Consider the following 57,671-nt stretch of genomic DNA (forward strand, 5'->3'; position numbering starts at 1 on the left):
GGCGAGGGTGCTGCAGGATGGGATGGTCGCTGGCGCAGTACAGGCTCTGATGCTCGCTGAACAACGGTGTGTAGGTTAATCCATCTTTTTGTACCTCTGATGAGGTAATGCCCAGCTCTATTTTCCCCTCCAAGAGCATCATCTCAATCTGATAGGAGTCCCATACCACGGTTTCCAGTGTGACTTTTGAGTAGCGGGCACAAAAAGCGCGTATGGCCTGCTGAACGTGACAATCAGGGTTCGTGGCCAGGTTATCGGTCAGTGCCAGCGTAATATGTCCGTGAGACACTTTGCGGATACCGTCGATCTGATTTTCAAAGTGGTTGATGTGCTGAAACAGGGTCTGACACAGTGCGTAGACTTTTTCGCCATCCGGCGTCAGCCGAAAGCCGCGTCGTCCGCGTTGGCATAAGGTCATCCCCAATCGCACTTCCAGGTCATGCATGCGGGTACTGATTGTTGACTGATGCATATTCAGGGCAAACTGGGCCGCAGAAAATCCCCCCGTTTCCACAATGGTGGTAAAAACCTGCAGCAGTTTTAAATCAAAATCACTTAATTTTCGCATGGTGATCGTATCTCTCTTCTTATTGTTATGTTTGTTATTTTTTCCTTATCTTAATGGTATCTGGAAAGAGATTCTGAGAATGGGCTCAAGGGGTGACGAGGAAAAATCTGATTCCTGTTTGTGGCAGGAGATAGGAGTCATTTTGGGCTGGGTAACAGGATCTGGATTGAAAAAAAATAATTGAAGAAAGAGACGTAGGGTCGCCTTGCTGTACTTATTGATAAGACTGATAAAAACAGGGACTGGTATGCTTTGATCGTTATTGATATTCAGGTAAATTCCTTACCCTTTGTAAGTGATATTGATAATAAAATGAATAAAAACGATGTGGTTGCCGGTCAGGCCATTTACTCAAAAGCGGTGCTGGCTATTTATGATTGGTGGGTGTTAGGGGTTTCCAACCACTATTTATGGAAGTGTCCGACTCATCTTATCAGCAAGCGGTTTGCAGAGCAGGTATCGGTAAACCATCTGGATGTGGGAGTGGGGACCGGGTTTTATTTAAAACACGGGCTGTCTGCAAAGACCCGTCGGGTCGCACTGGTGGATTTGAATGAAAACAGCCTGAGCACTGCCGCCCAGGCGATATCTCACCTTAATCCGGAACAGTATTGCCGAAATGTACTAGAGCCTTTCAACCTGCCGTGTGAAAAGTTTGATTCAGTCAGTATCAACTACCTGCTGCATTGCCTGCCGGGGGATATTGCCGAGAAAGGAATTGTTTTCTCGCATCTTAAAGCGGTGATGAATGATGGTGGCGTGGTCTTCGGCAGCACTATTCTGGGGCAGGGGACGCCAAAAAATGCCTTCGCGAAGAAGCTGATGGCTATCTATAACAAAAAAGGTATTTTCAGTAACGAGCAGGATGACGTCGTGGCGTTGGAGTCGGTCTTAAAAACGCATTTTGCTGATGTGAAGATTGACGTGATCGGTTGTGTGGCTCTGTTCTCTGGTCGTAAGGCCTGATTGTGCCTGAACGATGGCGCAGCGCTGAAGCGAATGTGTCTAACAACATGAAGCTGCAGTCCAACTGAAAGTCAGACCTCATCTAAAAGATGCCCCAAATGAAAGTCAACACCGCTGAAAGCTTGTTTCGCCTTCAGCGGTGTTGAGTACTCAGAAGCCAAGCCATCCCAGAATTTCAGGATGTATGAATACCGTTCAGTGTTATCAGGGCTGCACGAATTATTGCAGTGTCAGCTGAGTGCGAATCTCGCTTACCAGTCGCTGTAATGCCTGTTCCATAGCCTGGATTTCGTCTTCAGTCGGAATCCGTTGCTTTTTGACAGCCAGCTCAACGGCCTTGGCGGCATTGTGCAATGGCATGGCACAGATACTGCCAGAAGCTCCTTTCAACGAGTGGCTGATTAGTACAGCCAGATCAAAATCCTGTTTTTCAACAGCGTCACGGAAGCGCTTGGCATCATGTTGGTGTTCATCACTGAACATCGTCAGGAAATGCGCCACGATGTCGTGATCGTCATCCATCATATCCAGCACTCCACTGACATCCAGCTCCTGAAAATGCTTATCAGCCAGCGTTACAGGTGGCGACATCTCATCTAGATTGTTATTCATGGCATCCTCTGATGTGTCAGCAGTCAAAGTGCGTGACTTGTCAGCCAGTGCACATTCACAGTCTGATCCTTCAGGCTCAGATTGCGTTTGGCCGTATGACGGGGAAGACAAGTGTGATCCGGCTGTTGCGGTCGGAAACACAAGTGTTTGGTCGTTAGTTTGCTGCTGGTCTTGCAGCTGCTCGGATGCCGTCTCAGGTGTGAGGTCGGCATAGTGCAGTGTATTGGCCTTAGCATGCAGCGTAGCCATCCGGGTGATTGGGTGCTGGTAACGTTGCAGGGTATCAACCAGTTTACGTTCATCCAGCGGTTTGGTGATAACGCATTCAGCCCCGGCGTTAATCATGTTGCGCTGTGTTTCGGCAAACACATCGGCGGTACAGGCAAAAATTGGGGTCGCGCAGGCCGGAGGCGGCAGTTTTCGGATACGTTGAATCGCTTCAATCCCATCCATGACCGGCATGTGGTTATCCATCAGCACCAGATCAAACGCGTACTGCTGCATGGCATTGAGGGCATCGGCACCGTTTTCGGCGATAGTGGTAATAAAGCCCCGCTGTTTGAGGAAGGTATCGATGATCATGACGTTCAGATGGTTGTCTTCTACTATCAGTACCCGTAACCCGGCAAAAGCCTGGCGATCCAGCTCGATATCTGAGGAGTCTTCTTTGACGTAGTTGCCTTCACGGACCTTGAGTGTGACGGTAAAGCACGAACCGACACCTTGAACACTGCTCACGGTCACGTCACCGTCCATCAGGCTCGCAAGCTGTTTAACAATACTCAGCCCTAATCCGGTGCCGCCGAAACGACGGCTGGTGGATGCCTCTGCCTGCGCAAACGGGTCGAAGATCAGCCCGATCCTGTCTGCCGGAATGCCAATTCCAGTATCCTGCGTGATGATCGTGAGGATCAATTCCTTATCGGTGTCGGTCGGTGCCAGTTGCAACGTGACGTCGACTTTTCCCTTTTCCGTAAATTTGATGGCATTGCTGATCAGGTTGAACAGAATCTGGCGAATACGGGCCTTATCGGCATAGAACCATTGCTGCCGTTTGAATTGACACTGAATGGTAAAGTCGATGCCTTTTTCTTTGGCCAGCGAGAAGTAAGTACTCTCAATGGCACCCACCAGATCGGTAAAGCAGAAATGTGACGGGTCCAGTTTCAGTTGCCCCTGCTCAATTTTGGAGAAGTCCAGAATATCATTGAGCAGGGCCATCATGTGTTTGCCGGAGTCGAGCAGCGTGCGCAGATGTTGCTCCTGCTCTTTGCTCAGCGGTGTTTTGAGCAGTAACTGAGACAGCCCCAGCATACCGTTCATTGGGGTGCGGATCTCATGGGACAGGTTTGCCAGAAACACCGATTTGGCCCGATCAGCCGTTTCTGCTTTATGCAGTGCCTGATTGAGTCGTTGAGTATCCAGCGAGATTTTTTGCGCGCCCTGATTCAGCGCATCGTTCAGTACCTGAAATTCGTGCGGGCCACGGAAATCATCATTACGATCATAATTTCCGAGCTTGAACTGGGCTGCGAAACGGGACAGCCTCGCCAGCGGAACCGTGATGCGGCGGGTCAGTGTCAGGGCGAGAATAATGACCACAACCGCAGTAGCCAACAGTGCCAGCAGGAAGTAATGCTGCAGATAACCGATCACGGCTGTGACGGTATCTCTGGGCGTAATGGAAACCAGCGACCACTGCGGCAGGCCTGTTACACCAGCATGAACGGTGTCTAACGGGGCCAATGACACCACCATGGTTTGTCCTTCCGGCGTCTGGTAGCTCAGGAGTTCCGTCATCTCTTCATGGCGTTGACTCAGGCCATTTTGCTGGTAAAAAGCGGTGAATTGACGGAAAACAGCCAGCTTCTGCCCCTGATGTCGACCGGTCAGTACTGGCTTGCCCTGAGCATCAACCAGCAAGACGTAATCAATGTTTCGGATGTGTTTTTCCAGAAAGTGCAACTGACGATTGATTTCATTCAACTGGTAGCGAAGTACCAGAAAGCGGGAAACCCTGCCCGGGATGGTGTTGGTATCGATCTGCTTAATCGGATGGATCAGGTAAAGAAAGGCGTTGTCTGCATCATATTGGGGGGCAGACACGGCGATGGTCGGGGCAGCGTTCTGGTTATTCTGATTCTGAGTCTGGTTTAGCCCTTGGTTTTCGCTGGCTGGTGCGCTTATGGAGGAGAGCTGAAGCTGCGTGGAATCTGTTCCGGTTACTTGGGCAGATAGCGAAAGGGCATTCAGGGTTGATGTCAGATCAGGAAAGCCTGCCTGGGCCAGTGAGGCAAACAAAGCCTGCTCTGTCTGTTGAGCGCTCTGTGGAATATCGTTTTCGGTGGTGACGGAGCTGGCGGTCAGCGTTGGTGTAGCACCTGTGGCCTGTTCCAGCACGTACAACTCACCCAGCGCCGGATCAACCCGGCTTTGCTCCGTAAGGTAAGCTGTAATGAAAGAATTCGGATCTGACATGTGCTTCGGAGCGAGTTCAAACACCGGCGAATGTGCCAGTTTCTGGATACTGATCATACGCCGGGACAGTAAGTCATCAATATGATGACCGGCCAGATTGGTACGGCTGTTCAGCCCCTGAGAAATCTGCTCAGTGGCGACGATTTTAAGTTTTTCACTGCTGACCCAGCTGTAGAGCAGGGCGGGAACAATCCCGATGAATAACATACTGCCCAGTAAGATAGGCTTAATTCGGTTGGGTAGAAAATTTACCAAGGCACACCCCAAAGTCCATTTCTGTGATGACTGTTGTCGTTTTTTTCGCCAAGACAACTCTATGGAGTGTGATACATAGTTCCGCAAAGGATCAATGTAATTTGTTGCTTTAGGGGGAGAAATACGATCTCCCCATCATTATTGTGCGGTCAGTCGTGAAATTAACTGAGCAGCTGCTCAAGAGTAAGGGGGGCGCTGATCAGACCGACTTTCTGGGCCGGAGTCAGGCCGCTTTTGTCCTGATGGCACAGGTTGTGCCAGGCGCGGTAAATATCCATGAGCGGTAACAGGCCGCCCGGTCTGAGTTTACGGCGTGGCTCATTGATCAGCTGGCTGAACTGATCCTGGAAACGCTGCTGGTAATCTGTGATCACATCATGGTGTGCGATAGCCAGCCACTTGGCCTCGTTGTCTTTTTCACCACCCAGATGGCAGATTCCTTTGCTGATATCACCGTGACGGGTAAACGCCCAGCGATCGCGCCACCATCCCATCAGCACGATATCAATCTTACCGGCGGTCTGGCCGTGCTCCCAGTCCGGATCGGTTTCCACATAGACCGGATGAATGGTCTTGTTTTTGACCCGCTCACGGAAAACTGAAATACAGGCAGAGCGCAGCAGAGGTTCCTGTGGCATGTAGATGGCCAGTTCTTTGTTATCTTCCAGCATTTCCTGCAGGTGCATGTAATGGGCATACACTGTGTATTGCGGACGGATCAAACAGCCTTTGGTCGGGTAGTTCAGACGGGCTTTGTCTGACAGCGGGTCTTCCAGGTTAGGACGGGACATGACCTCGCGGTAAATAGCATCAATGCGTGCCAGTAGCGCCTGGGGTTTTGGTGTCGGTACAATTGCCAGCCGTGCTGCCGGAGGCGCCATAAAACGCGTTCCGTTGGTGTAAGGGTCATGGTGTTCGCTGCGGCTGTCCGGGTCGGTTGCCTGATAGTTGATATCCTGCGCCAGCACATAGCCTGAACGCGCTTCACAGCTGGCAATCCACTGCACGCCGTTATCACTTTTGGGCTGCAACTCACTGATGTCAGATGCCAGGGAAAGGTGAGCACTATGCTTGCACAGGCGGGCATCAAACATCGCCAGTTGGCGGCGGCAGCGACTGGCAATATGGGAAAGCTGATCGTAAAACGATTTGGGATTAAGGCTCAGGCGGCGACAGATGTCGCGAACGCTGTAGCCAGTAAACAGCATAGCCAGCAGCTTTTGCTGGGTCTGATTTTTGGCGTTAAACCCGGACCAGCGGTCAACGAAGGTTGCCTGGCAGCATTTGCAACGATAACGCTGGCGATCACCGCTGAAACCAAACGCATGATAAAGATGGCGGTGGGTCAGTACCGGGAGACCGAAGTTTTCGCAGTCCGGATGACTGCAGGCTGGCAGGCCGCTGTTCTGCTGCTGTTTAAGGCGCATCACTTCAGCGATAACATCGTGGTTATTGATAATTGGCGGAAACGCACCGCATTCCCGGCACACCAGAATCGGCTTGTTGGGATTGTTGCGCTGCAGCACATAATGCTCTGTGTCGGTTGAGCCAAAATTGACGCAACTTACCGTTTTGCAATGGTTCAGCTGGTGCCCGTTACATGATTCAGGCAGCAGGGACGTGTGATTGTTGGTGCGGCACATATTCTTCATGTCTACCTAACTAATTCCTTCAGCTCGAGCAACAGACAAGTGCCTGTTCAGGGTCAGGTGTCGGGGGGAGGTGTCGATCCGGAGTGGGTCCCCGGCTCGACACCATTAGTGCCTACAAGTCGCAGTGGTCATTTCGTCCGCACGGCGGCTGATTGCCACCGTTCAAATTGTGTAAGACGCCACATTTTACAGAATATTGAGCAGCGGAGTCGTGGCCCCTGCATCCTTGCTTGTAGAGACTAACTATTCTGCGTTTCAGTCATATCCATACTCACAGAAACACCGCTTCAGCAGCTTCCACGCTTCTATGGTTATGGATATGCCTTCCCATGGGGAAAAATGTGGTCGACGTATCGGGGGGAACGCCGACCACTGGCGAAGACTCTTCGCCGTTAAGCTGTTATCGATAGACTGCTACCGATAAGCATCTTGGTTTGGATTACAGCTTGATCGCTGTTTCCAGTGCGACATTCATCATTTGGGCAAATGATTTCTGACGCTCTTCTGCACTCAGTTTTTCACCACGCTTAATGTGGTCAGATACCGTCAGAATCGTCAGGGCTTTTGCGCCCAGTTCTGCCGCTACGCCGTAGATACCGGCGGCTTCCATATCCACACCCAGGATGCCCAGTTTTTCCATCTTGTCGAACAGATCCGCTTCCGGGCTGTAGAACAGGTCAGCAGAGAAAACGTTACCGACACGCACAGGCACGTTTTGCGCACGTGCTTCGCTCACTGCGGTTTCCAGCAGACCGAAATCTGCAATGGCGGCGAAGTCATGGTCGCTGAAACGGATACGGTTAACTTTGGAGTCTGTAGATGCACCCATACCGATGATGACATCCATCAGCTTCACGTCATCATGCACGGCGCCGCAGCTGCCGATACGGATGATGTTTTTCACGCCAAATTCTTTAATCAGTTCGTGAACATAGATTGAGCACGAAGGGATACCCATACCGTGGCCCATAACAGACACTGGCTGGCCTTTGTAAGTGCCGGTGTAACCGAACATGTTGCGCACATCACAAACCAGTTTGACATCATCAAGGTATGTCTCGGCAATGAATTTTGCGCGTAGTGGGTCGCCTGGCATCAGGACCGTTTCTGCAAAATCACCACGTTCAGCATTAATGTGTGGGGTAGCCATAGTTCACTCCAGATTCTGTTGTCTTTTCGTCAGTGACGGAAATTTAAGAGAAAAATCGTTCAACGATTGATTGATACGCGATACCGCCAAGGTAAACACCAACAATGCCCATGATTCCCGGTAGCACAGGAGGTGCAGGAAGAGGCAGCTTAACCGCCGAGAAAAATAGACCAACAATTAATCCTGCAACCATTGCAAGCAGAATCTCGCTCATGTGTTTACCCTCTAGCTTTGTGTCGTACTAAATAGTCGGCTTAGTGTGGCTGCTGTATCGCGCCTTTGTAATGTTCGCCGTTGTTGAGAGAAGTGTAAGCAAGGCTGTCACCCCTTCTCGCGATCACGATCACATTTTGCTGTCCTTTTAAGCAAAAATCACCCCTTGATTACTAATTCTGTTGAAAAGGCGAGGGGTATCGTTTGCGCAAAACAGCCTGAAAAACCGCCATCTGGAGGCGGTAAATATTATTATTCTTTTAATTTTCATATCATTAATGATTATTGTGAATCTGGAAAGTAATGTATGAACCTGAATGTAACAAGGATGAAATTTTGTGATCTTGTAATGCATTTCATTTTTCTGAAGCACATGAATTGAGTTAAAACTGCCCATTAATTGACCGGAGGGATAGAGCCATGCCCAGCCGCAGGTGGTGCTGAAGTGTCTGTTTCGGTGGCCTTTTCGGTATCTTTGGCGGGCAGAGCGGTATCAGATATCGCACTGGCCGGGGCGGCGGTACGCTGACTGAAAATGGTTTTTCCTTCCTTTATTGTTTCCAGCACTCGGATCTCCCTCAGCATGCCCGGGGCGATGGTGAGTGGATTGTCGGACAGGATAACCATGTCAGCCAGCTTTCCCGGGCTGAGGGAGCCTTTGGTGTCGTCTTCAAAAAACTGATACGCCGCCTGAATCGTCAGGGCTTTCAGGGCGGTGTCCGGATCAATTCGCTCATCCGGTCCGAGGATCACTCCGCTTTGGCTGAGTCGGTTTACGCTGCTCCAGATCGCCAGCAGGCTGCCTGGTAAGTGCTCAGTGGATTGAGGAGCGTTGTTGCTATTGTTATTACCGTTACCGCTACTGCTATCGCTGCGGGGCGGGTTATTACCGTTTGTGGTGCTGTCTTGTGACAGTGGTGGCAACTGGCAGTGATTAGAAAAAGGGAGGTTCAGGGTTTGCGCTGACTTCATCGGGCTCTGAAACTCACCTGATGCCTGGCCAACGTACTGCAAATCGGCATCGCCCTGCAGGTAAATTTGACTGCTGTTGAAGCAGGGAATGAGCCCCAGTTTGGCAAACTGCTCAAGCTGATTACGCCGCATAAACCGCGAGAACAGCACAACATGGCGCTGGTTTTGCTCGGCGCTGAGTTTTACTTCGTAGGCAACCTGAATAATCGCGTCAATGGCAGCGTCACCGACTGCATGGGTAAACACCTGTAAATTACGTTTTATGGCCTGACGGTAAAAGGCGGCGAGTTCACTGAAGGGGATGAGCGGTTCGCCGCGCCAGTTCTCCGGTTTACCGGGCGCGGAATGGTAGGGCAAGGCCAGCCAGGCCGATAGATCTCTGCTATCACCGTCCAGTACCAGTTTCACGCCTCCCAGTTTCAGCCGGCGTCGGTAGCTGCCAAAGGACCAGCTTTTGTCTTTCAATAAGGCTTCCACGTCGCTGTACAGTGGCAGTGCGATGAAATCCAGGCTCAGCTTGTCACTCAGTGCTGCATCTTGCAGTTGTTTTACACTGGCGGTATCGGCATAGCCGTCAACCACCGTTGTGAAGCCTTGACTGGCAAACGCATTTTGCGCCGCTTCCATTGAACCCAGTGTGGCCACTTCTGCTGCGAGCAGGGTGTGGGAGGCATAAAAACCCGGCAGCAGGGTTTGCCCGTTTAAATCGACGACGCGGGTGTGATTGCCCTTGTGCCGCAAAACCCCATCCTGGGTCCCAATGGCTTGGATTTTGCCATCCCGGACGGACAGGGCGTTGGCGGTAGGAGGATCGGCCATGGTCAGAATGGTGCCATTGAGATAAATCGTGTCAGCGTCCGGGGATGGGCCCAGGTCGCAGGCATTGAGCAGAGCAAGAAAACCAAGCAGGCAGGTAAACCTGAAAACTGCGAGCATCAGAGAAGCTACCTCAGGAACCATAATGGTATAAGCATAGGCGATGGTTTCGCAGTGAGCACCGGCAAGGAAATTGTCTGTGAAATTGGTAATTTGGCATGATTGGAACTACCAATTAAGGGGACGAGACGTTCCCGCCAGCGTGGTCTGAACCGTTACCCCACTCCTGGCGATATGAAGATATTTTTAGCTTTTCAGCTTGTACAGCAGCATTTCGAGGGACAGAAATCATGAAACAGTACGCAGCAGGTTTGTTGCTGATCGCGGCGATGCCCGCCTCAGCCGATATTTGGGGATTCAGTGTCGGCGCCAGTGCTGGGGCCGCTAGAATTGAATATCAGGGGAACGACGATTACGGTTACGAATATGGGGTTCACGCTTCGTATCCGTTCAACGATTTTCTCAGCATCAATGCCGGAGTGGTGCAGGGCAGCGCAGAAGTCGATGCCCGGGGGCAGTCGGCTAAAAATGACATTGACTACACCGCTTTTCCTCTCACGCTGCGGGGCGATATTCCTCTACTGATTGGCTCTGTGTACGCCAAAGCCGGCACGAACTACTATGACTACGATGTGGACAACCCGGTCACAGGCAAAAGTGATGACGGCTGGGGCTTTACCGGCGGTGCCGGTGTGGTCTTTACCTTGCTGCCGATTGTCGACATTTCCCTTGGCTATGAGTACCGCGAAATGGGGGCTGTGAAGAACAATGCGATTCTGCTGGGAATTGGTGCGAGCCTGTAATGTCCCGCGCATAGTGAGTATTCCAAGGTTTGGCTGAACTCCTATTATCAGAAAGCGGTTTCAAAAAGCCGGTTCACAACGTTGGAACGGTTGCGAGTTTGTGCCGTTACAGTTCGCACCGCAAGCGAAGCCGGTCTTTGTGCTGAAGGCCGTTTTCGAACAGTGGCGTGGGGTAATGACGAAGAAAATAGTCCGGTTCTACCGCAATAACCCGGAATCCGGCGCGCTGATAAAAGGTCAGCTGGTGGCCGAACGTGCCGGTTCCCAGTTCCAGGTAGCGAATCCCCTGATGCTTCATGGTTTCCATGATTTTCTGCAGGAATGCACTGCCCAGCCCCTGATTCTGAAACGCCGGTTCGATGGCGATGTTCATCAGCTCAGCCTGTTGTGCCGACTGCATTTGGATAGCGCAAATTCCAATCATCACAGTCGGCTTCGCATCTTTTTGCAGTTCGGCTCCCCAAATCAGGCAGTCAGACAAATACGTCTGAATCATGGCCGTTGAAGGTTCGGCTTCCAGCAGTAAGTTCATTGGTGCTTCTGCCGGAGCCAGGGCGCGCAGCTGTAATGATGATACATCCACTGTGGGTGGCTGAGCGTTGTGATTTGGCGTTGCACCTGGCTGCGATACAGCTTTTTCAGCTGAGTCAGAAGAGTCGCGATTAATCGGTGGCATAGTCATCGTTTCCCGTGCGGTGACATAAAGTATCCGGATCTGCACTGACACATCAGAGACAGAGTACGGCGTGTATAATGACAGGTATTCAGGACAGGTTCAGCGAAACGCCGCAATTTGTGACATTGTGACGTAAAGTCATGATGTAAAACAAGGTTTTGATCAATGATGCCCGACACGCACTCTTATACAATAATCAGAAAGAGAAGGCGCTCACCGGAGGAAAGCCATGACCAACTATGAACACTATCAATCCACAGTCGACCAGGTAAACCGGGTGATTCTTGAGGAAGTCAGTCAACCCTGGAAAATCCGGCATCATGATGCGTTAGCTGCGGATGAATGTGTGGTTAGCATGGTGGCACCAACTGGGACGGTTTGCCAGCACCTGAACCTTTCTGCGGAGCAGGCCCAAAGTTGCTGGCCGGATCAATCGGTTGTGGGCCGGCAGGTCATTGAATATATCGTTCGCGGAGCAGCAAGGCTGGCACCACTGCGTCAGAGCGCTTTTCGAAATAACTTCCCTCACTGGCTGGATCATGGCCTGCAACAAATTCACGATTTGACGTCGTCTAAGTCCAAAATTGAAACCTTTCTGGATGATCCCGGTTATCCCTATCCGAGTCAGGTCAATATTGGTGGCAACTACCTGCCTTGTTGGGTGTGGGGCGCTCAGGGTAATGAGCTGGCGATTTCAGTGATTGACCGCCGTACCGGCCATTTTGCCGACCCTAAAAATATTGCGCCGGAATTGCTGATTGATCGTGAAAAATGGTTGGGCGCACAAGTGATCGATTCGGTAGATGAATCCATTGAAACTATCCGTCATTACATTTCAGAGTTAATCCATCAACAACGGGAAAGCTTGCCTGATGAGCCAACGCTGGCAGATGCGATCCAAAACCCGACCACATCAACTCTGAGCCCGGTGCTGAGTGTGGCGTTGTTTATGGCGATCGTCGTCGGCTTTTTTGTGACTTTTAAATGGCTGCTCGGATTCTGAGTCCGCAACGCCGTCATGTGAGTGTGGTGATAATTGGCATTGGTGACAATTGGTATTAGTGACTTTTTTCGCTAAAATCGCCCGGTTATAGAGATTTAATCATGCAGGACATGACTCATGCATAATTTGACACTGCTCTCTGATGCAGAGCGAAACCGGATAGAGTTGGACAAACAAGCCGCTTATGCCGTTTGGCAGGTGAAACAGGCCAAAGTCGGATATGAGGTATTTGCCGAGATCGCGAATAAGATTGACGACGATGACGAACGCGAGTTTTTCGAACAGGCGGTCATGAAATATAAGCAGCAGATGGGGCTGTAAACCGTGTTGCAGCGGTATCGCTAGCTTCGGTGTGAACACTTTCGTACTGCTGCATGGGGGATTGCCGCGTGCAAATCAGTAGATGCTAACCGTGGAATGCAGCTTGTTGAGTATTGTCCATCTGGTTGCATTTACGCAGATCATGATATTAAGGCGCTACAGGCGCCTTTTTTGATGCAGTTTGGTATGTTACTGCCAGGGTTTCGATACCATTCCGGTTTTTAGAGCATCAGCCCGAACCGTGTAAACAGGGCAAGGAAAAAAGAATGAGCACAACCAAGAAAGTTCTTGTTGTCGATGACGATCAGGACATCCGCGAACTGCTGGATGAATATCTGACCAAAGCCGGTTTCAGTGTGACGACGGCAGCGGAAGGGGAAGAAATGAAACGCCGTCTGGCAATGGGATATCCGGATCTGATTTTACTGGATGTCATGATGCCGGGGGATGACGGTTTCACCCTGTGCCAGTACATTCGCAAAACGTCTGACGTTCCTATCATTATGCTGACAGCCGTCTCTGATGAGATGGATCAGATCATCGGGCTGGAGCTGGGCGCCGATGACTATATTGCTAAACCGTTTAGTCCCCGCCAGCTTATGGCACGTATCAAGGCGTTGTTGCGCCGGGTAAAGCCAACCGAGGCACAGCAGATGCCGACCGCTCCCAAGTCGATCCGTTTTGCCAACTGGCGTCTGGATACGGCGGCACAGCGACTGTATGACCTGGATAAAGGCAAAGATTATGAGCTCAGCGGCGGTGACTTTGCGTTGCTGATGCTGTTTCTGACCCGACCGAATGAGGTGTTGGATCGGGATACCATCTCTTTTGCCACTCGTGGGCGAGAAGCCACACCGTCAGCACGCGGCATCGACGTGCAACTGAGCCGACTGCGTCAGCGTCTGGGTGACAAAGGCAACCAGCAGCGACTGATCAAAACCATCCGAGGAAACGGCTATTCGTTCAACGCCGAAGTGATTTACGAAGAATAAATACGGTACAAAGAATTAGCACGACTGTGCCCGCAATGAAGGCCTGAGACGATGAATTTGCGAAAATTGTGGCCAAAATCTCTGTTGGCCCGCACCCTGTGGTTCACCTTATTGGCGGTCTTTCTGGCCCAGATGATCGCCACGATTATCTGGTACGGGCAGTCTAAACAGCGCGATATTGCTGGCCTGGAATCCGCATCGGCCAGCATGGCGAACATGTTTGCCTCGACGGTCACTTTCTTCCAGTCTCTGCCGCTTGAGTACCGTCATATTGTGCTGGATCAGCTGCGTAATATGGGAGGCACGCGCTTTTTCGTCTCCTTTAACGAAGAAGAAATCCGGATTGACCCGATCCCGGATTCGCTGATGAAAACCACGGCAGTCAGGGTGTTCGAAGATGTTTTACACGAAAAACTTCCCCGCCTGGATGTGATTCGGGTGGAGTTCTCTCGTCCGGAAACCTTACACGTCCTGAAAAATGACATTCTGTTGAGCGATCTGCCACGCTCCTGGGCGCACTATACCCTCAGTCTGGAGCCGTTGAATCCACCGATTCTGGTGGTACAGCTTGAGCTGGCTGAAAATGAATGGCTGTATATCGCAGCTTTGTTGCCTGCGCCGTATGTCAGCCTGAAAGATGAGTTTATTACCAGCCAGCAGGTGTTGTTTATGGTGTTTATCACCACCCTGTTGTTGCTGTTTACCTTCTTTATGATTCGTCGCCAGACCCGGCCGCTCAAACGGCTCGCCTATGCTGCCAACGCGATGAGCTTTGATATTTATCAGCCGCCGCTGAAAGAAGAAGGGGCCAGTGAGTTGGTGACGGCGACTCGCGCTTTTAACCGGATGCAGTTGCGTGTTCGTCGATACATTGATGATCGCGAACACCTGTTTTCTTCTATTTCACATGACCTTAAAACCCCCATAACTCGCTTGCGCCTGCGGGCTGAGCTGATTGATGATGAAGCCAAGATCGAGAAATTTAACCGCGATCTGGATGAGCTGGAGATGATGGTGAAAGGGGCGCTGCAAACGGTGAAAGATACTGATTTGCACGAGAACCTGACCGAAGTGGATGTCAACGAGCTGCTCCATAGCATTGCCGAACGTCATAACCGTGGCCATGTCAAAGTGCATCTGCCGGATACTCCGATTGCCCCATTGATGGGTAAACCGCTGGCGCTCAAGCGTTGTTTCAGCAACCTGATTGATAATGGGGTGAAATACGGCCATGAAGTGCACTTGATCATTAAAGACGAGAAAAGCTCGCTGATTCTGATCATTAAGGATAACGGACCGGGTATTCCGGAAAAAATGCTGGAAGCGGTCTTTGAACCCTATGTTCGTCTGGCAAAAGATGACGAGGGGCACGGTCTCGGTATGGGGATTGCGCGTAACATCATCCATGCTCATGGTGGCGATATGGCTATCCACAATGCTGTGGATGGCGGTTTAGAAGTGAAGGTGTTTATCCCGCGCCTGATGAAAGAAGAATAACTGAACATGAAACGACCTCGCACTCTGCTTGCATTGTGGTTGGCGTGTAGCACGACCAGTGTGACTGCCGGTGATGTGGAGATTCTGCACTGGTGGACATCCGGCGGAGAAGCCAATGCCGCAACTTATCTCAAGGACAACATTGAAGCGCGCGGCCATCACTGGAAAAACTTTGCCATTGCCGGTGGTGGCGGTGAAAGTGCCATGACGGTGCTGAAAACCCGTGCGGTATCGGGCAATCCCCCATCGGCAGCCCAGCTGAAAGGGCTGGATATTCAGGAATGGGGACGCTTAGGTTTTCTGAGTGATCTCAGTGTTGTGGCCGACGAGGCGCACTGGCCGGAAGTGGTGCCAGACGTGGCACGCCGGATCATGCTGTACAACGATCAGTATGTGGCTGTCCCGGTCAATATCCACCGGGTTAACTGGTTATGGGCCAATCCGGCCATACTGGCCAAAGTCGGAGTGGAAGTCCCTCGTACCCTGCCTGAGTTTTTTGCTGCGGCAGACAAAATCAAACAAGCGGGATATATTCCGCTTGCGCACGGTGGTCAGCAATGGCAGAACGTGACGCTGTTTGAGACGATTGCCTTGGCGGTGCTGGGCGCGGAGGGGTATCAACGGGCCTTTGTGGATTTGGATATGAGTGTGCTTTCCAGCCCGAAAATGGTCGAGGTGTTTCGCCAGTTTCTGCGGCTGAGGGACTATATTGATCCGGGCTATCGTGGGCGGGACTGGAACAGCGCCACTGAAATGGTCAGTCGGGGCGAGGCCGCGATGCAGATTATGGGTGATTGGGCCAAAGGGGAATTTGCCGCAGAAGGGCTAAAGCCGGGGCAGAATTATCTGTGTGTGGCAGCGCCCGGCACTGTCGGACAGTTTACCTACAACATTGACAGTTTTGCCTTTTTCAAGCTGACGAACGAGGCCGATATCAAGGCCCAGCAGGATCTTGCCCGTATCCTGCTCGACAAAACGTTTCAGGTTGGGTTTAACCAGCGCAAAGGGTCGATCCCGGTTCGGATGGATATGGACATGACGCCATTTGACCAGTGTGCCCGAGACTCCATGGCAGTGTTCCGGGAGAGCTTAACAAACGGTGGCCTAGTGCCGAGTCTGTCGCAGGGTATGGCCTCGACCAGTTATGTACAGGCCGCGATTTCTGATGTAGTCAGTGATTACTTCAATGCCAAGGCGGCCGATCCGGAGCAAGCGGCACAGCGTTTGGCTCGCGCGGTCAAATCCGCGATGTAGCCAGATTGAGCTGGAACTATTTGGTGGTAATTATTGTAAACAACACACGCTAGTTGCCTATTTTCCTTATACTTATAGCCAGAAGTCGTCAATGAATGCCGTTGCGTTTCCGTTGCGTTTCCGTTGCGTTTCCGTTGCGGAGAGTGCCGGGATACTGGCGCGAGTTTGGGGAGAGAAGGCAATGAAACTGTTGTTTTTGCTTCGTCATGCAAAGTCGTCCTGGGATGATCCATCGCTCGAAGACCATGCCCGCCCGTTGAGTAATCGCGGACTAAAAAATATTCCAAAGATGGTACACCGCCTCAATGCATGGCAGTGGGGACCGCAGCTGATCCTGACCAGCTCCGCGCTGCGTGCGAGTGAAACGGCCGGGTTATTTGCCCAGACGCTGTACAGCCGTCCGAAGCTTGAGGCTCGCGAGGAACTTTATACTGAATCGGCGTTTGAGTTGATGGATGTGATTCGTTCCTGTACCAATGTCGCCGATCGGATAATGCTAGTGGGCCACAATCCGGCGATCACCAACTTGGCACAGATGCTCGGGCTCAAAGCCGATTCGATTCCGACGTGTGGTGTGGTGGTGTTTGCGTTTGAAGTTGACTGCTGGAGTGCGATTGATTCCGGGCAGGCGACAGTCCTCTATTTTGACTACCCAAAGCGCGCCCGTCCTCAGCCGGAAGAGCTGATGGGTGACTGATTTTTACCAATCATTGGTGTTATTTGGCTGAAAGTTGCGCAAGCGGTTGGTTTTTCTAAAATTCAGGGTTTACAAGCTAGCCGTCCCCCGTTATTATTCGCCGCACTTACGGAGAGATGGCTGAGTGGTTGAAAGCACCGGTCTTGAAAACCGGCATACGTTAATAGCGTATCTAGGGTTCAAATCCCTATCTCTCCGCCACATTCTGGAAATTGGGCGAAAGCCGAATTTCACAAAGAATTGGAGCGGTAGTTCAGTTGGTTAGAATACCGGCCTGTCACGCCGGGGGTCGCGGGTTCGAGTCCCGTCCGCTCCGCCACTACAACGAAGCCTCGTCAGAAATGACGGGGCTTTTTTGTTTATGTTGGATTAGGTTTGTCCTGCGGCCAAATGAGTCCCGCTGGAGCGCCAGCCCGGCCGTTCCGCCACGACAACGAAGTCTCGTCAGAAATGACGGGGCTTTTTTGTTTGTGGTGAGTTTAGGTTTGTCCTGCGGACAAATGAGTCCCGCTGGATCGCCAGCCCGTCCGCTCCGCTACGACAACGAAGCCTCGTCAGAAATGACGGGGCTTTTTTGTTTGTGGTGAGTTTAGGTTTGCCCTGCGGCCAAATGAGTCCCGCTGGAGCGCCCGCCCGGCCGTTCCGTCACGACAACGAAGCCTTGTCAGAAATGACGGGGCTTTTTGTTTGTGTTGGGTTTAGGTTTGCCCTGCGGGACAATGAGTCCCGCTGGAGCGCCAGCCCGGCCGTTCCGTCACGACAACGAAGCCTTGTCAGAAATGACGGGGCTTTTTGTTTGTGTTGGGTTTAGGTTTGCCCTGCGGCCAAATGAGTCCCGCTGGAGCGCTCGCCCGGCCGTTCCGTCACGACAACGAAGCCTTGTCAGAAATGACGGGGCTTTTTGTTTGTGTTGGGTTTAGGTTTGCCCTGCGGTCAAATGAGTCCCGCTGGAGCGCCAGCCCGGCCGTTCCGCCACGACAACGAAGCCTCGTCAGAAATGACGGGGCTTTTTTGTTTATGTTGGATTAGGTTTGTCCTGCGGGCAAATGAGTCCCGCTGGAGCGCCAGCCCGGCCGTTCCGCCACGACAACGAAGCAGGATCAAGCTGTTTTAAGTTAAGTGGCTTGGTTAGGAGCTGGCTTACCGTTATGATTCGGCCATTCTCCTGGTGGGTGCCGGAATAAGGGTTTGCATGAAATCAACGATGACATTGTTAGGTTTGGGGATGTTGTTGGCCGGTTCAGTGATGGCGGCTGATACCAATGTCTCTGTTGAGTACCTGGCAACAAAAGGTAAAGAAGACAAGGCTGCGCGGCAGCTTATAGAGAAAAGCGGTATCAATGAAACGCTGACTGGGCTTTCTGACGCTTATTTTCCGTTTAAGGAAATGTTGACGGTAAGGTACGGCGGAGAAGAAGGGCCGCTGTACGATCCAGAAACACATATTGTTTATATTCCTTACTCATTTGTGACCGAATCACTGCATTATTTTCGGGAAAATGACTACGAAAAGCGGTTTGGAAAAGCGCCAAAGTTGGGGGCTATTGATACGGTGCTTCATACTTTACTCCATGAAGCCGGGCATGCATTCGTCGAAGACCACAATATTCCAGTGTTGGGCAAGGAAGAAGATGCGGTCGATAACTTTGCAACCCTGATGCTGATCAATTATGTGGAAGGTGGAGATGACGCCGCCATCAGTGCCGCAGATATGTTTGCGTTTGAGTCTGACGATCGCCCGGATTATTACGAACTCAGCGAATATATTGATGAGCACAGTTTCGACTTACAACGGTATTTTTCAACCTTGTGTCTGGTTTATGGTAGCGACCCTGAGAAACATAAGAATTTGCTGGATGAGGTCGAAAAAGAGGATCTTGCCGAGCGAAAAGAGTTATGTATAGCGCTTTTTCAGCAGTTGGATCACAACTGGCATCGCTATCTTGTCAGCAAATAGCGGTGTTATAGCTGAACATCACAGCCCGTTTAATGACCGTCCCCAAGCGGAGACGGTCTGAGTGCCAACGACTTAGCTTTTCAGAAGCTGCCAGTATTTTTCGTAGATATGGATGGCCGCGCCAATGTCATTGGTGAACTCGCCTTTTTCGATATCTTCGTCAGTTGGGAAAATGGTCTGGTTGTCCCGGACGTCCTGAGGCAGCAGTGCTTCTGCTTTGTCGTTGGAGGCAGGGAAACCGTACTCTTCGACGATTTTCACCTGATTTTCTGGCCGGTAGATAAAGTCGATGAACTTGTGCGCCAGGTCTTTGTTGTCGCTGCCTGCCGGGATAATGAAGTTATCCATCCATAGAATCGAACCTTCTTTCGGGTAAATGAAGGCCAGCTCTTTCATCTCTTTCTGCGCCAGATAGGCATTACCGTTCCACTGCATGCCAATGTTGGCTTCACCGGTAATAAACGGGACGTGCGGGGCATCGGAGTTATAAACCACCACGTTTGGGCGAAGTTTCAGCAGGTACTCATAGGCGGCTTTGACTTCGGCTTCATTGGTCGAGTTGATACTGTGTCCCTGTGCTTTCAGTGCCATGCCAAAGACATCACGCACATCGTCCAGCAGCATTACCTGCATGGCGAACTCTTTCTTCCACAGATCGTTCCAGCCTGAAACCTGCTCAGGCTTGATTACGTCAGAATTGTAAGCAATACCGGTCACGCCCCAGACGTATGGCAATGAATAGTCGTTGTTCGGGTCGAACTGCTGGCCCAGCAAACCCGGCTTAATGTCTTTCAGGTTTGGCAGTTTGCTCTTGTCAATTTTGGCCAGCATGCCTTCGCGCGACATCTTCTGAATAAAGTAAGTAGAGGCAAACGCCACATCGTAGCCTTTGTTATCCAGCAACTTCAGCTTGGTGTACATACTCTCGTTATTTTCGAACGTTGAGTAGTTGATTGTGACGTTGTATTCCTTTTCGAATGCTTTCAGTACCTCAACCGGCATATATTCCGCCCAGTTGTACACATTCAGTACGTTGCTGGCCGCAGAAGCATTCAGTGTGGACAGTGCAAATGTAAGTGCAGTCACCCCTTTAATTACTTTATGCATGTTTTCATAGTCCTTTTAACAGGCAGAGTCCGTATTGACGAGGCGAATGATAGGATAGGGGGGATACCTGTCAAAGGCGATAAGTCATTATTTTGAATTTCGTCTCGATAATAAATTGCTTGTCTGGGTAATGAACCCGTGACACCATGCGCGCCAATTTTCATAGGCATAATTTTGCGAGCAGCAGACATGGTTAAAGACAGTCAGTACATTGATAGTTATTATCAGGCAACCGTGACCCCTTTCCCGCAGCAACCTTCTCTGGATCAATCGGTTGAAGCCGATGTCTGTATCATCGGTGGTGGCATGACAGGTCTTTCCGCGGCCATTGAATTGCGCCAAAAAGGCTATTCGGTCGTGGTGCTGGAATCCCGTCGTCTGGCTTGGGGCGGATCTGGCCGAAACGGTGGCCAATGTCTGGTGGGCTATTGTCTGGGGCTGCGTGAAGTGGATGAAACCTATGGTCCGGAATGGGGCAAACAACTGTGGGATTTATCCTGTGAAGCCGTGGATATCGCCCGCGAACGCATCGAAACATTCAAGATTGAATGTGATTTCCAGCAAGGATACATCGAGTTAGCTCTGAATAAGAGTCAGGAAGCGGAACTGCAATCTTGGCTGGAGCTGAAACAGAGCCGGTATGACTATCCAAGCGCCAGCTGGTGGGACAAGGACGACATCAATCAGGTTGCCCACACCGAGCATTATCTCGGGGGATTGTTCGACACCAATAGTGCGCACTTACATCCGCTAAACTATACCCTGGGTCTGGCTCGTGCAGCGCTGGAACTGGGGGCAACCTTGTACGAAAATACATCGGCGCAAAAAATTGAAAAAGGTCAGCCTCATGTAATTCACACCGATAAAGGCAGGGTAAAAGCCCGTCAGGTGTTACTGGCCTGCAATGCGTATCTGGATGGATTAGACAGAAAAGCGCAGAGTGTGGTGCTGCCGGTGGCGTCCTATATCGCAGTGACGGAGCCGCTGGGTGATCGCCAGCCGATCAGTAATAAAATGGCGATGTCTGATCTGAATAATTGTCTGGATTATTATCGTCCTACCGCGGATGGGCGGATTCTGTTTGGCGGCGTGAACCACCCGTTCAATGGGGAATATACCGACTCTATGGAGCGACTGCGTCAACGCATGATCAAGGTGTTCCCACAACTGTCAGATGTCAGGATGGACTACCACTGGGGCGGGTTGTTCGCGGTGACCCGTTCGTACATGCCGCAGATCGATCATCTGGGTCACGATATCTACGTTGCACACGGTTACACTGGTCATGGCGTCGGGCTCACTAACATTGCCGGTCGGGTTGTGGCCGAAGCGATGTCGGGCACTGCCGAGCGTTTCGATGTGTTTGCCAGAATCAAGCATGGCTGGATTCCGACCCCGAAGGTGCTGCGAACACCAGCATTAGCACTGGCGGTGTGGAAAGCTAAGCTGGAAGATGCGTTGGAGCGCTGATCATTCCACGGGCACAGAGGGCAGCATGGGCTGCCTTTTGTCTTCTTGTTGCCCGGGTTTGTGCGTTGCCCTAAGTGGCCTGTTACTGGTTATGCGGCGAGTTGGCAATTTCTTCGCTCACCCAGTGCAGCAACTGTTTGATTGCCCGCGAGAGCACCTGATTCTGCCGCACAATATATCCCAGACTGGTGGTCGGAAAATCCGGCAGTGGCGTAATGGTGCTTTTAAGGTTGAGTTTAGGGTGCAGCGAGAAAGCCGGTACAATCGCAATGCCAAATCCCGCCTCGGCCCAGTCAATCTGAGCATCGACACTTCCGACTTCCATAACCCGGTATTTGGGCAATTTCAGGCTCGGCAGCGCCAGATCGATCAGGTCGCGGGTACGGGTATCGTGCCCCAGCAGAATCAGGGTGGGTCCATCTCCCGAAGTATGGGGCGATTGCCCCCTGGCTTGCTGTTGCCAGTCTGCCAGTCCGTTTCCCAGGGCACACCAGCGTACCTGGCGTAATTCAGTAAAGTGCAGCGGCTGACTTTCTTTCTGAGCGATGACAAACCCCAGATCGGCCCTGGCACTTTTAACCAGCTCAGCAGCCTGACTGGACGTGGTGTTAAACAGCGACAGGTCGATCCCCGGAAACTCCCGCTTAAAAGACTGAAACGGTTTGATCAGCAGCAGGCGTGAAATAATGTCACTGGCGGCAATGGAAAGGGTGCCTCGACACAGGTCATTGATCGCGTTCAGATCGGCCTGACAGATCTGCAACTCCTGCAACGTTGACTGAGCACTTTGTAGTAAGCGCTCACCTGCTTGCGTCAGTCTGAAGGGGTTCCGTTCGATCAGTTTGACCCGGGTCGCCTGCTCCAGTTGTTTGATATGCAGACTGACATTGGGCTGGGTCATGTGCAGTTCGGAAGCGGTTTTACCAAAGTGCTCCAATCGTGCCAACGTCACAAATGTATTTAACCAGTGTAAATCGAGCATGCTTCCTCGCTTAATGTCCGTCGTTAGGCCGTGTACGCCGCCTCCTATTCTACCTTTTGTCCCACAAAATCCCATATGGAATTCTTATTAGCCCAATAACGATTATTAATTTTTCTTATTGGCTGAGCGGGCATAGCATAAGGGCTTCGAGATTAAGGAGAGTTAATTATGTCGTCTATCGTTGTTGTTGGTGCAAACTGGGGTGATGAAGGCAAAGGCCGCATCGTGGATTTTCTGGCTGAGCAGGCATCAGCAAGTATCCGTTTCCAGGGCGGTAACAATGCCGGTCACACCGTTGTGAATGACCTGGGTACGTTCAAGCTGCACCAGCTGCCGAGCGGCGTATTTAACCCTGACTGTCTGGCGGTGCTAGGCCCTGGTATGGTGATCAGCCCTGAGAAGCTGTCTCAAGAACTGGCGGAAGTTGAAGCTGCAGGCGTAAAAGTGAACCTGTGCATCTCTGACCGCGCGACTCTTTGTCTTCCACTCCACGCTTTAGAAGACACCCTTGAAGAAGAGCGTCTTGGTGACGGTGCTTACGGTTCAACACGCCAGGGCATAGCGCCGGCTTACGGTGACCGTGTGATGAAAAAAGGCATTCTGGTTGGCTGGCTGCAGCAACCTGAGGTGCTGAAAGAACGTATTCAGTTCCTGCTGGATTGGAAACTGCCTCAGCTGAAAGCGCTGTACCCAAGCTGTGATTTCAACCAGACTGCAGAAGAGATGACTCAGTGGCTGCTTGAAGTGTCTGAGCCATGGCGTCACGCAATCACTAACGTGACTCTGCCGCTGAAAGCGCTGCAGGCAAAAGGCGAGAACCTGCTGTTCGAAGCTCAGCTGGGTGCCGGTCGTGACCTGGTTTACGGTGAATACCCTTGGACAACGTCTTCGAATGTTGTGTCTATGTATGCCGGTATTGGCGGCGGTCTGCCTGCTCTGCGTCCGGAGCGTGTGATTGCTGTAGCGAAAGCGTTCAGCTCATCAGTAGGTACCGGTACGTTGATCACGGCAATGGAAGAGCAAGATGCCTTCCGTGAAGCGGCTAATGAATTTGGTGCAACCACGGGTCGTCCACGTGATATGGGTTATTTTGATGCTGTTGCAACACGTAACGGTGTTGAACTACAGGCTGCAACTGAAGTGGCGCTGACTAAGCTTGATTGCCTGAGTGGTCTGGAAGATCTGAAGATCTGTGTTGCCTACGACGGTAAGCACAGTGAAAACCCAATCTGGCCTCAAACGGCTGCACTGGCACCAGTTTACGAGAAAATGGAAGGCTGGAGCGAAGACATTACGGGTTGTCGTGCATTTGAAGAACTGCCTAAGGCTGCACAGGCTTATGTACTGCGCGTTGAAGAGCTGATGGGTGTTCCGGTGAAAATGGTTTCTGTTGGTCCAGGCCGCGAACAGATGATCATGCGTTAATAGTCACAGAAACTCATTCTGTTAGACCTAGACATGTTAGACCTGGGTGTATAAGACGGATTTATTGATAAATAGATTATGTAAGAAACAGATTCGTTAGGTATATAGTCCTAAGGCACAAGCCAGTACCGATTTGGTACTGGCTTTTTTTTCGTTTAGTCAGCAGGACAAATGCCACTGGCAGAGTGTTTGCCCCAAAGCCTCACGAACCGCGCTTAAATCTGATCAACAACGGCATGAACAGCAGCCAGCACATCCTGACCAAAAGCCACACTGCGTTCCGGAGACCAGCCGTAGACTTCATCCGCATGGCTGATGTGATCTTTAAATGGCATTTCAACGGTGTAAGACAGGCACTTAAATTGCTCTGCGACCCAGTTTGAACCAATGGTCAAATTTGCCTGGCCCGGCGCATCTTTGTCGTAACCGTGCTCATCCTGAAACTCTGGTGTAATGGTCAGTAGTGCTTGTTTAAAGGCATTCTCCAGCGCGGCATGACGCTCGTCGTAAGACGGAATGCCCTCGCTGCCTGCAACAAAGTTATACGGAATCGCTTCGTCGCCGTGAATATCCAGGAACATGTCGACCCCGGTTTGCAGCATACGCTCACGGACCAGATAGACTTCAGGGCTTTTCTCCATTGAAGGCGTTTGCCATTCGCGGTTCAGGTTGATGCCGACCGCATTCGTGCGCAGGTGACCTCGAATACTGCCGTCCGGGTTCATGTTAGGAACCACATGGAATACGGCTTTGTTCAGTAGCGCACGGCCCAGGGTATCGGTGTCATCTAGCAGGCGTTGCAGCATGCCTTCAATGAACCATTCCGCCATGGTTTCGCCCGGATGCTGACGACCGATAATCCAGATGTTCTTTTTCCCTTCCTCCGGCTCACCAATGGTCAGCAGGCTCATATCATTGTTGTCCAGTGTCGCCCCTAGTGTTTCCAGGCGGCAGGCAGGATGTAACTGAGCCTGATGCAACAAATCCTGGTGGCGGTCGTACGAATACGGTGCGAAGTAGGCGAAGTACATCGAGCCATATTCAGGGTAAGCGGTGAAGCTCAGCGTATCACCGTCAAAATCTGCCGGAATACGGAACCACTCTTCACGATCATATGAGGCAACGACATCGTAGTCTTTCCAACCTTCCGGATAGGCAGATTTCGCCAAATTAAGCAGTTTGAAGTGGTGGGGAATTTGCGGCTCGCTTTCCAGGCGAAAGTGAAACCATTGGGCAATGTCAGATTGATTGTCAGCAGGAATGGCAAGTTGGATATCGTCTGGCGTTTCTACTTTAACGATCTCGATATTCCCGCTTTCGAAGTTACTGAAAATTTTCATTGTTATCATTTTGTGGTTTGAGGTAATGAAGAGGTTAGCAGTAACCCTGATGACTTTAAAGAGCCGTGCAGTCGATGTGGTTTAATCCGATGTCTGAGTTGGGATAGAATCTGGGAAAAAGACAAAACAGGAGAGTCGAGTGAGTTTTCATTACCTGGCGCGGGGGATCATTCGCTCCGAGGGCCATATTCTGCTGGTGCGGGCGATTGGCGATACTATGACCTTTCTGCCTGGCGGCCATATTGAATTTGCGGAGCCGGCGGCATTCGCGCTGGCCCGTGAATTGTGGGAAGAAGCCTCGATCGAGGCCACTGTCGGTCGATTTGTCGGAGCCGCTGAAAATGAGTGGTTTGATCATGGTGTGACACAGTCTGAGATTAACCTGATTTTCGAGGTGAATACGTCTTTGACACATTCTCAGCCAATTACTTCGAATGAATCCCATCTGGAGTTTTTCTGGGTGCGCTGTGAAGATATTGAGCAGTGGAATCTTTACCCTGAAGCGCTGCGGGCATTGGTTAAGCAGGAAAGACTGCCACAGCAGGCGTTCTGGGGTTCTGGCGTTAGTGGCGAAAACACCGTTTCGTGCTGATTTCTGACCGGTAAGTAAGAAAAATCAGAAAATATGGTCGATATGTAACCACTTGAATCATTGAGGGGTTTACAGTTAAATCCTGAATGCGTAATATTCGCCGCACTTACGGAGAGATGGCTGAGTGGTTGAAAGCACCGGTCTTGAAAACCGGCATACGTTAATAGCGTATCTAGGGTTCAAATCCCTATCTCTCCGCCACATTCTGGAAGTTGGGCGCAAGCCGGATTTCACAAAGAATTGGAGCGGTAGTTCAGTTGGTTAGAATACCGGCCTGTCACGCCGGGGGTCGCGGGTTCGAGTCCCGTCCGCTCCGCCACAACAACGAAGCCTCGTCAGAAATGACGGGGCTTTTTTGTTTGTGTTGGATTATAGGTTTGTCCTGCGGACAAATGAGTCCCGCTGGAGCGCCAGCCCGGCCGTTCCGCCACAACAACGAAGCCTCGTCAGAAATGACGGGGCTTTTTTGTTTGTGTTGGGTTTAGGTTTGCCCTGCGGGCAAATGAGTCCCGCTGGAGCGCCAGCCCGGCCGTTCCGCCACTACAACGAAGCCTCGTCAGAAATGACGGGGCTTTTTTGTTTGTGTTGGATTATAGGTTTGTCCTGCGGACAAATGAGTCCCGCTGGAGCGCCAGCCCGGCCAAATACGGTCTTAGCCGTTCCGCCATGACATCACTGCCTCTGAGTAGAACGTTAGGTGTATCGTCAATACTTTTTGGCAATCATTTTTCAATATTTCTTACCATTTCCCTGCTGAATTCCACCTTTTAAACCATAAGTCCCGGCGGATACTTCGTTAATGATTACACTTATGAAAATGAGTTAGTCAAAGAAGGGAGGGAACATCATGAGTAATGAAGCGCCAACCACTGAGCTGCCCTGTGAACGAACGGACAGTTGCGATGAAATCAAGCAGCTGCTGTTTCCGAAGGATAAAGACTTGGGCGACTTTATCGTGCGTCGGGCTTTACCGAGTGCCTTTCTGAAGAAAGTCGGCCCGTGGGTGTTCTTCGACCATATGGGACCCGCTCAGTTTGACGCAAATAACGGGCTGAATGTCCGGCCGCATCCACACATTGGTATTGCAACCGTGACCTATCTGTTTGAGGGGGAAATTTTGCACCGGGATTCGCTGGGGACAGAGCAGACGATTAACCCGGGTGACATTAACCTTATGGTAGCCGGAAAAGGTATTGTTCACTCAGAACGTGAACGCCCGGCTGTGCTTAACCAGGATCGCACACTTCACGCGCTTCAATTGTGGCTGGCTCTGCCGGAAGATGATGAAGATACAGAGCCAATGTTTTACCACTACGAAAGCCAGACCATTCCGGTTGTAAAGCAGGATGATGTGACAGTCAGGGTGATGATGGGGAGCGCCTATGGTGCCACTTCTCCCGTTAAATGTTATTACGACACATTGTATCTTGAGGCGGCCATTCCGGAAGGTCATACGTTAGTCTTGCCCGAGGCGGACGAAAAAGCCGTGTATGTACTGGATGGTGAACTGACGCTGGGTGGAGAAACGCTCCCTCGCTTCGCGTTTGCAGTATTGCCCGGTGACTCGGAATGCCCTTTGCAAGCGGTTAAGGACTCGCGCATCGCTGTGGTTGGAGGGGAAGCCATTAGTCATCGGTATATTGAATGGAATTTTGTTTCCAGTGACAAAGAGAAAATCGCTCGTGCCAAACGTGACTGGCAGGATCAGCAATTTGATAAAGTCCCCGGCGACGAAGAAGAGTTTATCCCTTTACCCAAATAAAATAGCCAAATAAAACGATAGATGAATCTGTGAGCCATTCCCCAAGTGACCATGAGGCCTGCAAAGGTGTCATGGTTTTTTATTTGTCTTTGTACGGAATAGCGTTGCGCCGACGTAATGATGAAGTCTCACTTTGTTAAAGATGGTAAACTGAGTGCTTATTAAATGGTGGGTTGTCAGGCAACGTATGCCAAGCACAGCTGCCAGGATCGGATTTTCAAAGGGAGAGCATTGTGAACCAGAAGTTTTACCTGAATGGGGTTTACCGTGGTCAGATAGCACAGCGGTACGGTCTGGAAACGGCGATTGATAAATCGCTCGTTGTGGAAAAAGTTTACCTCTCTTTGACCGGTCTTGACGGCGATGAATGTGCTGATAAGCGTCATCATGGCGGACCAGAGCGAGCGCTGCATCAATACCCCAGTGAACATTATGCTTACTGGCAACAGCTGCACCATAAAGAGGGAGGACAAGATGCGCCAAAGTGGCAAGCTCCGGGAATGGGAGAGAACATCAGTTCAGAAGGCATGACGGAAGAAACGGTCTGTCTTGGCGATCGCTATCGCTGGGGTGAAGCGGTGATCGAAGTCAGTCAGCCTCGTTCCCCCTGCTTTAAACTGAACAAGCGTTGGGGAGTGGATGCGATGTCGGTCAATATGCAGGCCATCAGCCGTTGTGGCTGGTTATACCGCGTTATTCAACCGGGTTTGGTCAGTGTGACCGATCCACTGGTGCTGATTGAGCGTGAACCCAATGCCATGACTTTGAAGGCTGTGTGCGACATCTTTTTCGGTGACCCGCTAAACCATGAAGGGTTAAAACAATTGCAGCAACGGCGAAAATTGTCCCACAGCTGGATGAGTAAGGTAGAGCTGCGCCTTGAAACCAACCAGGTAGAAAACTGGAATTTCAGGCTGTTAGGCCATGCCTGAAAATAAGCTTTGACAGCGTGAGCTCTGATTGCCCCCGTCAGCAACAACGGGGGAAATCGAAGGGGAACAAAAGAAAAAGGGCTAATGGATCCAACCGGAATCAGTTACCCCAGATCGCAGTGACGAATTCCGGATGGTCCACAAACGGATTTCGGTTGCCCTGAAATTCATATACCGACTGATTGCGGTCGAGCTCTTTTTGGCTGACCGGATCGTTGGTGTGCCAGCGTTTGAGCATGGCCAGTAGCCAAGGCTCAAAGACTGTGGTGTTGGTGCCATCCAGAACGGCATCTGAGTTTGTGGTGTTGCCTTCCCACGACGCGATTTCATTTTCGTAGCGGGTGGCTATATAGAAATAGGCGCGGGCAAAGTCCCCTTTAAACTCGTCAACAGGCTCGAACACCGTCCCGTTAAAGCCGAGTGCCGCTTTTGCCTGCCCAAGCTTTGAACCGTTGCTTGAGGTATACGTCACGGAGCCTACCTCACCAAATGGCCAGTTGCTTCGTTTGGCATTGACGTATCCATCGGTGGCAAAGAGGTGATGACCATCTGAATTCATCGGTTCAACCTTGCCGCCAAACCAGCTTTTCGGGAAGGAATGCTCCCGATTGTAACAATCGCCTTCCTTGCTGTACTGGCCGCACTGGTTCGTGACTTTGGTGAAGGTAACGGCATCTGAATCCGAAGGATTCTCTGAATACATATCCAGAATTGAACCGTCTTTTTCATAGTAGTTATCCAGATCTGCCTGTTTCACTAGCTCCCAAATCGCCGTGTAACCCTGGCTGTTATGCTGACGAATGATATTGTGCAGCGCGGTTTTTAGTGCAAAACCGGTTTTACCTTCTGCGGCCTGATAGTAGGCCTCCAGATCCTCTGTACCGGCTGGCGGATCGACCGGATCGGTAGGCGGCTCAACGGGATCGGTGGGTGGTTGCGGTATTGCCGTGCTGTCGGTCGGACGGAAATGATCAACATACACCACTTCAGTGCCGTCAAACCCGGAGGCATCATAAAAGCGCAGGCCGACCTGAATATCTTTCGTGGTGGCGGCGGTATAGTTGAAGCTGATGTCCTGCCATTGCTGTGGTTTGAGATTATCGGAATAGCCCTGATAGCCGTCAGCGATCAGACGGGCTTTCAGGTTCCCTTCGGTATGGAAAACTGAAACGCTGAAATCATAACTTTTGCCTTGCTCGACATGCACGGTTTGCAATAAATCGGTATTGCTCTGTGTGCTGGTGCTTACGAGCACTTCTGCAGCTAATCCACCTGATTTTACCTGGGTTGAAGAAGGAGCGAGGCTGATCCCACTATCAATGACTTGCCAGCCAGCAGGCACATTGCCATTCCATTGCTCAAAGTCGCCATTCACGATTTGAGCAACACTGTTATGTGACATCAGGAGAGCAAGCGCACTCAAAGTAAAAGTTTTACAGTTCAAATAGCCTTTCAAATAGCTTTTCATATAGGTCCGTACATAGCCTTCTGATTTTATTGGTATAAAAGTGCCCAAAGCATAATGGTTAACAAAATGTTGTTACTCGTCGAACATCACAAAATCTGATGACCAAACAATGATGTTTGCTGTAAAGCTGAATGACGATCACAAAATGTTGGGCAGGTCGTACCATGATGGAAAGTGCATCAATCTTAAAAGAGCCATGCTTAGGTTAAGGGGCATGATCAAAACGAGAAGGCAAGAAGCCATTGGCTGGCACCAAACCGGAGGCAACCGTGAAAAGTCTGTTATGGCTGGTAATCATCGTGTATCTGGTCAGTGCAGTGATGTTGTCTGTATTCCAGAGAAAAATGCTCTATTTTCCGCAACCAGCGATGTCGATGTTGGGTGAAAAGAATAGCCGGTTTACCGTAAACGGGGTGACGTTAAGCGGCTGGGTGATCAATCCAGGGCAGCCTGAAGCCTTGATTTACTATGGCGGTAATGCCGAAGCGATCGAGCTGACGATTCCCTTTTTCCGCTTTCTGACGGGGCTCACGCGCCAGATGGAGTGGGCCTTGCCATTCCCGCCATTGCCAGAGCGGCTGACCCATGTCAGTGTTTATCTGATTCCGTATCGGGGTTACGGCGATAATCCGGGGCACCCAACAGAACAGCATTTATACCGTGATGCAGTCGCTCTGTTTGATCAGATTGCGCCCCGCCATCAATCTGTCTCACTGATGGGGCGAAGCCTTGGCTCGGGAGTGGCGACATATGTCGCGGCTGCGCGCCCGGTAGAACACTTGGTGCTGGTGACCCCTTTTGACAGTATTGAGCGGGTTGCCAGAGACTTTTATTGGATGTTTCCCGTTTCTTTATTGCTGAAAGATAAGTTCGCTTCGGTGGCTCGTGTTGAAGCGATTACGGCACCAACGACCGTGATAATTGCTGAACATGACCAGATAATTTCCCGTGCCCGTACTGACGCCTTGATAGCACATTTTCCCCTCCGGCAAGTCGCAGTGTTCGTCATTGCTGGTGCTGAACATAATAATCTGCAGCTATTCCCAGACTACGCCACGGCTGTTATCGGCGCATTTCTTTCTCGAACATAGCTTCCCGAACTTAGATTTCTCGAACATAGATTTCTCGAGAATAGCTTAGGTGCAGAAACGTCAACCCCGCGATGTCTCATTCGAGCCGATACATAAACATAATAAAAGGTTATAAATACTTCGTGAATGACGGCGGATGATCATTGGATACTGTCAGGCCAATGTCTCGCTGTAGGTGGCTGTTTATCGGCAAGACACTGAGGGATGCGCGTTTTTCTCGATGGGGTCTGATCCCGATAATCTCCTTATTAAAAAGGGAAAGATGAAAATCCAGGTGCCATTTTAAAACCAGCTTTACCATGATGTTGTCCTTAGTTGGGGTGGCTTGATGGTCTCAGTATGCGTAATATTGCCTATTGTCACGAACGACGATTTATTACACTTACTATAAGCAGGAGTTATGGGCTGAAATGGATAATCGGCTGAGGTGGTTAGCGGGACTGCGTTACTTTGAAGTGGCTGCCAGACTGAGCAGTTACAGTAAAGCTGCGCATGAGCTGTGTGTCAGTCAGGCGGCGGTGAGTCAGAAAATTCGGCAGCTTGAAGAAGGACTCAACTGTAAATTGTTTGCCCGCCAGGGAAGGGAAATGGTGCTGACTGCGAAGGGACAAACCCTGTTTGAACAGGTCACTCGCGGGTTCAGCCATATCGTGTCAGGTCTGAACGCTATCCAGGCCGAACCGCTGGAAGGGATGATGGCCGTTAACACAACGCCGTCCTTTGCTTCTCGCTGGTTGATGCCCAGGTTATGGAAGTTCACGATGCAACATCCCGGCATTCCTATTCGGGTATATTCGACCACCGACGATCCGGTGATTCGGTATGGTCACATTGATGTTGCCATTCGTCAGGGGTATGACAAGCAACTTGGCGAGGGGATATTGTCGACCTTTTTATATGAAGAACCGGTTTACCCAATCTGCTCGCCGGAACTGGCTGTCTCCCTGTCACTTCAACATCCGGAACAGTTACTCAACTGTTGGCTTATTCACGGGGTCGAAACCAGAAATTTTACCTGGCGAAAATGGTTTGAGCTGGCAGGTGTAAATATGGCCGAAGACAAAGTGCAATGGATGGAAGTCAGTACCTTTGATATGGGGTTAAGCGCAGTGATGGCCGGTCATGGTGTGTGTCTCGGGACGGAAAGTCTGGCCGGGGATTTCATTGAGCGCGGGTTGTTGGTGAAGCCCTTTGATATCGGTATGACACCGGGTGTGCGCTATACCCTGCATTCTGATCCGACCTCACCGCGCGCCGAGCGAATCGCCGCATTTACGGATTGGTTGCAACAGGAAGTGGGTCGGCATGAAAAAGCGCGATGACGTCGGTATTTTTACTCGGTAACCAACGTATACATTGTCGTGTGCTGCCCGCTGGTTAACGATCTTGATTGCTGTTGCTGTTGCTGTTGCTGTTGCTGTTGCTTTCGCCTGCACAGGTTGTGCTGTCCAGACGACATGTCTGGCAGTATGAACGGCCCGTCAGCAGATAGGAAAAACGATAACGGTGTTGGGCAAAAAAACGGTATCCGGCATCGGCCAGGAGCCGAATCACGGGTAACCGGAGTAAGCCAATCCAGTGTTTATGGCCAACCAGAGACCATGCGGCATAGGTCGCATCCAGCCCCAGCAATAGCTGACCGTTGGCGGTTTTACCATGCAGAATTTCCCGCGCTTTGACCGGGTCGATGTCTGGGTACCGTGTGCCGAAACCGTCTTGTTGAATATCTTCCAGACAGAGGCGCTGCAGCTGATCGGCATGGTGCAGTCGCTGCATTTCAGCCACGCACAGTGGGCAAAAGCCATCATAAAACAGGGTCAGTGCAGGTGGTGTCATTGTCATATCCCTAGGCGCGGACTGTTATTTGGAATGTTTTGAGTATACGGCCTGTAAGGTAAAAAGAGATCACTGCATTGTAATTGCAAGGCAATCAATTAGTTAAAAAACCCCATTCAAAAAAGGTATTTTTACTTAAAAATTATCATACTATTTGGCATAATCGGCGGGTTGCTTTTTTTTGCTCTTATGTTGAACGCTGTTTTATTTTGTGTAGGTAGGGGTTATGACCAAAATTGTGCTGGTGGAAGATGATGCCAAATTATGTGACTTGCTGGGGGATTACTTTCGGCAACAACAGTTTGAAGTAATAACCGTCACCGATGGCAATGAGGCACCAGCTGTGATTATTCGTGAACAACCGGATTTGGTCATACTGGATTTGATGTTACCCGGCATGGATGGACTGAGTGTCTGCCGGAAAGTGCGTGCGAAAGTGAAGAGTAAAATCATGATGCTGACCGCCAGTGACGATGACATCGATCATGTGGCTGGGCTTGAAGTCGGGGCTGATGATTTCGTTAATAAACCCATTAAACCGCGCGTGTTACTGGCGCGGATTCGAATGTTGTTGCGTCGTGATTTGAATATGCCTTCCCCTGCAGAGTTCAGTGCATCTGGGGCTGGTGTTCAAGCGGCGACGGATCCCCAGTATCGCTATGGTGCGTTGACAATCAATCAGCGTCGTCGTACTTGTGAACTGGCTGGCCAGTCTATCTGTCTGACTGACAGCGAGTTTCGCCTGCTCTGGTTGCTGGCCAGTCAGCCTGATGAGGTCCTCACCCGCGATTACCTGGTAATGGAAACCCGGGGGATTCAGTACGACGGGTTGGATCGCACGATTGATAACAAAATTGTCAGCCTGAGAAAGAAGCTGGACGATAACCCGTCACTGCCGAGAAAAATCATTACCGTACGGGGTAAAGGCTACTTGTTCGTGCCGGATCGCTGGTGACACGGAGCGCAGAAATGAAACGGCTTTACCTGGAGTTTTTTGTTGGCCTGTCCGGGCTGTTTTTCCTTTGTGTGGTCGCTGTTTCCTACGTCACTGAGGAGCTGACACCGGACTATGAAGCCGAAATAGAAATTAGTTATGTCGCCAGTGTAATGCAGATTCTGGGGGATGTGGCGGCGCAGCGGGGGCAGGAGCAGGCTGAGCAGCTTTTTGAGGGCTTTGTTGAGCGAAGCCATCTTAAGGCAGAACGCTATAGTTGGGGGCATCCCACGCTGACTGCCATTGAAGCAGAACAACTGTTCAGACACGGTGCCGTTTTTGAGGATGAAAATCAGTATTGGGCGACATTTGGCAACAAGCAATGGATCTATTATCTAGAGCCAGACCGCACCCAGACGATCTGGCAATACCTTGATTATGAAGTCGGCTTCTTGTGGTTGTCGTTTGTGGCGACCTTTGCCCTTTACAGCGCACTGATGCTGAAAATTCTGGCGCGCCGCTTTCACATGCTGGAAGAAGCAACCATGGCTTTTTCTGACGGTGACTTCAATGTTCGCGCTTCGGAAAAGCCGGGCCATCGGGTCGGGCGGCTGAATGAACGATTTAATCAGATGGCGGATAAAATCGCTGAGCTGATTGTCAGCCACAAGCAACTGACCAATGCGATCGCTCATGAGCTACGCACTCCGATTTTTCGGGTGCAGTGTCAACTTGAAATGCTGGAAGATACACCGCTGAACACCACTCAGCAGGGGTATGTGGCTGGTATTATGGATGATATGGAAGAGCTGGAGCAGCTGATTGATGAGCTGCTGTATTACGCCCGAATGGAGCGCTCCGGTATTACGTTGGCAATGAAAGAACAGGATGTCGCTGAAGTGCTGGCTCTGACTGTGAATCAGTGTCAGAAAGACACCAATAAGACGTTGCGTCTGGAGTGCCCGACCGACTGTACGTTTACTGTCGATGCGCACCATCTTGGACGCGCGGTGTCGAATCTGGTGCGTAATGCGTTTCGCTATGCGGAAGACACCATCATCGTCCGCTCATACTGCCGACAAGGCAGGTTATATATCGATGTCGATGACGATGGATGCGGGATTCCGAAGGATGAACGGCAGAAAATTCTCCAACCCTTCTATCGTATCGGTACGGCGCGTGATCGGCAGAGTGGCGGGCACGGCTTGGGGCTGGCGATTGTCAGTCAGGTAGTGTCCATGCACCGTGGTGAATTGCGGGTCGGTGACAGCGATACGGGTGGTGCGAGGTTCACCATTATTTTGCCTGGGGCGTGTTGCTAAAGGGGGAAGCTGGCAAGGCCTGCGGTTTAACTGGCCAGCGCGATCAAATGCAACAGGGCAACGATGCCGGTCAGCCGATTTCGCATCGGCTGGTAGCTGGCGGGCTGCCCTTCTTTTTCAACTTCACGGATCTTTTTTTCGGCAAACCAGATAGCAATGAAGCCAAACAGCAAAGCCAGCAGTGACCAGACATAGTGTTCCGGTGATCGTAGCAGGACTCCCCAGGCGATCACTGCGAACAGAATACTCAAGAGTAAGGCATTTCGGCTCAGGGTGCTTTTGATATGATCAATCGCATTTCCCCACAAAATCCCGGCCAGAAAACTCAAAATAACCGCACTGTAGGCAATAAATACCTGTCTGGCCTCAAGGCCGAACAATGTCTTATCCAGCCAGATGCAGAGCAGGGTAATCACAAAAGGCAGCAGACCAAGGTAGGCCAAGCGGGACATCGTCTGATCGGGAGTCTGGGTCATCAGTGGCTTCCTTCAACGGAACTGGATAACAATGCTGGATGACAAAAAACATCATGTAAAAAAGCATAGTAGATTCTGACGGTTACTTCGTCTTGTTTGGGGGACGTAATGTCGCCCTCAGGCATTGCGTTGGCTATGGCACTAGCACAAAATCGCAGTTAGTTCTGATAAACTCAATCATTCAGGAGCGCAAAAACTGACCGACATCAGGCCATTGCCGCCATCAATTTACATGATTATTACCAATTTTTTTTGTGAGGTATTACCATAGGATGTCAGCTGAAAAAGAATGAGAGAAAGAATGAATACGCCTTTACTGACTATTGTGGCCATGCTGCTTTTACCTGTTGGTTATATTCAGGCTGAGACGACGGAGAGCACGCCGGTTGTCTTTCAGTCAATTCCAGAAGTGATGACGGCGTTAGAAAGTGCTCCTGAATACCGAAAAAAAGCCGTCACGCTGGGCCGTTTACCGCATGCAGTCGAGATGGGCAAACCTTTCCCAACCTATGTGGCGGGTGAAGATGGTAAACCTAAACTGGAAACGGAAAATGTGGTTTCCGAAGGTATCGTGATTGCCCGAAACCCGGAACCGGTGATTGGCGCTGTGTATAACGAATGGCTGGTGCCGCAGGACACCTGGACAAAAAACTACGGTGAATTACCGCTGTTTGACAGTTTTATGCCGTTTAAACGAGTGAAAACGATTAAGGCCATCCCGATCACGGAAGAAGTGTTGAATTGGTTGGGCAGTCAGGACGGAAGTACCGCGATCATTGCGGTTGACTGGAATGAGCAGGGCATGACGGTGTACAAAAATGGCTACTTGTCGGATGGCGGGTATGGCATTGCGCCGGATGAAATGGAAAAGACGTACGAGCGTGTTGAATAACCCTGTTTAAAGTCGCTGAGGATTTCATCGCATTATCTGTCAGTCAGCGGTCAATACCCTCGAAAATTTCGATAACACAAATTAAGAATTAAAAGACTGCGCGCCATTACGCGATTTTCGTCTGAGCTTAACCCCGATACAGGAAACGAACACATGCACGTTACTCACACCACTTATCATGACCAGAAATTTACCGGTGATGATCTGCAGCAGGCAACTTTTGAGCACTGCATTTTCATCCGGTGTGATTTCATCCGGTGTGATTTCAGCCGGGCAGATTTGAGTGAGGCGCAATTTGTGCATTGCCAGTTTATTGAACGGGGTGAGCAGGACGGCTGCTCATTCAGCTATGCCAACCTGAAGGAGGCGAGCTTCAAGCACTGTAATCTCAGCATGGCCAGCTTCTATGGCGCTGAATTGTTTGGCGTCGAAATGCGTGACTGCCAGCTTCAGGGGGCATCGTTTCAACGTGGTCGCTTTGCTAACTATCTGACACAAAATACTTATGTGTGCTCGGCATACATCACGCGCTGTAATCTGTCCTATGCCGACCTGGAAGATGTCGCTTTGGATGAATGCGAGCTGTTTGAAAATCGCTGGACTGGCGCCAACCTGCTGGGGACATCAATGAAAGGGGCGGATTTGACCAACGGGGAGTTCTCTCAGGATGTCTGGGGGCAGTTTGATGTAACGGGGGCAAATCTCAGCCATGTTGATCTGAGCGGACTGGATGTCAGACGGGTCAACCTTGAAAATGTCACTATCTGCGAATGGCAGCAAACTCAGCTATTGGAGAACCTGGGTATTTTAGTGTTGCAGGGGTAGAAAGAGAGCCCACTAAATGAGAGTGGGCTTATTTAAATTAAGCCTGCTTTAAGCAAACAAGTGGAACTGTGAAACCTTGGCTTTTTTCAGCGATCTCAGATGTAGTGACTTTTTTCTTGTTAGTTGAGTTTTGAATTCGTACTTCTGATTCATTTAGGAACAAGTTGATCATAGAGGATTTAATTGCATCCTTATTAATATTAGTTATCATTCCTATTACATCACCATATTCAGAGACAACAGGCCCACCAATGTTTCCATTATTTATCTCATTGGTTGTTTTCATGAAGCGAATATCATTATTTTTACCTAGCGCTGAACTGATAATCCCATCTGTGATTTTTCCTTGATAGGATGGGATTTTTGAGTTTACAACATCGGATAGGTCATACCCAAAGGTGTAGGTTTTATCACCTTGTTTTGTTTTTGTTTGTGAGCTGATTTTTGCATAGTTACTGACAGGCGAGTTTAGCTTTAGCACGGCTAGACCATTGTTTTTGTCTGCTCGTAAGACGGTTGTATCGTGAAGTTGACCATTACGTTCAAAACTTATTTTAGTACATGAGTCAACCATATGGCTGGTTGTAAGTAGGTGCTCGCTACTGATAAAGAAACCTGATGCTCTCTTATTTAGAACTGGAACATAACTTATGCCTTGGTAGATATAGTTATAATTATTGACTGTGGGTTTATTATAAGGAGCGACATCAAAGCTTTGTAGAGCTCCGTTTGACATTGGAATCCCATTTACTTCAGTGACGTTACAATTTTTACCACCAGACTTAATACATGTTTTATTTGCCATCTGAATGGCTTCTTCTTCTGTTTCTGCTCCCCATGCTGCTCCGGCAACATTGTTAATACCAATTGAATAAGCCTTGTTGTTTGGCTTAGCTCTATATTGATTATATAAAAAATCGGCACTGGTCATTGTTGTTTGACAGCCAGTTAAAAAGAAAGCAGCAGTGATAAACCCAATTGTTATTTTATTTTTATTCACACTTATGTCCCGATAATATAATGAGAAAATAAATAGGGATGACTATTTATTCCTATATTAATTAGAAATTTACTTTTAGAGTATCTCTGAAGATTAAAAATGTTAATTGCTGAACAAAAAAAGAGAAAATAGCGGTCTGGAATCGTCGAATGAAGTCGTTTTTCATTTGATAATTACTTTCCTTATCCTGATGACCGAAAGGGTGATGACAATCCCATACATTGTCACAAACTAAAATCTCATACTATTGCGCACTTGATTAAATTGAACATTGTTCCTATATGTGCATATCAAGGCTGTGGATATGAGATACCGCTTAAATAGCTCCACGTTTACCCTCATTGTCGCCCTGTATTTTACGCTGTTTCAGAATATTGCCTTGTGGCAACACCTGGCGGTGCTCTTTTATCAGCAGCCGGGGTGGAGCTGGGGTTTTGCACTCAGCTTGCCATTAGTCATTCTAACCCTGATGAATCTGGTTTTTACCGTCTTGATTTGGCCCAGAGGGTATCGCTGGATGCTGATGGTGCTGGTTGTGGCATCTACGGCGGTGACCTATGGCATGAGCCAGTTTGGTGTGGTCTTCGATTACGGCATGATGGTGAACATTTTCGAAACAGACTTCTATGAAGCCACCAGTTATCTGTCCTTGTCTGTATTGTGGTGGTTTTTGGGGCTAGTCGTATTGCCGCTATGGGCGGTACAACGGGCAGAGGTTCGTTTTCCTGAAACAAAACGGCGATTGCTGATATCAAAATGCTTGAGTTTGAGTGCATCGGTGCTGATTCTAGTCGTAATCGCTGGGGTGTATTACAAAGATTATGCTTCGTTGCTGCGTAACCATAGCGAAGTAAAATCATTGATTAACCCGACAAGCTACACCAGTGCCGGATTTCGGGTGCTCAAGAACCGGTGGTATGAATCAAGGGTTCCATTCACTCAAATCGGTACCGATGCGGTGAATCTGAATGCCGGTAACACGTCGCGGAATGTGATGGTACTGGTTGTCGGGGAGACCGCTAGGGCCTCAAATTATGCCCTCAACGGGTATTCACGCAATACCAATCCTTTTTTAATCCACGAAGATGTTCACGCGTTTCGTCAGGTCGTGTCATGCGGGACTGCCACTGCGGTTTCATTGCCTTGCATGTTTTCCAATATGCGCCAAGAAGAATATAGTGCTGCTCTTGCCCGGCGACAGGAAGGGTTGTTGGATGTACTGCAGCATGCCGGAATTGATGTGCTGTGGAAAGACAACAACAGTGGCAGTAAAGGGGTCTCGGATCGGGTGAGGCATATTCAGATCACACCGGATCAGGATGCTGCCCTCTGTCCTAACGGGATATGCTTTGATGGTATCTTACTGAAAAATATGGATAAGGAGCTGGCAGCACTGAAAGGTGACGGTATTATTGTTTTGCACCTTTTAGGCAGTCACGGTCCAACTTATTACCAGCGTTATCCGGAGTCGTTTGAAGTGTACAAACCCGTATGTCGAAGCAGCGAAATACAACATTGTTCGGCGGCAGCCCTGCTCAATACCTACGACAATACGTTGGTATACACCGATTACATTCTGAGCCAGGTCATTATCAAGCTAAAAAGGATGGGCGATACGGTGAACACCGCGATGCTTTATCTGTCTGACCATGGGGAATCGCTGGGCGAAAAGGGCATTTATTTGCATGGAATGCCTTATACTATCGCTCCGGAAACTCAAACCCGAGTGCCGATGATTACCTGGTTTTCAGCGTCGTATCAGCGGCAGCACAAGATAAACAGGGAATGCGTTAGCAGACTGGCCAGAAAAGCAGACTTGTCGCACGATAACCTGTTTCACACTGTACTGGGCATGATGCAGGTACAAACCCGTGAGTACGATGCTCATTTAGATATTTTTGCTATTTGTAAGGAATAACGTTCATCATGAAACCCGGAGCAACAGGCGTAAAAAGAATTTTTAATGCAGCAGGCTATTCGGCAAAAGGACTGATGGCAGCTTGGCGGCATGAAGAAGCCTTCCGATTGGAAGTAATGATTCTTGTGGCTGCCGTGGTGGTCAGCTGGTGGTTACCGGTGACCCCGATTGAGCGTCTGGCTATGATTGCCAGCGTCGTGCTGGTCATAATTGTGGAGCTGCTGAACTCCGCCATTGAAGCGGTGGTCGATCGCATCAGTGATGAATACCATGAGCTGTCAGGTCGGGCGAAAGATATTGGCTCTGCGGCGGTGATGGTCAGCATGATTCTGTGCGGACTGACCTGGCTAGTGATTTTACTGTTCTGAAGCTGAGAAAGCTAACAGACAGTTTCTCGTTAACTTTTCCAGCAATAGCGCTCAATGACGAAAGGCTGCCTTCCGGCAGCCTTTTGTCTCTAAGTGGCTTATACGCTTCGTTTCGCCCAATGGCGTAGTGTGCGCGATATACCTCGCGACTACTCCTTAATGAGCGATCACCTTAGTAAACGATCACCTTAGTAAGTGATTCGCAATTAGCTACGAGAGATTGTCCATTGCTCGTCACAATCGCGGCAGACCAACGTGGCATCGCTGATGCTCTTGCTGGTGATATCCGTATTGGCAGAATCACACTTAGGGCAGTGAGTACGGGTCGGCGGACAATTAATGTCGACACACTGATTCTGGTTATCTTTCGTTTTCACCATAGGTTGGTTGCATTCTGGGCACAACATAAATAAACACTCCTTATCAAGCGGCTGACACCTTGTCAGCGATGCTTTTTCGTTATGTGTATTTTATTTTCCTGACTGGCGTTGGCAGGATGCTAAGCGACCAAAAGTGCGGAAAATAAAATACAGCGCCTTTATTATCACTCTTCATCCGGTATGACCACTTTCCGGGGGATGTGATTACCGGTTTGTTGATAAGCTTCATAAAAACGACAAAACAGAGGATTATGCTGCTATCCGTCTGGATATGCTTTGAATTTCACGTATTTTGTTCATGGTTAATTTCCCCTTGTGTCATCATAGTGTCTTGCTGATGTAACTTTACTGTCAACTGGTTGCATTACTTTGCCTGTTTTTTAACGAGGGTAAAGGATGTTGCCTCCACTACGTGCACTGGTTGCATTTGAAGCGGTTGCCCGGTTGGGTTCCATTGGTGCAGCGGCGCGCGAACTGCACGTTACCCAGGCCGCTGTCAGCCAACAGTTGAAGAGTCTGGAGCAGTTTCTCGGCTGTGAACTGTTCGAGCGCAGCCAGCGTGGCGTCAGCCTTACGTCGGCCGCTCAACAGTATTTGCCTGCGGTAACGGGATCCCTGCAACACCTCAGATTGCAAACGGAAATGCTCTTCGGTAAACAGCAGCCCGATGTCTTGCGGGTTAAAGCTAATCATTCTATCGGCCATAACTGGCTGATCCCCAAACTGAAAGATTTCACCACCAAGTTTCCTTTTATACGCCTCGATTTGTCGCTGGTGGACTGGCCATCCCGCGAACCGTGTATTGAGGCAGATGTGGAAATTACCAACGGATTTATCGACAGCAAACATACCCGGGCAGAGAAGCTGTTTCAGGAACAATGGCTGATGGTGTGTTCGCCGACCTTTAAAACACAGCACAGTGAGGCGCTGGCTCGTGGTGATGTGTCCAGCCTGCCGGCTATTCAGGTCAAAGGTTATGAAGAAAGTTGGATGCAGTGGCTGACACATCACAAGCGGGTAGCGGTGGTCCCTAACGTGCAGTTGGAGTTGAGCAATTCCCTGCACGGACTGGAAGCCGTCAAACAGGGGATTGGCATGATGCTAGTGCGCTCGTTAGTGGCGGAGCGGGATCTGCTGGCCGGAAGGGTGGTGCTGGCACTCGAAGGGGCAATGCCTTCTGAATCCGGCCATTATCTGATCACCCCTAATAAACGTGCGGCCAAAGTGAATTTTTTCTGTGACTGGCTGCATCAGCAAACCCAGGTCACGGAAGAAGCTCATCCCCTTACTTCGACTTATCTGTCGGGATATACCCCCTAAGAAAAACTTATGGCAGGCAAAGGAAAATATGACGCTGGTTCAAATATACCTGTCACAGAGCCTGCCTAGGATAGCCCTATCTCGACACAGAACGACTCGAATCATGAAACTTACGCTGCAAACATTTCAAAGCAATGCCAGAGTGCTTCATAGCAATGCCAGGGTGCTGCTGTTCATTGCCCCTCTGATGGTACCTTTGCTGGCATTCTGGATCATTCCTTTTGGCTGGAGCGTGTATATCAGCTTTACGGACTGGGATTATATTTCACCTGCCTATGATCTGGTTGGCATCGAAAATTACCAGTACATGCTGGAAGACGGCGACTTTCATCAGGCGCTGATGAACACATTCCTGTTTGCTTTGGGGGTAGTCATTCCGACCGTCGCGTTGGGATTGATGTTTGCCTTGCTGTTGCAGAAGAACTTTTCCGGCAGCCAGCTTTATCGGGCGGTCATTTTTTCTCCCTGGATCACCCCGACTGTCGCTATATCGATTGTCTGGTCGTGGGTGTTTGAGACCAAAGCCGGTCTGGCTAATTTGCTGCTGGCCAAATTGGGCATGGCACCCATTACCTGGCTGGAAAGCGGTGACAGCGCCATGATTGCAGTCATCATTGTCACCGTTTGGCAGGCCATCGGCTGGACCATGCTGTTTTACATTAGTGCGCTGAATAAGATTCCGGTTTCGCTCTATGAAGCGTCGTTGATTGATGGTTGCAGCCCGGTAACCCGTTTTTTCAAAATCACGCTGCCGCTGATTTCCCCCACCACGTTTTTTCTGGTGATCGTCAACATGATCACTGCGATTCAGGCCTTTGATCAGTTCCAGATCCTGACACAAGGTGGGCCGAGCGGCAGTACCCGCACCTTGCTTTATCTCTTCTACCAGCAGGCATTTGAGCAATATGACATGGGGCCGGCGGCGGCTACGTCGTTAATTATCCTGCTGATAACTGGGGTGCTGACACTGGTTAACACCATTATGGGTAAACGCTGGGTGTATTACTGAGGAATTCGCGATGGTTATGCAATCGACATTTGAATCTAAGCCTTTTGAATCTAAGCCTTTTGAAAATAAGCCACTTGAACAGGGCACCCCATCGGCTGACACGGCAGCCACGAAGCGACTGTGCTCATCTTGGCGGGCAGCAGGCATAACAGCGGTAAAGCATGTGTTTCTCTCGTTGTCCGGCATTGTGATGGTTTTTCCCTTCATCTGGATGCTGTCCGGTTCAATGAAATCGAATGACGAGATATTTGCCAATCCTCTCAACATCATTCCGGCTCAGATCCGCTGGGAAACATTTTCCGAAACATTCGCGCTGGCGCCTTTCGGGCAGTACATCTTCAACAGTTTTTCGGTCGCATTGATGACCACTTTACTGGTACTGGTCACCTCTTCGATGTTTGCCTATGCCATTACGCAGTTGCGGTTTAGAGCCCGTGGTGTGCTCTATGTCGTGGTGATGGCCTGCTACATGCTGCCGGGGGCGGTGACATATATCCCATCCTATATCACGCTGGCGCGCATGGGGCTGCTCGACAGCCATACCGGGCTGGTACTGTCCAATGCAGCCAGTGTGTTCGGGGTGTTTTATCTGCGTCAGGTCTTTCTGAAAATTCATCCGTCGCTGGTTGAAGCTGCGCGTATAGACGGTGCCGGGGAGCTGAAAATTCTGTGGGCTATCGTGTTGCCGCAGTGTAAGGCAGCACTCGCGACCTTGTTCCTCATCACGTTTATTACCAACTACAACAGCTACATGTGGCCGAGCTTAGTGATCACCTCGCAGGAGCTTCACCTGATCGCTACAGGTATCCGTCAGTTCTTTATTGCTGAAGGGAACTATGGCCTTAACTGGTCGCAAATTATGGCTGCCAGCACGATTGCGGTGTTGCCGCTGCTGATCCTGTTCATGATTTGTCAAAGAACAATTTTGTCCGGCATTGCCGATAATGGTGTGAAAGAGTAAATGGATATGAAACTGAAAACACTCGCAATTGTATGTGCAGGCTACGCAACCGGCTCACTGACTTTAGCAGGCAGTGCCATGGCGCAAACGGAAGTCAATTTCTGGTACTCCGGTGGAACCAAGCCGCAGCAAATGATGGCCAAGCTGATTGATGAATTTAACAACAGTCAGGATGAATACGTTATTAAAGGTGCGTTACAGGGTAACTACAAAGAGACCTACCAGAAACTACAGGCCGGGATGGCATCAAAAACGGCACCGGAATTTGTGCTGCTGAACTCGGTGCAGGCGGAATCTATGGCTGGCCGAGAGCTCGTTCGCGATCTGCGCCCGTTTATGGATGCTTCATTCAACTTTGAGGATTTCATTCCGGCGTTTCGTCAGCAGGTGACATACCCAGACGGGACGGTCTACGGGCTGCCGGCCTACGGAACGACCCAGGTGTTCTACTACAACAAAGCTAAGCTGGCTGAACACGGCTTTACGGAGGCCGATCTCTCCACTTGGCAGGGCGTAGCTAAAGTCGCGGCTAAAGTGGCTGAGAAAGATGGCAAAGGGAAAACTACCTACTACGGCTGGGAGCCAATGTGGGGTAAAGACAACCTGATGGATGCCGCTTTTTCTAACGGCGCAAAAGTGATCAGAGATGACGGCAAAACGGTGCTGATTGACTCGCCGGAGTGGGTTGAAGTGTGGGAAAGCTTCCGTAAGTGGATTCACGAAGACAAGACCATGCGCATTCATCACGGTGGTCAGGGTTGGGAATACTGGTATAAAACGATCGACGATGTGATGAAAGGCCGCGCGTTGGGCTATACCGGATCTTCCGGTGATCAGGGGGATCTTGATTTCACCCAACTGGCAGCAACCACACAGCCGGGCTGGGGGTCACATCCTGCCGCTCCTCAGGCGGGCGCGCAGATTTTTGTGATGCCGACCGGCACCGATGAGAAAGCCGCAAAGGGGGCGTTTGAGTTTATGAACTTCTACACCAATGCGCTGAATACGGCACGTTGGTCAATGTTTACCGGTTATATCCCGGTACGTGAAAGCGTGAAAAATGTGGATGAATATCAGACCTACACGAAGAAAAATCCGCAGGCGCTGATCCCGCTGAAACAAGCGGCGACAGCCAGCATGGACTTCTTGGATCCGACAAACGGCAAGATCATGGATGCGTTGGCTATCGCGGCTGATCAGGTGCAAATCGAGAATATTCCAGCTGAAAAAGCCCTGAAGCAGGCTGCAAAACGTGCACAGCGTGCGTTGGATCGGGCGAATCGTTCTTAGCCGTAATCACGACCTCTTAATACAAAGAGCTCTCACGAAGATCTACCAAACAAACCGGTAGTAAGGCTTGTCTGTTCGAGGCAATGCCTTGCTGCCGGGCGCTCTGTGACCATCCTGTTGAATGAGAAATGATGATGCTGAATTTTTCCGGTGAACTGACCTTTGGCCGCCGTATCGAAACGTTTGAGGTACCTGAAGGTACGACAGCGATTTCCCTCAGAGGAACTACGGTAAAAAAAGGGTTTCTTTACGCCTACCTGTTTGATGCCAACCAGCACCTGCGTGCCGGAATTCTGTGGATGAAGCCAGAAAAAGACGTAGTGATTACCCATGATTCCGCCTCGTTGGGCGGCTTGGCGGGGGAGTTGCCCGCTGGTACCTGGTCACTTCACTTGTACAATCTGGAGGGGGAAGATCGCTCTCATAAACCGATGCAGTACCAGGCCGACATCCGGTTTGATGTTGCGCCGGTGATGATGGGGTTGCCAACGGTACCGAATTTGCAACCGGATAACCGGATTGCGTTTGATTACAGTGCGCTAAAAAAACCGGCGGCAGGCTGGTACAAAGGGGACTTGCACGCTCATACCCTGCTGTCGGACGGGCACCATACGCTGGAAGCCGCAGCCGCAATCATTGAAACGCAGGAACTGGATTTTATGTTCCTGACCGAGCATAACCTTTGCCACCCGGCGTTGCCGGATAGCGAACACACACTGATTCTGCCGGGTGTCGAAATCACGACGGACAAAGGTCATTTCAATGTGCATGGTCCATGTCGGGGATTGGCGATGTTTGAGGCCAAACACGCCAGTGCTGACTTGATTGAGCAGGGCATTGCCATGGCAGGAAAGAACATCCCAGGCGCGTCCAGCCACCTTGGGAACATCAGCATTAACCATCCGATGATGAAACCCTGGCATTGGCAATATGCCGACATGCCGCTGGCGCAGGTCGATACGATGGAAATTTGTTGCGATCCGACCTGGTCGACGTCACCGGCTTCCACTGAGCAGGCACTTGAAGTGTTAACGGCTATGTGGCAGTGCGGTCACCGGATTTACGGCGTCGGCGGCAGCGATTCACACCTTGAACCACACGAGCGTAACCCCAAAGCGACAGCACCGTCGATTTACGGTGATCCGGCGACATACGTGTTTTCACATGGCCTGAGTGGTGAAGGCATTTTGGCGGGACTGCGTAACGGGCATGTGTACCTGGAACGTCAATGCGGGCTGGTGGTCAGTATTAATCTTGGTAGCGTGCTGCCGGGGCAGGATGTCGGCGACAGCGTCGTGCATTTTCAGCTGACGGTGAAGGACAAGGTGAATGACTATTACGCGGAATTTATCGCGGACGGTGACGTCATCGCCCGCCAGGCATTACAACCGGAAGGAAGCGGGCTCAAGACCGAGGTTGACGTCGAGATGGCACGCTATCACTGGCTGCGGGTGGATATTCGCCGCGGGACTGTGCCCAGCGATACGCAGCTGAGCCGCGGTGAACGTGGGGAATTTGAAGGGCTGATTAATCCCGTTTTCAACGGCCAGCACGTTCTCTTTGCTGAGCCAGTGGTGACTACCTGGGGGGAACTGATGGCCAGCGACAGCATGGCTGCTATCAAGCAGGCAAATCATCTGGCCACTCAACAGAGTACGCAGAGTAAACAGCAGAAAGTCAAAGGCGTGTTGTTTGATAAAGACGGCACCCTGCTGGAGTTTCATCACATGTGGCTCAAGGTGGCGCAGGGGGTTGTCAACGCGTTGTTGGCGGCGTACCCGGCCCGCAGTGACATAACCGATGAAAAAAACAATGCAGATACTGATGATGCATCAAGCGACGTGACGGCGCAAAGCCTGCTGACAGCAATCGGCGTGTTCGGTGAACGGGTCGATAACCATGGTTTGCTGGCATCGAACCCGGTCGAAGACACTGCCGATGCCTGGTATGCCATGTTACAACCTTCCTGCTCTCGTGACGCTTTTACGTGTCAGGTGAAAACCTTGTTTAATCAGCAAGTCGAAGCGCAGCCAGAGCTGATACAGGCTCTGCCGGGGATTGAAGAATCGCTCATTAAACTGAAACAAATGGGCTATAAGCTGGGAATCGCCACCGCTGATACCAAAGCCGCCACGCTGTACTCCTTAGAGCAATCTGGTCTGCTGGGATTGTTTGACTTCATTGGTTACTCCGACGGCGATATTGCCCCGAAACCCGCGCCAGCGTTAATGAATGCGTTTTGTGCCCATTGTGATCTGACGCCGGATCAGGTGGTGATGTTCGGCGATACCGTGTCTGACATGGTATTCGGCCGCAATGCCGGTGCCCGACGGATTGGCGTGCTGACCGGAACCGCGACCGAGGAAGAATTACGCCCTTACGCCGATTTTGTCCTCCATTCAGTGGCAGACTTTTCACCCAGCCTGCTTGAAACGGCGTAAGCCGTGATGCATCGGCTCCAATGGCTCTATGTGCAAGCCTAAGGCCAGTTGGGGCTGACAACATGAAAAACAGAACAGAGACGGAAAATAAACATGGCTGAAGTAGTGCTTCGGGACGTAGCAAAAACCTACCCGAACGGATTTAAAGCAGTGAAGGGCATCGACCTGACGATCAAAGAAGGCGAGTTTATGGTCTTTGTCGGGCCGTCAGGGTGTGCCAAATCAACCACATTGCGCATGATCGCCGGTCTGGAAGAGATTTCCGGTGGCGATATCCTGATTGGCGACAAACGGGTGAACGATTTGCCGCCAAAAGATCGGGGGATTGCGATGGTGTTTCAGAACTATGCTCTGTATCCGCATATGTCGGTGTACGACAACATGGCCTTTGGCCTGAGGCAGCAAAAGCTGGATAAGCACGACATAGACAGTCGGATCCGAGAGGCTGCAGAGACGTTGGAAATCAGCCATTTGCTGGAGAATAAACCGGGTGAAATGTCTGGTGGCCAGCGGCAGCGGGTTGCGCTGGGACGGGCAATGGTTCGGAAACCGGATGTTTTCCTGTTCGATGAGCCATTGTCTAATCTTGACGCTAAATTGCGGGTGTCCACTCGGGTCAGTATTGCTCAGTTGCACAATGATCTGAAAGCGGAAGGGCAGACGGCCACCATGATTTATGTCACGCACGATCAGGTTGAAGCCATGACTCTTGGCGATCGTATCTGCGTGCTTAATCAGGGAACAATCATGCAGGTGGACACGCCCATGAACCTGTATCGTTACCCGGCCAACAAGTTTGTCGCCGGGTTCATTGGTTCACCGGCGATGAATCTGGTGAAAGCCAGAGTGCAGGCAGAATCCGGTATGACATTTATCGAGCTGGAAAATGGCATGAAATTACCGCTTCCTGCGGACAAAGCACAACAAGTTACGCATAAATTAGGGCATCAGATCTGGTTTGGGTTGCGACCGGAGCACATTCATGTCGTCAGTATGTCTGAGAATGATTTGAATGATGCAACGGTGCCGGATGTCAATCCACGCGAAAAGGCGCCCCAGAGCCAGAAATTGCACCGTATCGATGTTGTTGAGTCGATGGGCAATGAACTGTACCTGTATTTTCAGGCCGGTGACGATAAGCTGGTGGCCAGGATCCCGTTTGATCCGGCGCAGGACATCCGCCATGGCGACAACAGACTGATGCAATTTGATATGAATCATTGCCATCTGTTTGATATCGACACCGAGCAGGCTTTGTTGCTTGGCTGATAGGCATCTGGCTGATTAACGAATCAGTTCGGTACTTATCTCGTAGGATGATTTCTATCAGGGCGTTTGTTTATCGGGTGGTCTCATGTGCCAGATCCGGCTCACCACATTGGGCGAGAATCTCTGCCCGGGCTCGGTTTCTCAGGGTCAGGACGGCATGCCAGTCTTCCCCGTTCGGATAAATCGGTTGGCCGATGATGACGTCGATTGCGCTGCGCCGCGGAAATAATGACTGGTCACGCAGCATGGATCGGGTGCCGCGCAGCGTAACAGGGATCACGGGCAGTTGCTTGTCCACCGCAATCTGAAACGCGCCGAGATGGAAATCATGCAGCCCAGCCATGCGGTAAAGGGTGCCTTCTGGAAAAATGGTCAGGGGGCTGGGGCGCATGGAGGCCTCGGACAGCTTCTGGCTGTCACTCAGGCTTTTTTCGGTATCAAACCGTTCAACGAAGTGAGTGCCCAGCTTTTCCAGAAAAATACGGGCGAAGATATTCCCCAGTAATTCCGACTTGGCCACAAACTGTAATTCGCGGTCTGTCGCTGCAATCACCATGATACCGTCGAGATAGCTGGCGTGATTGACCACCAGAATACCGGATGTGCCTTTCGGTGGCAGGTGAGATTTGCCCTGCACCGTAAACGGCGTCGCGGTTAGCCAAAGCAGAGTACGCGCGCCCCAGCGGGTGACCTGCCAGGCGAGGTGGCTTGGCAGCAGGGCAACCAGCAACCACACCGGCGGAGCCAGTAATCCCAGTATCAGCCACATATAGCCGGCAAACAGGTAACTTTTTGCCTGACGAACAAACTGGTTCAGGGTCGGCTGCATACCCGCCACCGCAACCCGAAGGGTCTGCCACCAGACGGAACGCTGTGGGGCATTGAGTGTGCCGGTGTCATACAGATGGCGGCAGGAAGAGCGGCGGATTTTACCGCTGGAGGTTTTCGGGACGGTATGGGGCGAGCACAAGGCAATATCGTCAACGGGAATGCCCAGTACCTCCTGAGCCGCGGCCTGAATCCGGTTACGAAGCGCCGTTTTATCCTCTTCCGTGCGCAAGTTCGTTTCGGCCAGCACAATCAGTTGCTCTGTGCCGTTTCGGGTGTTGGTATGAGCAAATGCTGCCACACATCCTTTGCGTACCCCGGGTAGCTGGCTGACGGCAGCTTCCAGCTCATGGGGATAAATGTTACGACCGGCTTTGATGATGATGTCTTTGCAGCGTCCGGTCAGAAACAGTTCTCCGTCGATGGTCAGGCCGCGGTCGCCGGTCCTCAGCCAGTCCTGGTGATATAACTCTTGCGTTTTTTCCGGTGAGCGGTAATAGCCCTGCGTGGATGACGGTCCTTTAAATTCCAGCTCTCCTTCCTGGCGTTCCGGCAGCTCCCGCCCTTGGCTGTCAACAATCCGGATCTGGTGCCCCGGTAACGGATGGCCCAATCCGATTAAGGGCAGGCTATCGGCAAAGGCATGATCGGGGTGAGGTGTCGGGCTGGTGTGAGGCGTTGAGCCAGGTTGGTGTTGAGGCTTCTCTGGTTTGTTGGATGTTACCGCGATGGCTTGCCCGGTGCGAAAAAAGGTATCGCGGTCAATATATTCCACCCGTGGGGCTCGGGGTTGCATCGGGAAGGTCAGCCCGACGGTAGATTCTGCCAGTCCGTAAACCGGCGCCATCGCTTCCGGGCGAAAACCGTACTGGGCAAAGCGTTCGGTAAAGCGGGCCATGGTATCGGCACTGATGGGTTCGGCACCGTTCCAGGCCCGGCGCAAACTGCTGAGATCCAACCCTTGCAGATCACGCTCATCGATTTTGTTGACGCACAGTTCATAGGCAAAATTCGGGGCGGCTGACAGGGTGCCTTTGTGATGGTGGATCGCCCACAACCAGCGCTGCGGTTTGGCCAGGAACAACAGCGGCGACATAATAACCAGCGGAATGGCATGGTAGAGACTGCCAAACCAGGCTCCGATAAGTCCCATGTCGTGATAGACCGGCAGCCAGCTGATAAACACGTCATCAGGCGTCGCGCCGACGGCCTTGCCCATGGCCCGGACGTTGGTCAGCAGGTTGCGATGTGTCAGGGTGACGCCTTTCGGAGTGCCGGTACTGCCGGAGGTATACTGTAAAAACGCGATATCATCTGCTTTGGCTTGCCCGACATGCACATAGTCTTGATCGGGGGCGATTTCATCCGGTGTCACGATGTGTTCAATGCTGGTTGCCTGCATGCGCAGCAGCTGGGATAGCGGTTTGGCTTCGTTGACGGTGATCAGCATACGCGCGTCTGCATTCTGCAAGATTTTAGCATGGCGCATCAGGTGATCTTCCAGCTGAGATGGCCGTGCCGGCGGATATATCGGCACCGGAATTGCCCGTGCGTACAAGATGCCGTAAAAGCAGAAAAAATACTCGTTGCAGGTTGGCAGCATAATGGCAACGGTATGCCCCGGCTCTATCCCCGCCGCCAGCAGCCCCTGCGCGATTTTTCGCGCACGTTCATGAAGCACCTGATAACTGATGATTTCCACGTCATCGGCATTTTGGTAGACATACAGGTGAGGGCGATCCGGATGATGCTGCACATGCCAGTCCAGTAGCTCCTGCAAGGTTTCCACTTGTTCCGGGGCTTTTTCTGCTTTTTCCAGATGAATTTCGCCAATATTGGCTTTTACTGCACTGGGAGCCTGGAGGGCACTGAACACTTCGTTAAGGAGATCGCGCGGGGTTTCTATGGTCGCCAGTGCCTGATCAGACAAAGGCACGGCAAAGCAGACTTCTGTACGCTGGATGAGCTCAGCCCGGATTAAACTGTCAAAACCCAGATCGCTGTCCAACTGACTGTCCAGCTGTATCTCGGGTAAGGCCGATGTGCCTTGATTGGCTTCACTGGCCAGTTGTTCGATGAGTGCCAGCAACTGTTGGGCAGCCTGTTTAGGATCCAGTTCCGCAGTCGAATGGGGGATATGGCTGTCCGGCATCGTGCACACCCTGCAAATGGTATTTGATTTCAATTATCTGCCTACAAGTGTAGACAACAGAAGGAAAAATGCAGGAACGGACGGTGATGGCTACAGAAAGTCGCAATGACAGAGTAGGGATTTTACAGTGTAAAACCCCTACCAACTGCGTGTCTGTTGGATAATTACCACGGCAGACATGACATGATAAATGATGCCAAGCGAAGACAAGTGAATGGGTTACAATTTCGCTCTTATGCTTCTTTCACAATGCGGTTACGGCCACTGGATTTGGCACTGTACAGGCAGGCATCAGCACGTTGGATAAGTTCATGAATCCCGGTTTCAGCGTGTACCACACCCAGGCTGATGCTGTAACGGATTGGGTTGCCGAGAATAGTGAGTTCCGTGTTGGCAATGTCTTCGCGCAGAATATCCAGCCGACGCTCAAAAATTTCGGCGGAGTTGCCATATAAAATGCAGAACTCTTCGCCACCGAAGCGGGCGACCAATGCATCCGGGAAATAAGCTTCCAGCCGTTTGGCCAGCTCAATTAGTACCATGTCGCCAATGTGGTGGCCATAGGTGTCGTTAAGACCTTTGAAGTTATCAATATCCAGCAGCGCCAGACAGCGCGGCCCGCTGTGCTTCTTGACCTGCGGGTGTTCAAAGAAATAGCGGCGGTTCCATGTCTGGGTCAGGTAGTCTTTGTTGGCCATCTGGAACAGGTTGCGCTCTGAGTCCATGATGTTCAGCGTACTGTGAAGACGGCAATAGAACTCTTCCTGATTAAAGGGTTTTTTCAGGAAATCATTGGCACCGGCTTTCAGAAATTTAGCGGTCAGGGCATTTTCATCGCTGGCGGATAACCCGATGATGGCCATCTGCCCCGGTCGAAATCTGCGGCGCAGTTCTTTCACCAGGCTGACTCCATCCCGTTCAGGCATGCTGTAATCCGTGATCACCAGCGAGATTCCTTTTTCCTGTTCAATCAATGCCAGAGCCTGATTGACATTACTTGCTTCCAGCACCGTCAGATATTGGCGCTCAAGCAGACTGCGCGTGTATTTACGGGCGGTAGCGGAATCATCCACGACCAGAGCTTTATGGCCCGCATTGTGTTCCAGGCGCTTGAGAATTGGAATGATACTGCTAATACAGGTTGGGCTGTCCTTCGGGACATAATCGATGACGGTTTTAGCCAGCACCCTTTCACGCGTCAGTTCGTCCATCATGGCGGTGAGCACGATCACTTTCACGCCGACTGACAGGCAGACGTCAATGATTTCACCGTCCTGACCGTCCGGTAGGCAGTAGTCAAGAATGGCACAGAGAAAGTGGGTGCTTTCGTCAAGAATCCGTTCCGCTTCCGCGATGGTTTCAGCAATCACAGGCGTATAACCGGCTTGTCTTAGTTCGCTTTCAATGACTCGTCGAAATGGGCGGCTATCTTCTACGACTAATACTTTTTGCTCGTTTGCTTCAAAATTTGTCATGCCTGTTTAATATCGCGGATACACGGTCGCATTATTATGATTTATTTTATTTTTAGATACAAATAACAGTTTTGATAAAAGTGATTATTGCGCTGTGAAATGTATTTTCTGCCAATTTTCCTGGAATAAAATAACGGAAGATAATTCGGACAACACTCTCTGCTCTGTGACGTGAGTGATTGTTAGCAGAATAAAAGACCTGATCCGGTTGTTAGGCCGGTCGGTGTTTGCTGACTTTTTCACTACTGGCGTCTTAGTTAAAGTTATGATTTTTATGTTTTATTGTTGGGGTTTGTTTGGATTTTATATGCTTTTGAGGTCCAACATTCTCTGAACTTATTTATTGTCGCAAAGTGAACAAAAGCCGGGTAAATATTCCCCTATATTTTTAGCGATTTTCTTACGGCAATATTTTTGTCGTGAAAAAATACGGATTCAGAGAAAGATTATTGAGCTCATTCATGTTGATGAAATGCGTCTAATTGAGCGGGATTCATTCACGGCACGGCCTTTTTTCTAAAAAGTGTTGTGTCTGAATGAGAGTCAGAAAAGAGGTGAGCATTTTATTGCTTGTTATTTTGCCCTGTTTTTTCCGTACCTGTTTTTCCGTAACAGTAAATAACGTAAAGCGAACAGGTACCCTGGAAATGTGGGCGGTAGGTACCAAAAAGCCAGCCTAAAGGCTGGCTTTTGTATTATGAATTATAGTGTTGCCAGATTTGTTCGCACTGTTGGCTGCCATCGGCAGGCAGGGGTTTTTCAACCAGCCAGCGAATGGGGGATATAACCGGGCTGGTTGTAAAACGGACGGACGTTTCCAGGATCGCTGACAGAGGAACCGAAAAATCAAATTTCTCAAACTTACCGTATACCTTTATCGGCGTTTGCAGACTGAAAATCTGGGCGCGCTTCGATTGTGGTCGCAGGAAAAGAGAGAAATCACGGTTTGCGTAACTGGCATCAAATTCCCCCTGAACCTGAATCCGCGAGGTGTCCAGTAACATCTCTTTTTGCTTCAGCGCGCCCTGATTCACATCGATCGCTGCCGCGACACAATTGAGCACTGATGGGTCATTGTTGGTGAAGTTAGGGATGATCGCATCGGTCAGGCTGACTGCCCAAAGGTCAATCAAATCGGCTTCTAACTGTTTTGGCCACGCTGCAACGCCGATGTGTCCGCTGGCATTGTTCATCAGGGTGTCCGGAGAATTGGCCAGACTGCTCAGGCGAAACTGAGTGCTCAGTTTGCCATACATACCACTGTCCGGTGCCAGACGACGGGCCAGAATACCGTAATCGAAGTTGTCTATGTTGCCATTCAGGCGGATGTCAAACATCTCGTCTTTTGCTTTGATTTGACTATCGAGCTGAATATTCCCGCCCGGTAACTGAACGAACATCGGTTTGAGTGTAAACAGGCCATTTTCCAGCGTCCAAGCCAGCTGACCGGCACCCAGCCAGTCTTTTCCGGAACGAACTTCGCCCACATTAAGGTTAAATTGCGCATTGAATTTATCGAGTCCCTCCGGGCTGATGAACGGGGTCGTCATGGCCGTGCCTTCATTGTCTTCAGTGGCGCTGGTATCGCTGGTTTTCCCTTTCGCGGCAGTCTGCTGTGCCGTGTCTTTTTCCGTCACAGGAACCCCGGCTTTTGCCCATGCGGCCCAGTCACCCACTTTAAAGTCATCCAACTGTATAAACGGGGCTTTCAGCGCTAATTCAAGACGCGGACGGGAACCGGCTTTCAGCGGTGGGAGAAAGGCTCCCTGACCGGTCAGCGAACTTTTGTTTACCTGTACCAGCAGGTCACGCAGATGGTAACCCACGGCATCCAGATCCAGCTGAGCTGTCACATTGACCGGACCGTAAGGCGGCATGTCGATGCTGGTGAAAGGCTCCAATCTATCCAGATTCGGCAGTGAAGCGTCAAATGTCAGTGACAGCTCCCGAGGGTTGATCGGCAGCGCAAGGTGGGAGCGGGCATTGAATGCCATGTCACCCAGCGAAGCGCGTACAGTAACCAGCAGTTTTTCCCGACCATCGTTGACTGCCTTCAGCGACAGCGAATCCAGGCTGAAGCTGGCAACTTGTCCGGCCGCCATGCCACTCAGGGTCAGGCGGGTTTGGGTGTCCGGCCCGGTGACAAAGTGGCCTCGGTCGAGTTTCACCGCCAGCGCTTTACCGGTGTAGCTATCAGCAATGCTTGCGCGACCGCCGCTCAGCTCGGCGCTGACTTGTGCATGCTCCATCAATTCGAGTACGGTGCGGCCTTCCAGGCTGACAGCCAGACGGGCTTGTGCCAGGTGCATATCAAACGAATCAGTGATGTTAAACTGGTGCAGAATGGTACCGATATCCGGATTGTTGACGGCCAGATTGAGCTGGGCATCGATATTGGCGGCATTGATGCCAAAGGCGATGTCCCCTTTATACAGGCTGCCGGCGTAGCGAGCCTGAATCGGCGCCGCTGCCATACGTCCGTTGCGGACTTTGCCACTGAATGACAAGGCGTCCATTTTCTGATTGGCCCATTTTAAGGTATCAACACTGACGTTTAGATCGGCATCAGCAATCACCATCGCCTCTCCCAGCAGGGGAACATCCAGATTGACCCCTTGGGTTGGGACGGTCTGCTCTACTTCAGGCAGGGAATCATCATTTATAAACTGGCCGAATTGGGTAAAGTCCAGCTGTCTGAAACGCGCGTCAAGGGCCAGGAAGGGGCGCTGTTCATCCGGTTTCCAGCGCAGACTGACATTGCCCCGGCTTTTGAGCAGGGTCAGATCGGGCATGGCCAGGTTGATCCAGCCTTCACGATAATCCATTTTGCCGCTGAAACGTACCGGGCCGCTGATCTGGGACTGTGTGCCCAACCACGGGCTTAACCGGGCGGCATCCGGGCTGTTGACGTTCAGATTCAGCCAACTGCCGTCACGCCAGCGGGACTGTTTCAGCAAACCGTCTGCCCGTACTGTCACTGCCGGACTGTTGATTTCCAGCTGTGCCGGCCAGTCGCGTTCAGCAAGCACATCACCCAGTGTGCCCCCTTGTGCCTGAATGCGAGTGGGCAGTCCCATCAGCTGACCATCAAGTGTTGACGAAAACGGCAGGTTCATACCGGCTTCCAGTCGGGCCGTCGCTATGCTGAAGCTGGCGCTTTCGCCCCATTTGACCAGCGCTTCATCAATAGCCAGACCGACCTTGGCGTTGTCCAGCCATTCGCTCAGTTTGGTGCCTTGAGTGTCAACCGATAATGCGGCATGTTTCAGAGTACCGCTGGCGTGCGGGATCCCAGTCAGCCATTGCGCCATTTCCCCCAGCGGAGAATTGTCTGCACCCAGTGTAATTGCCAGTGTCGAGGTCCAGTCGGTAGCATCCAGTGTGGCCTGTCCCCGGAACGGCACCTCGGCAATATCCGCGGTCATTGGCGCTGACAAAAGGCCGTCTTTTCCATTCACAGACAGCGACAGGTTTTCGACTGAGGTCCCCAGCCCTTTTACTTCATGGATGTTGAGATCCAGCCGGGTGGAAGTGTTAACTAGCCATTGCTCAAGCGCCCGCTGCAATGGAGATTGCTGAGGGGCAGAAGCATAGGTGCGCATCATCGGCTCTGGCTCCGGGGCCAGCCACGGACGCAGATCAATCAGCGGTACGGTGAGCTCACCGTCAATGGTGGTGTGATCGCCAAGAGTGACAGCCAAAAAGCCCTGTCCCTGCGTGACCGGACTGTCAATGTTCAGGTCGTTGATTGCCAGTCGCTCTGAAGAGCCTTTCAGCGACGCCGTTACGGTCAGCGGCGCGGCTGGTTTGACGTCCAGCCCCAGCAATGCGTTAACAGGGCCGGTATCACGCCAGTGCAGGCGG

At 50.9% G+C, this 57,671-nt stretch carries 45 protein-coding genes, 4 tRNA genes and 1 pseudogene (2 of these 50 cut by a window edge); 32 read left to right on the forward strand and 18 right to left on the reverse strand.

Going from position 1 to position 57,671, the window contains the following annotated elements; all coding sequences use genetic code 11:
* Positions 1–568: the 5' portion of a LysR family transcriptional regulator gene (locus PGW97_RS16685; RefSeq protein ID WP_217393575.1), read on the reverse strand. The gene continues 356 nt to the left of window position 1, outside the view; only the first 568 of its 924 coding nucleotides appear in the window; its start codon is at positions 566–568; the stop codon falls past the left edge of the window.
* 312 nt (positions 569–880) lie between these two features.
* On the opposite strand from PGW97_RS16685, the gene PGW97_RS16690 reads away from it, so the two are divergent.
* Positions 881–1,534, forward strand: coding sequence for a class I SAM-dependent methyltransferase (locus PGW97_RS16690; protein ID WP_273860175.1), 654 nt, complete (start codon positions 881–883; stop codon positions 1,532–1,534).
* Between the two features lie 219 nt (positions 1,535–1,753).
* On the opposite strand, the gene PGW97_RS16695 is transcribed toward PGW97_RS16690, so the two are convergent.
* From PGW97_RS16695 to PGW97_RS16715, 5 genes are all read right to left on the reverse strand, one after another.
* On the reverse strand, positions 1,754–4,879 hold the full coding sequence (locus PGW97_RS16695) for an ATP-binding protein (protein ID WP_273860176.1): 3,126 nt from the start codon (positions 4,877–4,879) through the stop codon (positions 1,754–1,756).
* A 161-nt stretch (positions 4,880–5,040) separates the two neighbouring features.
* Positions 5,041–6,531, reverse strand: a complete 1,491-nt coding sequence (locus tag PGW97_RS16700) for a lactate dehydrogenase (protein WP_273860177.1) — start codon at positions 6,529–6,531, stop codon at positions 5,041–5,043.
* Between the two features lie 439 nt (positions 6,532–6,970).
* Positions 6,971–7,681, reverse strand: a complete 711-nt coding sequence (deoD, locus tag PGW97_RS16705; protein WP_047885190.1) for a purine-nucleoside phosphorylase — start codon at positions 7,679–7,681, stop codon at positions 6,971–6,973.
* A gap of 43 nt (positions 7,682–7,724) precedes the next feature.
* The gene (locus tag PGW97_RS16710; RefSeq protein WP_047885189.1) at positions 7,725–7,895 is read right to left on the reverse strand and encodes a XapX domain-containing protein; all 171 of its coding nucleotides are present in this window, start codon (positions 7,893–7,895) and stop codon (positions 7,725–7,727) included.
* A gap of 395 nt (positions 7,896–8,290) precedes the next feature.
* Entirely contained in the window at positions 8,291–9,802 is a 1,512-nt protein-coding gene (locus PGW97_RS16715; protein ID WP_273860178.1) for an amidohydrolase, read from the reverse strand.
* A 230-nt stretch (positions 9,803–10,032) separates the two neighbouring features.
* Here PGW97_RS16715 and PGW97_RS16720 point away from each other — a divergent pair, with 230 nt between their 5' ends.
* The gene (locus PGW97_RS16720; protein WP_047885187.1) at positions 10,033–10,545 is read left to right on the forward strand and encodes a porin family protein; all 513 of its coding nucleotides are present in this window, start codon (positions 10,033–10,035) and stop codon (positions 10,543–10,545) included.
* Between the two features lie 106 nt (positions 10,546–10,651).
* Here the strand turns inward: PGW97_RS16720 and PGW97_RS16725 are convergent, their stop codons facing one another.
* On the reverse strand, positions 10,652–11,221 hold the full coding sequence (locus tag PGW97_RS16725; protein WP_273860179.1) for a GNAT family N-acetyltransferase: 570 nt from the start codon (positions 11,219–11,221) through the stop codon (positions 10,652–10,654).
* A 229-nt stretch (positions 11,222–11,450) separates the two neighbouring features.
* Between PGW97_RS16725 and PGW97_RS16730 the strand changes: the two genes are divergently transcribed.
* From PGW97_RS16730 to PGW97_RS16770, 9 genes are all read left to right on the forward strand, one after another.
* The gene (locus PGW97_RS16730) at positions 11,451–12,224 is read left to right on the forward strand and encodes a hypothetical protein (protein ID WP_047885186.1); all 774 of its coding nucleotides are present in this window, start codon (positions 11,451–11,453) and stop codon (positions 12,222–12,224) included.
* 117 nt (positions 12,225–12,341) lie between these two features.
* Positions 12,342–12,545 carry a DUF3283 family protein gene (locus PGW97_RS16735; RefSeq protein ID WP_047885185.1) on the forward strand — a complete coding sequence of 68 codons (204 nt, stop codon included), beginning with the start codon at positions 12,342–12,344 and terminating at the stop codon, positions 12,543–12,545.
* Between the two features lie 266 nt (positions 12,546–12,811).
* Complete coding sequence (locus PGW97_RS16740) at positions 12,812–13,537, forward strand: response regulator (RefSeq protein ID WP_217393563.1); 726 nt, start codon at positions 12,812–12,814, stop codon at positions 13,535–13,537.
* 51 nt (positions 13,538–13,588) lie between these two features.
* The gene (locus PGW97_RS16745) at positions 13,589–15,034 is read left to right on the forward strand and encodes an ATP-binding protein (protein ID WP_047885183.1); all 1,446 of its coding nucleotides are present in this window, start codon (positions 13,589–13,591) and stop codon (positions 15,032–15,034) included.
* A gap of 6 nt (positions 15,035–15,040) precedes the next feature.
* The gene (locus tag PGW97_RS16750; protein WP_273860180.1) at positions 15,041–16,288 is read left to right on the forward strand and encodes an ABC transporter substrate-binding protein; all 1,248 of its coding nucleotides are present in this window, start codon (positions 15,041–15,043) and stop codon (positions 16,286–16,288) included.
* A 181-nt stretch (positions 16,289–16,469) separates the two neighbouring features.
* Positions 16,470–16,985 carry a SixA phosphatase family protein gene (locus PGW97_RS16755; RefSeq protein ID WP_047885181.1) on the forward strand — a complete coding sequence of 172 codons (516 nt, stop codon included), beginning with the start codon at positions 16,470–16,472 and terminating at the stop codon, positions 16,983–16,985.
* 110 nt (positions 16,986–17,095) lie between these two features.
* Positions 17,096–17,186 (forward strand) — tRNA-Ser (locus PGW97_RS16760).
* Positions 17,187–17,227: 41 nt separating this feature from the next.
* A tRNA-Asp gene (locus tag PGW97_RS16765) sits at positions 17,228–17,304 on the forward strand.
* A gap of 873 nt (positions 17,305–18,177) precedes the next feature.
* On the forward strand, positions 18,178–18,942 hold the full coding sequence (locus PGW97_RS16770) for a DUF4344 domain-containing metallopeptidase (protein ID WP_254463246.1): 765 nt from the start codon (positions 18,178–18,180) through the stop codon (positions 18,940–18,942).
* A 72-nt stretch (positions 18,943–19,014) separates the two neighbouring features.
* On the opposite strand, the gene PGW97_RS16775 is transcribed toward PGW97_RS16770, so the two are convergent.
* The gene (locus PGW97_RS16775; RefSeq protein WP_217393423.1) at positions 19,015–20,049 is read right to left on the reverse strand and encodes an ABC transporter substrate-binding protein; all 1,035 of its coding nucleotides are present in this window, start codon (positions 20,047–20,049) and stop codon (positions 19,015–19,017) included.
* A 189-nt stretch (positions 20,050–20,238) separates the two neighbouring features.
* Here PGW97_RS16775 and PGW97_RS16780 point away from each other — a divergent pair, with 189 nt between their 5' ends.
* The gene (locus PGW97_RS16780) at positions 20,239–21,519 is read left to right on the forward strand and encodes an NAD(P)/FAD-dependent oxidoreductase (RefSeq protein ID WP_217393424.1); all 1,281 of its coding nucleotides are present in this window, start codon (positions 20,239–20,241) and stop codon (positions 21,517–21,519) included.
* A gap of 82 nt (positions 21,520–21,601) precedes the next feature.
* Here PGW97_RS16780 and PGW97_RS16785 read toward each other — a convergent pair whose 3' ends face one another.
* The gene (locus PGW97_RS16785) at positions 21,602–22,501 is read right to left on the reverse strand and encodes a LysR family transcriptional regulator (protein ID WP_047887852.1); all 900 of its coding nucleotides are present in this window, start codon (positions 22,499–22,501) and stop codon (positions 21,602–21,604) included.
* A 168-nt stretch (positions 22,502–22,669) separates the two neighbouring features.
* Between PGW97_RS16785 and PGW97_RS16790 the strand changes: the two genes are divergently transcribed.
* Positions 22,670–23,926, forward strand: a complete 1,257-nt coding sequence (locus PGW97_RS16790; protein ID WP_047887853.1) for an adenylosuccinate synthase — start codon at positions 22,670–22,672, stop codon at positions 23,924–23,926.
* Between the two features lie 215 nt (positions 23,927–24,141).
* Here the strand turns inward: PGW97_RS16790 and PGW97_RS16795 are convergent, their stop codons facing one another.
* Complete coding sequence (locus PGW97_RS16795; protein ID WP_273860181.1) at positions 24,142–25,266, reverse strand: M14 family metallopeptidase; 1,125 nt, start codon at positions 25,264–25,266, stop codon at positions 24,142–24,144.
* A 139-nt stretch (positions 25,267–25,405) separates the two neighbouring features.
* Here PGW97_RS16795 and PGW97_RS16800 point away from each other — a divergent pair, with 139 nt between their 5' ends.
* The 5 genes from PGW97_RS16800 to PGW97_RS16820 all read left to right on the forward strand — a co-directional run bounded on the left by PGW97_RS16800 (position 25,406) and on the right by PGW97_RS16820 (position 28,552).
* Entirely contained in the window at positions 25,406–25,858 is a 453-nt protein-coding gene (locus tag PGW97_RS16800; protein ID WP_273860182.1) for an NUDIX domain-containing protein, read from the forward strand.
* A 110-nt stretch (positions 25,859–25,968) separates the two neighbouring features.
* A tRNA-Ser gene (locus PGW97_RS16805) sits at positions 25,969–26,059 on the forward strand.
* Positions 26,060–26,100: 41 nt separating this feature from the next.
* Positions 26,101–26,177: transfer RNA gene (locus tag PGW97_RS16810), tRNA-Asp, on the forward strand.
* Between the two features lie 528 nt (positions 26,178–26,705).
* Positions 26,706–27,620, forward strand: coding sequence for a pirin family protein (locus tag PGW97_RS16815; RefSeq protein WP_273860183.1), 915 nt, complete (start codon positions 26,706–26,708; stop codon positions 27,618–27,620).
* A gap of 230 nt (positions 27,621–27,850) precedes the next feature.
* The gene (locus tag PGW97_RS16820; protein WP_443147147.1) at positions 27,851–28,552 is read left to right on the forward strand and encodes an MOSC domain-containing protein; all 702 of its coding nucleotides are present in this window, start codon (positions 27,851–27,853) and stop codon (positions 28,550–28,552) included.
* A 100-nt stretch (positions 28,553–28,652) separates the two neighbouring features.
* On the opposite strand, the pseudogene PGW97_RS16825 reads toward PGW97_RS16820, so the two are convergent.
* A pseudogene (locus PGW97_RS16825) lies at positions 28,653–29,885 on the reverse strand (endonuclease); the annotation flags it as partial.
* Between the two features lie 404 nt (positions 29,886–30,289).
* Here PGW97_RS16825 and PGW97_RS16830 point away from each other — a divergent pair.
* Together PGW97_RS16830 and PGW97_RS16835 are read left to right on the forward strand one after the other, a co-directional pair.
* Positions 30,290–31,111, forward strand: a complete 822-nt coding sequence (locus PGW97_RS16830; protein ID WP_273860186.1) for an alpha/beta hydrolase — start codon at positions 30,290–30,292, stop codon at positions 31,109–31,111.
* A gap of 410 nt (positions 31,112–31,521) precedes the next feature.
* Entirely contained in the window at positions 31,522–32,433 is a 912-nt protein-coding gene (locus PGW97_RS16835; protein ID WP_273860187.1) for a LysR substrate-binding domain-containing protein, read from the forward strand.
* Between the two features lie 55 nt (positions 32,434–32,488).
* Here the strand turns inward: PGW97_RS16835 and PGW97_RS16840 are convergent, their stop codons facing one another.
* The gene (locus PGW97_RS16840; RefSeq protein WP_273860188.1) at positions 32,489–32,947 is read right to left on the reverse strand and encodes a thiol-disulfide oxidoreductase DCC family protein; all 459 of its coding nucleotides are present in this window, start codon (positions 32,945–32,947) and stop codon (positions 32,489–32,491) included.
* A 226-nt stretch (positions 32,948–33,173) separates the two neighbouring features.
* On the opposite strand from PGW97_RS16840, the gene PGW97_RS16845 reads away from it, so the two are divergent.
* The gene (locus tag PGW97_RS16845) at positions 33,174–33,902 is read left to right on the forward strand and encodes a response regulator (RefSeq protein ID WP_207103943.1); all 729 of its coding nucleotides are present in this window, start codon (positions 33,174–33,176) and stop codon (positions 33,900–33,902) included.
* Between the two features lie 14 nt (positions 33,903–33,916).
* A complete protein-coding gene (locus tag PGW97_RS16850) occupies positions 33,917–35,203 on the forward strand; it encodes an ATP-binding protein (RefSeq protein ID WP_217393131.1) in 1,287 nt (428 codons plus the stop codon).
* Between the two features lie 26 nt (positions 35,204–35,229).
* Here the strand turns inward: PGW97_RS16850 and PGW97_RS16855 are convergent, their stop codons facing one another.
* Positions 35,230–35,679, reverse strand: coding sequence for a DUF3429 domain-containing protein (locus PGW97_RS16855; RefSeq protein ID WP_217393132.1), 450 nt, complete (start codon positions 35,677–35,679; stop codon positions 35,230–35,232).
* Between the two features lie 301 nt (positions 35,680–35,980).
* Here PGW97_RS16855 and PGW97_RS16860 point away from each other — a divergent pair, with 301 nt between their 5' ends.
* Both PGW97_RS16860 and PGW97_RS16865 read left to right on the forward strand, forming a co-directional pair.
* The gene (locus tag PGW97_RS16860; protein ID WP_273860189.1) at positions 35,981–36,571 is read left to right on the forward strand and encodes a hypothetical protein; all 591 of its coding nucleotides are present in this window, start codon (positions 35,981–35,983) and stop codon (positions 36,569–36,571) included.
* Between the two features lie 153 nt (positions 36,572–36,724).
* Positions 36,725–37,396, forward strand: coding sequence for a Qnr family pentapeptide repeat protein (locus tag PGW97_RS16865; protein WP_273860190.1), 672 nt, complete (start codon positions 36,725–36,727; stop codon positions 37,394–37,396).
* 37 nt (positions 37,397–37,433) lie between these two features.
* On the opposite strand, the gene PGW97_RS16870 is transcribed toward PGW97_RS16865, so the two are convergent.
* Positions 37,434–38,396 carry a trypsin-like peptidase domain-containing protein gene (locus PGW97_RS16870; protein WP_273860191.1) on the reverse strand — a complete coding sequence of 321 codons (963 nt, stop codon included), beginning with the start codon at positions 38,394–38,396 and terminating at the stop codon, positions 37,434–37,436.
* A gap of 304 nt (positions 38,397–38,700) precedes the next feature.
* Between PGW97_RS16870 and PGW97_RS16875 the strand changes: the two genes are divergently transcribed.
* Together PGW97_RS16875 and PGW97_RS16880 are read left to right on the forward strand one after the other, a co-directional pair.
* Positions 38,701–40,314 carry a phosphoethanolamine transferase gene (locus tag PGW97_RS16875; protein WP_273860192.1) on the forward strand — a complete coding sequence of 538 codons (1,614 nt, stop codon included), beginning with the start codon at positions 38,701–38,703 and terminating at the stop codon, positions 40,312–40,314.
* Between the two features lie 8 nt (positions 40,315–40,322).
* On the forward strand, positions 40,323–40,682 hold the full coding sequence (locus tag PGW97_RS16880; RefSeq protein WP_047887668.1) for a diacylglycerol kinase: 360 nt from the start codon (positions 40,323–40,325) through the stop codon (positions 40,680–40,682).
* A gap of 206 nt (positions 40,683–40,888) precedes the next feature.
* On the opposite strand, the gene PGW97_RS16885 is transcribed toward PGW97_RS16880, so the two are convergent.
* Entirely contained in the window at positions 40,889–41,089 is a 201-nt protein-coding gene (locus PGW97_RS16885; protein WP_146149673.1) for a hypothetical protein, read from the reverse strand.
* A gap of 369 nt (positions 41,090–41,458) precedes the next feature.
* On the opposite strand from PGW97_RS16885, the gene PGW97_RS16890 reads away from it, so the two are divergent.
* The 6 genes from PGW97_RS16890 to PGW97_RS16915 all read left to right on the forward strand — a co-directional run bounded on the left by PGW97_RS16890 (position 41,459) and on the right by PGW97_RS16915 (position 49,352).
* On the forward strand, positions 41,459–42,382 hold the full coding sequence (locus tag PGW97_RS16890) for a LysR substrate-binding domain-containing protein (RefSeq protein WP_047887669.1): 924 nt from the start codon (positions 41,459–41,461) through the stop codon (positions 42,380–42,382).
* Positions 42,383–42,485: 103 nt separating this feature from the next.
* Positions 42,486–43,391 (forward strand): carbohydrate ABC transporter permease, encoded by a 906-nt coding sequence (locus PGW97_RS16895; protein WP_047887670.1) that lies wholly within the window; start codon positions 42,486–42,488, stop codon positions 43,389–43,391.
* A gap of 16 nt (positions 43,392–43,407) precedes the next feature.
* A complete protein-coding gene (locus PGW97_RS16900) occupies positions 43,408–44,352 on the forward strand; it encodes a carbohydrate ABC transporter permease (RefSeq protein ID WP_273860193.1) in 945 nt (314 codons plus the stop codon).
* Between the two features lie 6 nt (positions 44,353–44,358).
* Positions 44,359–45,642, forward strand: a complete 1,284-nt coding sequence (locus PGW97_RS16905; RefSeq protein ID WP_273860194.1) for an extracellular solute-binding protein — start codon at positions 44,359–44,361, stop codon at positions 45,640–45,642.
* 131 nt (positions 45,643–45,773) lie between these two features.
* Positions 45,774–48,083, forward strand: a complete 2,310-nt coding sequence (locus PGW97_RS16910; protein WP_273860195.1) for an HAD-IA family hydrolase — start codon at positions 45,774–45,776, stop codon at positions 48,081–48,083.
* Between the two features lie 93 nt (positions 48,084–48,176).
* Complete coding sequence (locus PGW97_RS16915; RefSeq protein ID WP_273860196.1) at positions 48,177–49,352, forward strand: ABC transporter ATP-binding protein; 1,176 nt, start codon at positions 48,177–48,179, stop codon at positions 49,350–49,352.
* A gap of 70 nt (positions 49,353–49,422) precedes the next feature.
* Here PGW97_RS16915 and PGW97_RS16920 read toward each other — a convergent pair whose 3' ends face one another.
* The 3 genes from PGW97_RS16920 to PGW97_RS16930 all read right to left on the reverse strand — a co-directional run.
* Positions 49,423–52,332: an AMP-binding protein gene (locus PGW97_RS16920; protein ID WP_273860197.1), complete on the reverse strand. Its 2,910-nt coding sequence runs from the start codon at positions 52,330–52,332 to the stop codon at positions 49,423–49,425.
* Between the two features lie 233 nt (positions 52,333–52,565).
* On the reverse strand, positions 52,566–53,807 hold the full coding sequence (locus PGW97_RS16925; protein ID WP_047887673.1) for a response regulator: 1,242 nt from the start codon (positions 53,805–53,807) through the stop codon (positions 52,566–52,568).
* Between the two features lie 695 nt (positions 53,808–54,502).
* Positions 54,503–57,671, reverse strand: the 3' portion of a protein-coding gene (locus PGW97_RS16930; protein ID WP_273860198.1) for an AsmA family protein. The gene runs 869 nt beyond the window's last position; 3,169 of the gene's 4,038 nt are visible here — the last part of the coding sequence; the start codon falls outside the window, past its right edge; the stop codon is at positions 54,503–54,505.

The sequence above is a fragment of the Photobacterium sp. GSS17 genome (assembly GCF_028621875.1).
GTDB classification, from domain to species: domain Bacteria; phylum Pseudomonadota; class Gammaproteobacteria; order Enterobacterales; family Vibrionaceae; genus Photobacterium; species Photobacterium ganghwense.

Bases quoted from the DNA above. Each gene is read 5' to 3' on its own strand.
- PGW97_RS16785 (WP_047887852.1), bottom strand. From the start codon at position 22,501: ATGCTCGATTTACACTGGTTAAATACATTTGTGACGTTGGCACGATTG.
- PGW97_RS16900 (WP_273860193.1), top strand. From the start codon at position 43,408: ATGCAATCGACATTTGAATCTAAGCCTTTTGAATCTAAGCCTTTTGAA.
- PGW97_RS16775 (WP_217393423.1), bottom strand. From the start codon at position 20,049: ATGCATAAAGTAATTAAAGGGGTGACTGCACTTACATTTGCACTGTCC.
- PGW97_RS16865 (WP_273860190.1), top strand. From the start codon at position 36,725: ATGCACGTTACTCACACCACTTATCATGACCAGAAATTTACCGGTGAT.
- PGW97_RS16730 (WP_047885186.1), top strand. From the start codon at position 11,451: ATGACCAACTATGAACACTATCAATCCACAGTCGACCAGGTAAACCGG.
- PGW97_RS16755 (WP_047885181.1), top strand. From the start codon at position 16,470: ATGAAACTGTTGTTTTTGCTTCGTCATGCAAAGTCGTCCTGGGATGAT.
- PGW97_RS16720 (WP_047885187.1), top strand. From the start codon at position 10,033: ATGAAACAGTACGCAGCAGGTTTGTTGCTGATCGCGGCGATGCCCGCC.
- PGW97_RS16925 (WP_047887673.1), bottom strand. From the start codon at position 53,807: ATGACAAATTTTGAAGCAAACGAGCAAAAAGTATTAGTCGTAGAAGAT.
- PGW97_RS16855 (WP_217393132.1), bottom strand. From the start codon at position 35,679: ATGACCCAGACTCCCGATCAGACGATGTCCCGCTTGGCCTACCTTGGT.
- PGW97_RS16905 (WP_273860194.1), top strand. From the start codon at position 44,359: ATGAAACTGAAAACACTCGCAATTGTATGTGCAGGCTACGCAACCGGC.
- PGW97_RS16780 (WP_217393424.1), top strand. From the start codon at position 20,239: ATGGTTAAAGACAGTCAGTACATTGATAGTTATTATCAGGCAACCGTG.
- PGW97_RS16745 (WP_047885183.1), top strand. From the start codon at position 13,589: ATGAATTTGCGAAAATTGTGGCCAAAATCTCTGTTGGCCCGCACCCTG.
- PGW97_RS16835 (WP_273860187.1), top strand. From the start codon at position 31,522: ATGGATAATCGGCTGAGGTGGTTAGCGGGACTGCGTTACTTTGAAGTG.
- PGW97_RS16840 (WP_273860188.1), bottom strand. From the start codon at position 32,947: ATGACACCACCTGCACTGACCCTGTTTTATGATGGCTTTTGCCCACTG.
- PGW97_RS16715 (WP_273860178.1), bottom strand. From the start codon at position 9,802: ATGCTCGCAGTTTTCAGGTTTACCTGCCTGCTTGGTTTTCTTGCTCTG.
- PGW97_RS16860 (WP_273860189.1), top strand. From the start codon at position 35,981: ATGAATACGCCTTTACTGACTATTGTGGCCATGCTGCTTTTACCTGTT.
- PGW97_RS16725 (WP_273860179.1), bottom strand. From the start codon at position 11,221: ATGCCACCGATTAATCGCGACTCTTCTGACTCAGCTGAAAAAGCTGTA.
- PGW97_RS16915 (WP_273860196.1), top strand. From the start codon at position 48,177: ATGGCTGAAGTAGTGCTTCGGGACGTAGCAAAAACCTACCCGAACGGA.
- PGW97_RS16750 (WP_273860180.1), top strand. From the start codon at position 15,041: ATGAAACGACCTCGCACTCTGCTTGCATTGTGGTTGGCGTGTAGCACG.
- PGW97_RS16850 (WP_217393131.1), top strand. From the start codon at position 33,917: ATGAAACGGCTTTACCTGGAGTTTTTTGTTGGCCTGTCCGGGCTGTTT.
- PGW97_RS16735 (WP_047885185.1), top strand. From the start codon at position 12,342: ATGCATAATTTGACACTGCTCTCTGATGCAGAGCGAAACCGGATAGAG.
- PGW97_RS16880 (WP_047887668.1), top strand. From the start codon at position 40,323: ATGAAACCCGGAGCAACAGGCGTAAAAAGAATTTTTAATGCAGCAGGC.
- PGW97_RS16845 (WP_207103943.1), top strand. From the start codon at position 33,174: ATGACCAAAATTGTGCTGGTGGAAGATGATGCCAAATTATGTGACTTG.
- PGW97_RS16815 (WP_273860183.1), top strand. From the start codon at position 26,706: ATGAGTAATGAAGCGCCAACCACTGAGCTGCCCTGTGAACGAACGGAC.
- PGW97_RS16700 (WP_273860177.1), bottom strand. From the start codon at position 6,531: ATGAAGAATATGTGCCGCACCAACAATCACACGTCCCTGCTGCCTGAA.
- PGW97_RS16690 (WP_273860175.1), top strand. From the start codon at position 881: ATGAATAAAAACGATGTGGTTGCCGGTCAGGCCATTTACTCAAAAGCG.
- PGW97_RS16790 (WP_047887853.1), top strand. From the start codon at position 22,670: ATGTCGTCTATCGTTGTTGTTGGTGCAAACTGGGGTGATGAAGGCAAA.
- PGW97_RS16795 (WP_273860181.1), bottom strand. From the start codon at position 25,266: ATGAAAATTTTCAGTAACTTCGAAAGCGGGAATATCGAGATCGTTAAA.
- PGW97_RS16920 (WP_273860197.1), bottom strand. From the start codon at position 52,332: ATGCCGGACAGCCATATCCCCCATTCGACTGCGGAACTGGATCCTAAA.
- PGW97_RS16875 (WP_273860192.1), top strand. From the start codon at position 38,701: ATGAGATACCGCTTAAATAGCTCCACGTTTACCCTCATTGTCGCCCTG.
- PGW97_RS16770 (WP_254463246.1), top strand. From the start codon at position 18,178: ATGAAATCAACGATGACATTGTTAGGTTTGGGGATGTTGTTGGCCGGT.
- PGW97_RS16910 (WP_273860195.1), top strand. From the start codon at position 45,774: ATGATGCTGAATTTTTCCGGTGAACTGACCTTTGGCCGCCGTATCGAA.
- PGW97_RS16740 (WP_217393563.1), top strand. From the start codon at position 12,812: ATGAGCACAACCAAGAAAGTTCTTGTTGTCGATGACGATCAGGACATC.
- PGW97_RS16890 (WP_047887669.1), top strand. From the start codon at position 41,459: ATGTTGCCTCCACTACGTGCACTGGTTGCATTTGAAGCGGTTGCCCGG.
- PGW97_RS16895 (WP_047887670.1), top strand. From the start codon at position 42,486: ATGAAACTTACGCTGCAAACATTTCAAAGCAATGCCAGAGTGCTTCAT.
- deoD (WP_047885190.1), bottom strand. From the start codon at position 7,681: ATGGCTACCCCACACATTAATGCTGAACGTGGTGATTTTGCAGAAACG.
- PGW97_RS16885 (WP_146149673.1), bottom strand. From the start codon at position 41,089: ATGTTGTGCCCAGAATGCAACCAACCTATGGTGAAAACGAAAGATAAC.
- PGW97_RS16710 (WP_047885189.1), bottom strand. From the start codon at position 7,895: ATGAGCGAGATTCTGCTTGCAATGGTTGCAGGATTAATTGTTGGTCTA.